39 protein-coding genes and 1 tRNA gene are annotated in these 48,477 nt (G+C 66.0%); 13 read left to right on the forward strand and 27 right to left on the reverse strand.

Annotated elements, in window-relative coordinates; translation table 11 throughout:
* The 14 genes from A9W99_RS18640 to A9W99_RS18705 all read right to left on the reverse strand — a co-directional run.
* Positions 1 to 900, reverse strand: a 900-nt coding sequence (locus A9W99_RS18640; protein WP_156623178.1) for a class I SAM-dependent methyltransferase, incomplete at its 3' end; no start/stop codon positions are given.
* A gap of 8 nt (positions 901 to 908) precedes the next feature.
* On the reverse strand, positions 909 to 1,991 hold the full coding sequence (locus tag A9W99_RS18645; RefSeq protein ID WP_067381375.1) for a class I SAM-dependent methyltransferase: 1,083 nt from the start codon (positions 1,989 to 1,991) through the stop codon (positions 909 to 911).
* A gap of 59 nt (positions 1,992 to 2,050) precedes the next feature.
* Positions 2,051 to 3,280, reverse strand: a complete 1,230-nt coding sequence (locus A9W99_RS18650) for a class I SAM-dependent methyltransferase (RefSeq protein ID WP_067381378.1) — start codon at positions 3,278 to 3,280, stop codon at positions 2,051 to 2,053.
* Positions 3,281 to 3,411: 131 nt separating this feature from the next.
* Positions 3,412 to 4,899, reverse strand: a complete 1,488-nt coding sequence (locus A9W99_RS18655) for a hypothetical protein (protein WP_067381381.1) — start codon at positions 4,897 to 4,899, stop codon at positions 3,412 to 3,414.
* A gap of 25 nt (positions 4,900 to 4,924) precedes the next feature.
* A complete protein-coding gene (locus tag A9W99_RS18660; RefSeq protein ID WP_067381384.1) occupies positions 4,925 to 6,952 on the reverse strand; it encodes a glycosyltransferase in 2,028 nt (675 codons plus the stop codon).
* Positions 6,949 to 8,451 carry a flippase gene (locus tag A9W99_RS18665; RefSeq protein WP_082930088.1) on the reverse strand — a complete coding sequence of 501 codons (1,503 nt, stop codon included), beginning with the start codon at positions 8,449 to 8,451 and terminating at the stop codon, positions 6,949 to 6,951. Before A9W99_RS18665 ends, A9W99_RS18660 begins: the two co-directional genes overlap by 4 nt.
* A gap of 12 nt (positions 8,452 to 8,463) precedes the next feature.
* Positions 8,464 to 9,969 carry a sugar transferase gene (locus A9W99_RS18670; RefSeq protein WP_082930089.1) on the reverse strand — a complete coding sequence of 502 codons (1,506 nt, stop codon included), beginning with the start codon at positions 9,967 to 9,969 and terminating at the stop codon, positions 8,464 to 8,466.
* Between the two features lie 11 nt (positions 9,970 to 9,980).
* A complete protein-coding gene (locus tag A9W99_RS18675) occupies positions 9,981 to 10,829 on the reverse strand; it encodes a WecB/TagA/CpsF family glycosyltransferase (protein WP_253870051.1) in 849 nt (282 codons plus the stop codon).
* Between the two features lie 49 nt (positions 10,830 to 10,878).
* The gene (rfbC, locus tag A9W99_RS18680) at positions 10,879 to 11,445 is read right to left on the reverse strand and encodes a dTDP-4-dehydrorhamnose 3,5-epimerase (RefSeq protein WP_067381386.1); all 567 of its coding nucleotides are present in this window, start codon (positions 11,443 to 11,445) and stop codon (positions 10,879 to 10,881) included.
* On the reverse strand, positions 11,442 to 12,488 hold the full coding sequence (locus A9W99_RS18685; protein ID WP_067381389.1) for an NAD(P)-dependent oxidoreductase: 1,047 nt from the start codon (positions 12,486 to 12,488) through the stop codon (positions 11,442 to 11,444). The genes rfbC and A9W99_RS18685 overlap by 4 nt, the downstream gene beginning before the upstream one ends.
* Positions 12,489 to 12,533: 45 nt before the next feature.
* Positions 12,534 to 13,196 carry a PIG-L deacetylase family protein gene (locus A9W99_RS18690; RefSeq protein WP_067381467.1) on the reverse strand — a complete coding sequence of 221 codons (663 nt, stop codon included), beginning with the start codon at positions 13,194 to 13,196 and terminating at the stop codon, positions 12,534 to 12,536.
* The gene (locus A9W99_RS18695) at positions 13,193 to 13,987 is read right to left on the reverse strand and encodes a glucose-1-phosphate cytidylyltransferase (RefSeq protein WP_067381470.1); all 795 of its coding nucleotides are present in this window, start codon (positions 13,985 to 13,987) and stop codon (positions 13,193 to 13,195) included. Before A9W99_RS18695 ends, A9W99_RS18690 begins: the two co-directional genes overlap by 4 nt.
* Positions 13,988 to 14,142: 155 nt before the next feature.
* Positions 14,143 to 15,339, reverse strand: coding sequence for a PPE family protein (locus A9W99_RS18700; RefSeq protein WP_067381392.1), 1,197 nt, complete (start codon positions 15,337 to 15,339; stop codon positions 14,143 to 14,145).
* Positions 15,340 to 15,360: 21 nt separating this feature from the next.
* Positions 15,361 to 15,660: a PE family protein gene (locus A9W99_RS18705; protein WP_067381395.1), complete on the reverse strand. Its 300-nt coding sequence runs from the start codon at positions 15,658 to 15,660 to the stop codon at positions 15,361 to 15,363.
* 358 nt (positions 15,661 to 16,018) lie between these two features.
* Here A9W99_RS18705 and A9W99_RS18710 point away from each other — a divergent pair, with 358 nt between their 5' ends.
* Both A9W99_RS18710 and A9W99_RS18715 read left to right on the forward strand, forming a co-directional pair.
* Complete coding sequence (locus tag A9W99_RS18710) at positions 16,019 to 16,696, forward strand: TetR/AcrR family transcriptional regulator (RefSeq protein WP_067381398.1); 678 nt, start codon at positions 16,019 to 16,021, stop codon at positions 16,694 to 16,696.
* Positions 16,697 to 16,823: 127 nt separating this feature from the next.
* On the forward strand, positions 16,824 to 17,483 hold the full coding sequence (locus A9W99_RS18715) for a TetR/AcrR family transcriptional regulator (RefSeq protein WP_067381401.1): 660 nt from the start codon (positions 16,824 to 16,826) through the stop codon (positions 17,481 to 17,483).
* A 20-nt stretch (positions 17,484 to 17,503) separates the two neighbouring features.
* Here the strand turns inward: A9W99_RS18715 and A9W99_RS18720 are convergent, their stop codons facing one another.
* Positions 17,504 to 17,866: a PAS domain S-box protein gene (locus A9W99_RS18720; RefSeq protein ID WP_082930092.1), complete on the reverse strand. Its 363-nt coding sequence runs from the start codon at positions 17,864 to 17,866 to the stop codon at positions 17,504 to 17,506.
* 530 nt (positions 17,867 to 18,396) lie between these two features.
* Between A9W99_RS18720 and A9W99_RS18725 the strand changes: the two genes are divergently transcribed.
* Genes A9W99_RS18725 through A9W99_RS18735 form a run of 3 tightly spaced genes read left to right on the forward strand, consistent with a single transcriptional unit; the run spans position 18,397 to position 20,828 of the window.
* Entirely contained in the window at positions 18,397 to 19,275 is an 879-nt protein-coding gene (locus A9W99_RS18725; protein ID WP_067381407.1) for a condensation domain-containing protein, read from the forward strand.
* Positions 19,247 to 20,185 (forward strand): thioesterase domain-containing protein, encoded by a 939-nt coding sequence (locus A9W99_RS18730; protein WP_172828908.1) that lies wholly within the window; start codon positions 19,247 to 19,249, stop codon positions 20,183 to 20,185. The genes A9W99_RS18725 and A9W99_RS18730 overlap by 29 nt, the downstream gene beginning before the upstream one ends.
* Positions 20,172 to 20,828, forward strand: a complete 657-nt coding sequence (locus A9W99_RS18735) for a DUF6875 domain-containing protein (protein ID WP_067381413.1) — start codon at positions 20,172 to 20,174, stop codon at positions 20,826 to 20,828. The genes A9W99_RS18730 and A9W99_RS18735 overlap by 14 nt, the downstream gene beginning before the upstream one ends.
* 67 nt (positions 20,829 to 20,895) lie before the next feature.
* Here the strand turns inward: A9W99_RS18735 and metG are convergent, their stop codons facing one another.
* Positions 20,896 to 22,452 carry a methionine--tRNA ligase gene (gene metG / locus A9W99_RS18740; protein ID WP_067381415.1) on the reverse strand — a complete coding sequence of 519 codons (1,557 nt, stop codon included), beginning with the start codon at positions 22,450 to 22,452 and terminating at the stop codon, positions 20,896 to 20,898.
* Between the two features lie 18 nt (positions 22,453 to 22,470).
* Between metG and A9W99_RS18745 the strand changes: the two genes are divergently transcribed.
* From A9W99_RS18745 to A9W99_RS18765, 5 genes are all read left to right on the forward strand, one after another.
* Entirely contained in the window at positions 22,471 to 23,331 is an 861-nt protein-coding gene (locus A9W99_RS18745; protein ID WP_067381418.1) for a TatD family hydrolase, read from the forward strand.
* Positions 23,332 to 23,511: 180 nt separating this feature from the next.
* Positions 23,512 to 24,630, forward strand: coding sequence for a resuscitation-promoting factor (locus A9W99_RS18750; protein ID WP_067381473.1), 1,119 nt, complete (start codon positions 23,512 to 23,514; stop codon positions 24,628 to 24,630).
* Positions 24,594 to 25,511 carry a 16S rRNA (adenine(1518)-N(6)/adenine(1519)-N(6))-dimethyltransferase RsmA gene (gene rsmA, locus A9W99_RS18755; protein WP_067381421.1) on the forward strand — a complete coding sequence of 306 codons (918 nt, stop codon included), beginning with the start codon at positions 24,594 to 24,596 and terminating at the stop codon, positions 25,509 to 25,511. Before A9W99_RS18750 ends, rsmA begins: the two co-directional genes overlap by 37 nt.
* A 61-nt stretch (positions 25,512 to 25,572) precedes the next feature.
* Positions 25,573 to 26,532 carry a 4-(cytidine 5'-diphospho)-2-C-methyl-D-erythritol kinase gene (locus A9W99_RS18760; RefSeq protein ID WP_067381424.1) on the forward strand — a complete coding sequence of 320 codons (960 nt, stop codon included), beginning with the start codon at positions 25,573 to 25,575 and terminating at the stop codon, positions 26,530 to 26,532.
* 259 nt (positions 26,533 to 26,791) lie between these two features.
* Positions 26,792 to 28,426, forward strand: a complete 1,635-nt coding sequence (locus A9W99_RS18765; RefSeq protein WP_067381427.1) for a fatty acyl-AMP ligase — start codon at positions 26,792 to 26,794, stop codon at positions 28,424 to 28,426.
* A 93-nt stretch (positions 28,427 to 28,519) separates the two neighbouring features.
* Here the strand turns inward: A9W99_RS18765 and pth are convergent, their stop codons facing one another.
* The 5 genes from pth to A9W99_RS18790 form a co-directional block, all read right to left on the reverse strand.
* Positions 28,520 to 29,095 carry an aminoacyl-tRNA hydrolase gene (gene pth / locus A9W99_RS18770; protein ID WP_067381431.1) on the reverse strand — a complete coding sequence of 192 codons (576 nt, stop codon included), beginning with the start codon at positions 29,093 to 29,095 and terminating at the stop codon, positions 28,520 to 28,522.
* A 17-nt stretch (positions 29,096 to 29,112) separates the two neighbouring features.
* Positions 29,113 to 29,781: a 50S ribosomal protein L25/general stress protein Ctc gene (locus A9W99_RS18775; protein WP_067381434.1), complete on the reverse strand. Its 669-nt coding sequence runs from the start codon at positions 29,779 to 29,781 to the stop codon at positions 29,113 to 29,115.
* A 264-nt stretch (positions 29,782 to 30,045) separates the two neighbouring features.
* Complete coding sequence (locus A9W99_RS18780) at positions 30,046 to 30,915, reverse strand: oxidoreductase (RefSeq protein WP_067381437.1); 870 nt, start codon at positions 30,913 to 30,915, stop codon at positions 30,046 to 30,048.
* A gap of 67 nt (positions 30,916 to 30,982) precedes the next feature.
* Positions 30,983 to 32,215 (reverse strand): cytochrome P450, encoded by a 1,233-nt coding sequence (locus A9W99_RS18785; protein ID WP_067381476.1) that lies wholly within the window; start codon positions 32,213 to 32,215, stop codon positions 30,983 to 30,985.
* A 230-nt stretch (positions 32,216 to 32,445) separates the two neighbouring features.
* Positions 32,446 to 35,595, reverse strand: a complete 3,150-nt coding sequence (locus A9W99_RS18790; RefSeq protein WP_253870057.1) for an adenylate/guanylate cyclase domain-containing protein — start codon at positions 35,593 to 35,595, stop codon at positions 32,446 to 32,448.
* A gap of 93 nt (positions 35,596 to 35,688) precedes the next feature.
* On the opposite strand from A9W99_RS18790, the gene A9W99_RS18795 reads away from it, so the two are divergent.
* Positions 35,689 to 38,982 (forward strand): LuxR family transcriptional regulator, encoded by a 3,294-nt coding sequence (locus A9W99_RS18795; protein WP_156623181.1) that lies wholly within the window; start codon positions 35,689 to 35,691, stop codon positions 38,980 to 38,982.
* 76 nt (positions 38,983 to 39,058) lie between these two features.
* Here A9W99_RS18795 and A9W99_RS18800 read toward each other — a convergent pair whose 3' ends face one another.
* The 5 genes from A9W99_RS18800 to A9W99_RS18820 form a co-directional block, all read right to left on the reverse strand.
* Positions 39,059 to 39,670 carry an LpqN/LpqT family lipoprotein gene (locus A9W99_RS18800; protein ID WP_067381482.1) on the reverse strand — a complete coding sequence of 204 codons (612 nt, stop codon included), beginning with the start codon at positions 39,668 to 39,670 and terminating at the stop codon, positions 39,059 to 39,061.
* 23 nt (positions 39,671 to 39,693) lie between these two features.
* Positions 39,694 to 40,050: an arsenate reductase (glutaredoxin) gene (arsC, locus tag A9W99_RS18805; protein ID WP_067381443.1), complete on the reverse strand. Its 357-nt coding sequence runs from the start codon at positions 40,048 to 40,050 to the stop codon at positions 39,694 to 39,696.
* The gene (locus tag A9W99_RS18810; protein WP_067381446.1) at positions 40,051 to 41,031 is read right to left on the reverse strand and encodes a ribose-phosphate diphosphokinase; all 981 of its coding nucleotides are present in this window, start codon (positions 41,029 to 41,031) and stop codon (positions 40,051 to 40,053) included.
* A gap of 102 nt (positions 41,032 to 41,133) precedes the next feature.
* Positions 41,134 to 42,597 carry a bifunctional UDP-N-acetylglucosamine diphosphorylase/glucosamine-1-phosphate N-acetyltransferase GlmU gene (gene glmU / locus A9W99_RS18815; RefSeq protein ID WP_067381485.1) on the reverse strand — a complete coding sequence of 488 codons (1,464 nt, stop codon included), beginning with the start codon at positions 42,595 to 42,597 and terminating at the stop codon, positions 41,134 to 41,136.
* A 90-nt stretch (positions 42,598 to 42,687) separates the two neighbouring features.
* Positions 42,688 to 42,759 (reverse strand) — tRNA-Gln (locus tag A9W99_RS18820).
* A gap of 188 nt (positions 42,760 to 42,947) precedes the next feature.
* Between A9W99_RS18820 and A9W99_RS18825 the strand changes: the two genes are divergently transcribed.
* Positions 42,948 to 43,541: a TetR/AcrR family transcriptional regulator gene (locus A9W99_RS18825; RefSeq protein ID WP_156623185.1), complete on the forward strand. Its 594-nt coding sequence runs from the start codon at positions 42,948 to 42,950 to the stop codon at positions 43,539 to 43,541.
* A gap of 286 nt (positions 43,542 to 43,827) precedes the next feature.
* Here A9W99_RS18825 and lysA read toward each other — a convergent pair whose 3' ends face one another.
* Positions 43,828 to 45,168 (reverse strand): diaminopimelate decarboxylase, encoded by a 1,341-nt coding sequence (gene lysA, locus A9W99_RS18830; protein WP_067381452.1) that lies wholly within the window; start codon positions 45,166 to 45,168, stop codon positions 43,828 to 43,830.
* A 107-nt stretch (positions 45,169 to 45,275) separates the two neighbouring features.
* On the opposite strand from lysA, the gene mfd reads away from it, so the two are divergent.
* The coding region (mfd, locus tag A9W99_RS18835; protein ID WP_067381456.1) for a transcription-repair coupling factor at positions 45,276 to 48,477 on the forward strand (3,202 nt) is incomplete at its 3' end.

A 48,477-nucleotide genomic window follows, 5' to 3' on the forward strand; every position in this document is an offset into this window, starting at 1 on the left:
GGGGCTCGCGGAGAGGGGACAGCCGTGAATCCGCTTAAGGCGCTGTGGCTTTCGCCGTGGATGCGTCCACTGGCGCGTCTCCACCACAGCACTGAACATGTGGCGATAGAGCCACCCCACCAGCGGCAGGGCCACCTTCGGCGCGGCCGGCAGACGAAGGCCGATCTTGTCCTGTGAGGTCATCCGCGCGTCGCACCGCAGACCGTGGCGCTGCAGGGTGGCGATGCTGCTCCGCAGTGAGCGGTAAAACGTCTCGTCCTGGCTGAACCGGTGGAAGATCTCAACCCGGTCCGGAAAGTCGAATTGCGTAAAGTACGGCGCTGCAAGGCCACATCGCAGCGCTGCCGCGACGGCGGCGCGGCGCAGCGGACCCTTGGGTAGCCAATGCACGAACGGAGACCTGAGGTGGCTTTCGACGGGACGCCATTTGGCATCCCAGATATGCAGCCCGCGCGCACCCGGCGCCGAAATACGCGCCACCTCCGCCGCGAACAGGTCAAGATCGGCGACGTGCTCGATGACCTGATCGGACAACACGACATCAAACATGTTGTCCGGGAACGGGTAACTCAAGTCGTCGTTCATCACCTGCAGACGCGCGGGATCGTCACCTCTTCCCGCCAGGTATCGGCGTCCCCGCTCTATGTACTCAGCCGAGATGTCGATTCCGTAGGCGTCCCAGCCCTGGGCGCGCAGCCATGCGACGGTGTCACCGCGTCCGCACCCGATGTCGATGATGCGCAGCGTATTCCGGCCGCTACACCGATCCGCTACCTGACGAGTCAAGTAGCGCTGCACGTATTCCTGTGGTGCCCTGGGTGATTCGATGGCGTGGTTCTTGGCGTCCTCAGCGTGCTCGGCGAAATTGGGCAGCGCCTGGTCGTGGCTCAGTACGGTCATTTGCGGTCTCAATCCAGTATGTCGACTGACCAGCGTCCGTCGAGTTGAGGAAACTTTTGCCGGACCTCGTCATAGAGGTCCGGCAGCGTCAACAGCACCCGATCTGGATCGGCCGCGATGAGTTGTTCGGGTGAGACGATCACCACGTCGGTGCCCGGTATCCGGCGCCCCTGCTTGGCCGGTGATGCGTCGGCGACGGCCCGCAACAGTCGGCGATCGACGCCGGCGATGCTGAACAGTGCCACGACGCGTGACCCGGCGCCGTATCCGTAGACCGTGCGCTGGCGGCTTGCCTGCTCCAGCAGCCAGTCGCGCAGCCGCGCGATGTGATCCTGGGCGGAGCGCTGCAGTCGTTGTACAACGGTCGTGTCCGTGACGCCGAAGGCGCGCTCACGCCGCAAGATGTCGTTGACGCTGTGGTCGGGTTCGGCCTTGCCATGCACCGCGGCCACCAGCACGGTTCCGCCGTAAAGCCCGAACTCCCACGCTGAGACGATGCTCATGCCGGTCGCAGCGAGCAACCTCGTTAACGCTGTCAGCGAGTAATAGGCAAAGTGGCCGTGGCGCAACGCGTTCCACTGACCCAGCCGCACGATCGTCAACAGCGAGTGGAATTGAAGTAGTAGCACCCCGCCGGGGGCGGTCGCCTCCGCTCGTAGCCGGAACGCCGATCGCTGATCCGGATCATGCATGATGCCAAAGGAATCGAGCACCACATCGGCCGGCCCGGACACGCACTCCGAGTAACCACGCTGGAGCAGCAGCGGTAGCCACGTCCCGCCGTGTGGGCTACCGAATTCGCGAACGGTGCTGCCGCGCAGCCAGCCCCCCGTCGACACTCGCTGTATCGCATCGACGGCCTGGTCACGCAAGGCCTGCGGCTCGACACCGCGCGGTTCGGCGGTCTCGGTGTCGTCATCGGCGAGTTGGGCCAGGCCGCAATGAACGCACAGATCCATCGCGAGCGGATATGACGCCTCCTCTGCGGTCACCGGTTCGCCGGCCGGAGGGAAATGGTCCGCCGCCGGCACCTTTCCCAGATCGAGCACCCGATCAAGGTCGGGGCGGCCACACCCTCGGCAGATGGTCATGGTGCCATCGCAATCCGCGCCTTGAGCGGCTCTCCGCTGTGCTGACAACGCATTCGGAGTCATGGTTGTCGCGCCGGGTGCAATGTCGGGAGCGGGAAAACCAGCTGGCCGCCCCACTGGGAGATGTAGTCGAGTTGCTGGGTCAGTTCGGTTTCGAGGTTCCATGGCAGCGCCACGACCACGTCCGGGCGGTCGCTGGCGATGCGCTCTGGTTCGTATATCGGGATGCGCGTGCCCGGTGTGAACCGACCATGCTTGTACGGATTGCGGTCGACGGTGTACTCCATCAGATCGCTGCGAATCCCGCAGTAGTTCAGCAATGTGTTGCCCTTGCCGGGCGCGCCGTACCCGACGACGCGCTTGCCTTCGGCGCGACACTGCAACAAGAACCGCAACAATGCGTGGCGGGTCGCCTCGGTCTGTGCACGCAGTTGCAGATAACCATCGACGCGATGCAGGCCGGCCGCATCCTCGGCGCGCAGCACCTTCTCCACCCGGTCGGTCGGTGGTCCGGCGAATTCGGCGGACCGGGCCCACACCCGGATGGATCCGCCGTGTGTCGGCAGGAGCTCGACATCCACGACGGCCAGTCCGGCCGTGGCGAGTGCGTTGATCGCCGAGAAGAGCGTGTAGTACTGAAAGTGTTCGTGATAGATCGTGTCGAACTGTGCGAATTTCACCAGATGCAGCGCGTGGTGGACCTCGATGCTCAGCCAGCCGTCGTCGGCGAGCAGGCGGCGCAGCGAACGCGTGAAGCCGCGCAGATCGGGGATGTGCGCGTAGACGTTGTTGGCGACGACCAAGTCTGCCGGGCCGTGTTCTTCGCGAATGGCCTGAGCGATCTGCTCATCCAGAAACGCTGACACGGTGGGCACACCGCGCTCCCGTGCGGCCCCCCCGACATTCAGCGACGGCTCGATGCCCAGGCACGGCACACCCGCTGCGACGACGTGTTGCAACAGGTAGCCGTCATTGCTGGCGACCTCCACCACGAACGACTCGGGACCCAGGTTCAGGCGTCGTACCGCGTCTCCCACGTAGCTCTTGGCATGCTGCACCCAGCTATCGGAAAACGAAGCGAAATAGGCATATTCGTTGAACGTGTCCTCCGGCGTGATGAGCGCCGGTATCTGCAACAGCAGACAGTCCTCGCACACCCGCAGGTGCAGCGGAAAAGTGGGTTCCGGTAGATCGAGCTCCTCGGCGGTGAGGAACTTCTCGCAGGGCGGAGTCGCGCCAAGGTCCAACACACTGAACAATCGATCGGAATCGCATAAGCGGCATATCATTCCACTCTCGATTCGTGGCGCGCGGCTGGACATTGCGTCCGGCACGGCACCGCCGACCGGCCTCGACGGCGAAGGACGAGGCCGACGGCCACGCCTGGTGCTCAACGGGTTAGACAGCTTGACAGGCAAAGTCACGCCTCCTTTGTTGCCGACGACGCCGACGATGTAGCTGCCAGTGCCGCGCCGGCGTCCCGGCTCGGATTCGCGTCGAAAGTGGTTGCCGGACTACGCATCTGCTGCTGCGCCAATCGCCGGGTGCTGTTGTAGATCAGCTCGCCGAGGCCGTTCTGGTACAGCCAGAGACTGTTCTGCTGGCCGGCGAAGGACGCTTCGCCGGCCATGGCGCCCCAGGGCACGAAACCGCTGCCCAACCCCACCCCGAACACGCCGGGGACGGGTGTGCCGTCGGCCGCGAGCAGCCGCGCGTCAGCCCTGACCGCGGGGCCGGTGCTCGCCAATCTCACCGGATGGCCGTCCGCGTCGTAGATCGGGATGGTCGCCAGGCGATATCCGAGGGCCGGAACGATCAGGTCTGCGTTATCGAGCAGTCCCTTCAGCTCGGCACGCGTCAGGCTGTTGATGGGCATGGTGACGGCGCGTTCGTCCCGCTCGGCCCCCGGTTTTCCGTGGATACGCCGCCATACTTCACGACCGTCGCCCTGCAACCCGCCGAGCCGGTGCACGCGACCGGTGACCTGGCAGACATCGCTTTCGGAGAACTCATAGCGATCGGCCCAGGCCGCGCCACGCGACACATACGTCGGGCGCGGTTCGCTGCGATGAAGAATGTGCACGCTGCGCGGGCCGAAACGCAGCCCCGGGACCTGTTCCAGCAGCATCCATGCCGATGAAAAGGCGCTGTGCGCCCCGCCCACAATGACCACGCGAGGCTCGCGGTTGATTCGGGCGAGCCGTCGCCCCACCTCCTGTGCGCCGCCGCGCGTCAGCAGCCGGTGGCTGGCCAAGATCTTGCTCCGCCAGTCCCCGAGACACAGGCCGGTGCCGAGTTCGACGCCGCTCCACGAGGTGATCGGACGCCCGCCCAGCGCGACGACGGCACTGGCGGCGCGGATGACGCTACGTCGCCCACCTTGGGTCGCGATCAGGATGGCAACCGGCCCGCCGCGTTCCTGCCGGATTGCCAGCGCGGTTGCACCGGTGAAGGCACGGCTGTTCGGATGCCGGGCGAACTCGGACAAGATGGCTGAACCCACGCACCGCTCGAAACGGTTGACCAGCCGAAGCGTTGGCCGGCCCTCGCGCCAGCGTTCCAATTCGGTCGTCACCGGATCTGCCCGTACCCCGGTCAGCGCGGCCTCGCAGTGCGGCCCGTCGAGGCATTCCAGGAACGATGTGCCCCGCGAGTCCGCGTTCAGTGGGTACTGGCCGAGTGCACCGCCCAGCTGGCCGGTTTGTTCGACCAGTGCGACTCCGCTGTCGAGCCATGTCCCCAGCCGGCCGTGCCGCGCCGCCCAGACGAGCGACCCGGTCCCGGCCGGCCCACCGCCCAGGATCACCGTTTCATACATCGGCGACTCGTCGGCGGCCGTCGGGTTGCGGCGCTCGTCGCGGCGGGCTCGTCCGGAAAGCGTTGTCTTCCAGCCCGATCCGATGTTCATGATGCACCTCTCGTCAGCGCGCCGGTCATAGCACCTCGTTGATCGCGTCGATGTAGGCCTCAGCCATCGCTTCCACGGTGTAGTGCTTGCTGATTCGCTCGAAGCCGCGCCGCCCGACCGACGGCAACGCATCGGGCTCGGCAAGGATTTCGGCCAGCCGCTCCCGCCATCCCGCCACCGAGATGTCCTCCACGAGGAACCCCGCCGCGCCGAAATCGAGCATTTCCGGCACCGCACACACCGCCGACGACACCACTGGTACGGCGCGGGCCATCGCTTCGAGGATCACCAGCGGGAAGGTCTCGCAACGGCTTGGCATGCAGAGCAGGTCGGCGTCGGCGAGCGCGGGTCCCGGGCCGTCCGACCATCCGCGCCAGTGCACCCTGTCGCGCAGCCCTTCGGGGGTGCGGGCCTCCAGCTTCTCGCGATCGGGTCCGTCACCGAATATGGAGAGCCGCCAGGGCAATTCGGCCAGCCCACCGAGGGCCTCTATCAGCAGATGTGGGTTCTTGAACTCCTCGATCCGGGACAGCATCACCAGGTGCAGCGCATCACCGGCCGTACGGGCCCTGGGCGCAGCGGGCGGCCCGGGTACCACCACGCCGTTGGGCGCCACGAAGTGGCGGCGCGTCAGCCGATGGTGTTCGGCCAGCATGTCCCAGTGTCGTTGCGCCAGCATGACGAAACCGTCGGCGCGGTTCATTGCGGCCACCAGTGCCCGCGAGTAGATCGGCATGTCCGGATGAGTGTGCGGGGCCACCAGCCAGCGCCGGTGGGCGCCCGACGCCCGCCACACCGTGGCAAATCCCGTCTCGGTGTTGGTGTCTCCGCTGATCACCACCGCCGGACCGGGGGGCAAGTCCACGTGCGGTGCCCACCACGGCTGGCGCACTACGCGCACATTGTGTGGGATCTCCTTGATCAGCGGACCGAAGCGCTGCACACAGGCGATGGTGACCGGGTAGCCACGGCGCGCCAATTCCGTTGCCAGCACCGACTTCTGCCGCTCGGCGCCGCCGTAGACCAGCCGGTTGGTGGTGATCACGATCGCCGGTAGGTCGGTGCGCTGTCTGGTGCGCGTCTCGGCGCGGGCGATGCGCTTCGACCGCTGGACACGGTCCAAAAGCGTTGTGCCGGCAAGGTAGATGTCTGCGTGGTGAACGGTGGCCTGGCGTTCGAGCATCAGCGCGGTGTTGGCACGCAGCAAGTCCCGGTTCCGTCGGCGCTCGTCGGCCGAAACCTTACCGCCGTGCACCGAATCGGGCCCCTTTAGGTCAGGAACGTCGTCTGCGGGCGACGCATTGCCGTGATCGACCGCAAGCTCGTCGGCCAGCACCACGCGCCAGCCCGCCGCGCGGGCGCGCGTCTGCCAGTCGACGTCTTCGCCGTAAAGGAAGAACTCCTCGTCGAAGACGCCCACGGAGTCCCAGGCCACACGGCTGATCGCCAAACAGGCGCCGGCGATGTATCCGTCGATCTCCTGCGATTCGGTGGGCTGTCGGGCATAGAGCTGCGAAACCGGTGTGCCGCGCAACCTGTCCGAATAGCCGCTGGCCGCCACCAGCGCACGGATCAGCTTGGTGCGTCGGCGCGCGACGTCCCACGTCACCCGGCGCGGGGCGGCCGCGTCACGCATCGTCGGCGATACGGCGGCCACTCCGGGTTGTTGCAGCAACTCCCTGGTGCGGGTCAGCGGACCGCGCAGTCGGCTGTCCGCATTCATCATCAGCAGATCGGTGTCCGGTGGTGTGTGCTCCACCAGCGCGTTGAAGGCCGCGGCGAAGCCAAGATTCACCGGCCCCAGCACCCAATGCACATGCGGGTGGCGGGCAGCCAGTTCCTGACGACCGGGGTAGCCGTCACCGCTGTTCTCGTAGACGTAGACCGGCAGGCCGGGTAGCTGCTCGGCGACACTGGCGAGGCATTGCTCCACCAGATCGTGGCTCTTGTACGTCACGATCAGCACGGCCAAGGGCCGCTGCGACATCGGGGTGCCCAGGGGTTCGGCGGGGCCGCCGTAGTCCGCGTGCGTCCGGCACATTTCCGTTGTCATGTCACCACCTGCTTCCGATAGAGCGAGCTCAGCGTCGACCAGTTCACGGGGCCGATCGCGAGGCTGACGATCAGATATGCGGCGGCGGCACCGGCCAGCGTCAGAACCACGTGCTGTCCCGAAAGCAGCAGTGCCGCAACGACACTGACCGACGTCGGGATCAGCGTCCGCAGTAGGAACAGGCCCGGGCCGCGGTAGTCGCACTCACGACGCAGCCGCCAGCCGGCCAGCACCAAACCGAACAACTCGGTGCACACCAACGCGATTCCGGCGCCGACAGCGCCGAATCGGCCGTCCAGAGCCAGGTTCAGCGCGATGTTGAGGGCCAATGCCACCAGGAACAGCCGGAAGAAGAAGCGCTGCTGATGGCTGGCGAACAGACCCTGACCCAGGGTGGCGGAGACGAATCGCAGTGCGACCGCGATGAACAGCAACCCCAGGGTAGGCGTTCCGCGACCGACGTATGCCGCGTCGCCGAATAGTCCGATGAGAGGTCCGGCCAGCAGCGCGCCGACGACCGCAACCGGGATGGCCACGAAATACATCAGTTCGACGCTGCGGCGCAGGAAGCGGGCGAAAGCCGCCACGTCGCGGGAGAACAGGGTGGTGGCCGTCGCCAAGGTGGACTTGAGGAAGAAGGTCGACAACGCCTCGGTGTTGAACGCGATCGTGTAGGCCAGCCCGTACACGCCGACCTCGGCGGGACTGCTCACCAGGGACAGGATCACGCCGTCGGTGCGCCAGTAGAGGATCCCTACCACCATCACACCCATCAGCGGGAGGCTCTCCCGCAGTAGGTCTTTCGCTTCCTGCGGGGCGAAGGCGGGGCGCAGCGAGATGTGCTGGGCCGCGGCCGTGCCCTGGATCAACAATTGCAGCAGGGGCGGGAGGAGCTGGGCGACCGCGAACCAGATGACATCTGCTCGCTGCGTCACCAGCCAGGTGACCACCGCCAGCGTGGCCAGCCGGCCCGCGATGTCGGAGAACGCCACCGCGGAGAACCGGACGGTGGACAAGAACACCGGCTCGAACCGCGTCTTCATGGTCAGCATCAACAGCTGTCCGGACAACACCACCAGCATGACCCGCACGTCGGCGTCCCGATAGATCAGCAACCCGCACAGCGCCGCAACGGTCGCCAGCGGCACGCAATAGACCAGCGACAGGCCGCTGTTGACCCGTACCAGCCGCTCGAGATCACCTCTGCCGGAGGTCACGCGGCGCACGATGACGGTGCCGATTCCCAGATCCGCCAGACTGGTCCACATGCCGATGAAGGCGACCGCGATGGTGAGCTGTCCGTAACGGCCGGGGCCCAGGTAGCGGGCGGTCATCGCCACCGAAATCACCGAGGCCAGCATTCCCAGTGCGCGGCAGATCATTTGGACTATGACTGCGTGCGCGATCCGTCCCGCCTGCACCTCGGCGGGTCCGGTCACAGCGGACGAATCGGACCCGACGGCCCTATCGGGTTGAGCCTCGGTTACCGGCTTACTCATGGCGGCCCACCATCAGTAAGCCCCGTCTCTGGCCAGGACGGCTTTGAGTGTGCGGGCGATGATCACGAGATCACCTGCCATCGACCAGTTGTCGACATAGGAAAGGTCCAGCCGCACCGAGTCTTCCCAGGAAAGATCAGAGCGCCCGCTCACTTGCCACAACCCCGTGACACCCGGCTTCACCAACAGTCGCCGCTTGACGTCCCCGGCGTAGTTCTCCACCTCGCGGCGCAGCGGTGGCCGCGGGCCGACCACGCTCATGTCCCGCTTGAGCACGTTGATGAACTGCGGCAACTCGTCGATGCTGAACCGGCGCAGCAATTTCCCGACGCGGGTCACGCGCGGGTCGTCGCGCATCTTGAAGAGCATGCCGCCGGCGCCTTCATTGAACGGCAGCAGGCGATCGAGCTGTTGGTCCGCCCCGTTGACCATGGTGCGCAACTTGAGCATGGTGAACGGCCTGCCGTCCAGGCCGATGCGTTCGGCGCGATAGTAGACCGGTCCTTTGCTGGTCAGCTTGATGCCGATGGCAGCGATGATCAGCAGCGGCGAAGTTCCGATGAGCGCCGCCAGCGCAAAGCAGAAGTCGAAGGCTCGCTTCTGGAAGCGCTGTGTGCCTTCATATTGCGGCTTGTCGACATGCAGTAAAGGAAATCCCGCGATCGGGCGCAATGTCAGTCGTGCCTCGGCGACGTCCACCACCCCGGGCGCCACCACCAGGTCGATGTCCATCGTCTCCAGCTGCCACATCAGCTCCCGGATTCCCCGCACACCGAAGTGTTCGGTGTGCGTTACAGCCACCGTGTCCGCGCAGCAGTACTGAATCGCGGAGAACACAACGGTTTCGTCGCCGAGGATCGGTATTTCGCGGCCCTGAACCATCAGCATGTCGCCGCGGGCCGGGCCGTACCCCGGGATGCAGACTCCGACGACCAGGTAGCCGTCCTTCGGATTGCGTAGCAACTCCTGTGCCAGGTGTGATACGCCCGCCCGGTCACCGATCGCCAAAACCATTGTCTGACAGCGGCCTTTGATCCGCTGTTGCCAGACATACTTGCGCCACAGATTGCGGCTCGCCACCAGTCCTAAGGTGCCGACGGGAAGTGCGACGGCCAGGTAGCCCCGAGCCAGGTCGATCTTGGCCAGCAGGGTGACCATCGCGATGATTCCGAACGTCCAGAACGACGCGCTGGCGATGCGCCGGTATTCGTCGATGCCCGACCCGATCACCCGCGTCGACCTGGTGTGGAACACCGCGATCGACGAAAGCCAAAGGGCCGCAAACAGGCACGAGAACAGGGTCATCACCGGACCCGGGTAGCCCGACGTATCCGGCTCGCGGCCGAACCGGACGTATTGAGCGAGTACTACTGCGCCGCATACGATTATCGAGTCGGTGATGTGCAGGCGACGTGCATACTGCTGCTGCCAGCGGGAAACCACTTTGACGCACGGTGGCGGGGCAGGGTTCGCATTGACCGGTGACCGGCCGTCCAGGGCTCGTAGCGTAGTGATCATGTGGGCGCCTTCTATGCCGATGCCGCTTCGGTTGCGGCGGTCGGCAACACGGCATGATCGTGGGCCGGGGGGCCGGCGTAGTAGACGCCGGGATAGCAGATGAGCTGGGCGCGGGTGGCGCGCAACAACGCGAACGGACCCTGCAGGAGATATCGGCGGGCCAGTCGTCGTGGTTCGTGACCGAGCCGGTAGACCCACTCCAACCCGAACCGCTGCATCCACTGCGGGGCACGGCGGGTCTTACCGGCCAGAAAGTCCACTGCGCCACCGCATGGCAAAAATATCCGTGCTCCCGTCGCATGCCCGTGCCGGTCGACCCACTGTTCCTGGCGGGGCTTGCCCAGGCTGACTACCAGGATGTCGGTCTCTGCGTCGCGGATGGCGGCTGCCAATGTCTCTGAATCCGATTCGATCTCGGCCTGATTCGGCGCCCACATCCCCGAAACCTTCAGCCCGGGATAGCGCGCGTACACATGCCGTGCCAGCAAGTGATGTGTTGCAGGGCTACCGCCGAAGAAGCCGACCCGCAGTCCGGAATCTTCGGCCAGCGCGAGCACGGCCGGTAACAAGTCGGCTCCGGTCACCCGCGGCCAGGGGCCGGCCGTGAGCAGCCGGCCCCGCCAGGCTATCGGCATGCCGTCAGCCAGCAACAGCCATTCCAGCCGGCCCGCGGGAGCGGCCCCGATATTGCGGAAATGGTGCAGGTGGTCCAGGTTCACCGATCCCACGGCCAAGCCGGGCCCGGAGGATCGCAGGCGTGCCGCAATGATCGACAGCACCTCGCCGGTGTCGCAGCGTTCGACGATGCTGCCGCTGACGACCATGCGCACCGGAACCCGTGCCAGCTTGTCGTGGCCCATTTCCCGGCCTATCCCCAGTGATCTGTGCGCACGGGACGCGCACAACTCGTCATGACGCCGCACTTTCGGCCGGCGTGATCTCTGGTGTCTCACCGGTCGCGGGCCAGCTGGCGTCCTTCTCGGACATCACCGTGACCGGAAGCGGCCATTTGATGCCGAAAGCCCGGTCGTCCCAACGAAATCCCTCTTCGGCGGCCGGCTCGTAGGGGCCGCTGACCTGGTACACGACTTCGGTGTCGTCGGTCAGAGTCTGGAACCCGTGGGCTACGTAGGGTGGCAAGAACAGCGCCCGGCGGTTGTCCGCGCTCAGTTCTACCATCACGTGTCTGCCGTAGGTCTGCGACTCTGGGCGAACGTCGAGGGCGACATCCATGATCGCGCCGCGGGTGCAGCGCACCAACTTGGCCTCGGCGTGTGGCGGCACCTGGCGGTGCAGGCCGCGTACCGTGCCGCGGGTGTTGTTGAAGCAGATGTTGGTCTGCGAGACATCGGAAATCAGCCCATAGTGCGCGAACTCGTCGGCGCAGAACGATCGTGAGAAGAAGCCGCGGTGGTCGCGGTGCGGCTCTATGTCGATGATCGTCACCCCCGCGACGCTCGTGGGCGTGTACTTCACGATGCCTCCTTCCAGAACAGTCGTTCGTCGACCTGGCCCGTCTTGAGCAGGTACTCGATTTGCTTGAGCCGGGTATGTCCGCGGCCGTGGAATGTCTCCGGTTCCATGGCGATGCTCTGGAACACCCGGTGTAGCTGGGCCGCGCCGGCGGCCACGTCCCAGGTGGCGTTGAAGTCGCTGAATACTTCGCGAATCTTGCCGAACGCGACTCGGTAACTGCGGTTATCGGCATTGGGCGGCCCGAAAGTCAGTTCGCAGCCCGGGAATTCGGCGCTTACCGCCTCGGCGATCTCGCGCACGGTGCGATTGTTTTCGTCGCTGCCGACGTTGACCACCAGCGCATGTACGCTCTGCCGGTCGGCGCGCAGCGCGCAGCGGATCGCCTGCGCGATGTCGAGGGCGTGCACCAGCGGCCGCCACGGCGTACCGTCACTGGTCATCGCGATGCGGTGTTCGGTCCACGCCAGGCCGGCCAGGTTGTTCAGCACGATGTCGAACCGCATTCGCGGTGAGGCGCCGAAAGCGGTTGCGTTGCGGAGGAAAGTCGGGGAGAAGTCGTCGTCCGCCAGCGCGGTGAGATCTCGCTCGACCAACGCCTTGCATTTCGCGTAGGGCGTGAGCGGATTGACCGGGCTGGACTCGTCGACCGTGCCGTCGGCGATGCCGTAGACGCTGCACGACGACATGTAGACGAACCTGGTGACGCCGGCTCGCTTGGCGCAGTCGGCCAAATGCACACTGCCGTGGTGGTTTACCTGGTAGGTGACGTCGCCGATGAGGTCGCCGATCGGGTCGTTGCTCAGCTCGGCCATATGCACGATCGCGTCAAACCCGCGCAGACCGTCGACGGTCACGTCGCGGATGTCTTTGACCAGGGTCGCCGGCTCGGCGCCGTGGGTGCTTCCGGCAAGTGCACCCGGGCATAGCCAACCGGCCTTGTAGTAGCCGGTGTCCAGGCCGACGACGTCGTGGCCGTCTTCGAGCAGAAGTGGTGCCAGCAGGCAGCCCAGATATCCCTCTGTGCCGGTGACCAGCACTCGCATGTGGTGTCCCTTCGATATAGTTTCGACTGGGTTTTCGGCGGCCGGCTAGTTCAGTGCCGTGGCGGCGCCCGGCGTCAGCACCGCCTTTTCGACGACGAATGCCTCGGCGTAGCGGGTATGGCATTGCACGCCGCGGACCCGCATCAGCGCCAGGAATGCCTCAGCCTCGAACCAATCGCGCGGCATCTGGGACGGATAGCTCTCCATGAGCAGCCGCGTCTTCTGGGCCGCCGCCTCGTCCGGAACCGGCACGTAGACAGCAGGATTCGGCAGATCAGACTCCCATTTCAGGATTTCGTAGCCCAGCACCAGATGCGAGCGGAACTCGGTCGGGATGAGCTCGCCGATCAAGCGGTGGTCCTGGTGGAAGTCGCGGCGCTGGGGACCCAACACCAGATCGGGCTCGCAGCCGCGGCGGAACTTGGCGAGGTGACGCTTGACGTGTCGCCAGTGTTCGGGCAGATGACCGTCCGGCAGGTCGAGCACGGTCAAATCCACGTTGGCGTACGGGGATAACGCCGCGAAGGCGTTTTTCTCCTCGATCTCGCGGTCGGTCCCGGCGCCGGTGAACACCAGCACATGCACGGTGACTCCGGGATTGTGACGTGCGATCTGGATCAGGGTGGCGCCGGCGCCGATCATGATGTCATCGCAGTGCGCGCCAATGGCGGCAACGGAATCGATGGCGCCGGTGGTAAGTGGAATCATGCCGAGCACCCCACCGGCGACCGCTCCCACACCATCCACGGCCGGACTCCCGCGTTGTAGTCGGCGTCCAGCTCCGCGCGCTCCTTGAACGTGTCGGCGGGCTTCCAGAAACCGTCGTGTTGGTAGCCCAACAATCCACCGGTCCCGGCCAGCGCCATGCACCCGTCGCCGACCAGGTCACCGTTCTCCGGGATCAGGTCGATGATTTTCTGCTTCAGCACGAAGTAGCCGCCGTTCACCCAGATCGGGAATTTGGTCACCGGCGCAATCTCTTTGATGTCGCCGTCGGCGCTGATATCGACGCAGTGAAAGGACGATTGCGGCGGCACCGTCAGCATGGAAGCCGTTGCGCCGCTTTCGATCAGCCGGTCGATCATGATGTCGAGCGGCGCGTCGGTCAGCACGTCGGCGTAGTTGGCCAGGAAGTACTCGTCGTTGCCCAGGTACTTGCGGACCCGTCGAAGCCGCTCTCCGATCGGCGATTCCAGACCGGTGTCGACGAAGGTGATGGTCCAGTCCGACATGTCGGAGTCGAGCAACTCGATTTTGCCTGCGCGCATGACGAAGTCGTTGGACTCCATCTCGCGGTAGTTGAGGAAGAAGTCCTTAATCATGGCTTGGCCGTAACCCAGGCACAGGATGAATTCCTTGTGCCCGTAGTGCGCGTAGTAGCGCATTACGTGCCACAACAGCGGCCGGGGACCGACCATTTGCAGCGGCTTGGGGACGAGGTCGCCGTCGGTGCTGCGCATGCGCATGCCGTAGCCGCCGCAAAAGAGCACGACTTTCATGACTGCCATCCCTTCGAACGGTCGCCGGGCGCTGTGCCCAGCGGCACACTGCGCATACCAGAAATATCTATAACCGCGCGTGTACATACTTTGGGTATGTAACGGGAAGTAGGGCTGTCCAGCGAGTATTCGGGGCGCATCGGAGGCCTTTCGGGTCAGACGGCCGAGCCGTAGCCGGCGTTCGGCGGTTGGGCCATCACGGTCGGTACCAGTCCATATCGCGGGGCGGCAGCCCGGCTCGCACCGTTGGGAGCGCCGAGCGGCATCCCGCCCAGCAGCGCTGGCATCTGCGACAGGGGGCCCATGCCGCCGTTCGGCAGAGCGGCGCCCACGCTGGCCAACGGAGCTGTCGGGATGACGCTGGTCCAGGCCGGCGGCACCGAGAGCGAGCCGAGGGCGGCGGCCTGACCCATGCTCGCGAGCGCGCTCCCACCAAGGGCGGCCTCGGCGGCCCCGGCCGCACCGGCGGCGTCGGCGGCACCGGCAGCTGCTGCCTCGGCGGCTCCGCCCACTTCCGTCGCTGCCGTGGCCGCCATGCTCTGCATGGTCTGGGCGATGCCCAGGACGCTGGACAGGCCGAACAGCGGAGTCAAGCCGATCATCGACAGGTTCGTCACCATGCCCACCATGGACGACGGATCGGACGTGCCGCTGGTAAGCCCGCTGAGCAGTCCCGAAGACCCGGTCGTGGCCGCCGCGGGGGTCGAGAGTCCTTGCAGCGCGTTGGGAACCGAGGTGACCACCTGCGCCAGCGTCGTCTGGGTCGCCCCCGATTCACCCGTGGCCGCGGCGACCGAGTTGCGCTGCGCAACCAGCCCGACGGGATTGTCGACCTGCGGCGGCGAGGCGAACGGGGTGACGTCCGACGCCTCAACCGAGTTCGCGGCATACTGATACATCGCCGCGGCGTCCAGGGCCCACATCTCGACATACTCGGCCTCGGTAGCCGCAATGGCCGCCGAATTCTGACCGAGCAGGTTTGTTGCGACCAGCGTCGCGAGTCGAACCCGGTTGGCGTAGACGGCCGACGGTGGAACCGTCATCGCGAAGGCCGCTTCATAGATCTCTATAGCCAGCCTGGCGTGGCTGGCCGCCTCGCCCGCACGCGCGGCAGTCCCACTGGTCCATGCCACATACGGCCCGACCGCGGAGGCCATGGACAGCGACGACGGGCCCAGCCATCGACCGCTGGTCAGTCCGGCGACCACGGAGCGGTACGCAGCCGCCGCGGCAGTCAGTTCGGCCGCCAGCTCGTCCCAGGTCACCGCCGCCGCCACGAGCGACCCGGGCCCCGGACCGGCATACATGAGCGTCGAGTTGACTTCCGGTGGCAGCGCGCCGAAATCCAGCACTGTGATGGCTTCCCTCGGGGGTCAGCGACCCGCGACCGCGTTGGCGGCCTCGGTGGCTGCATAGGAACCGGAGCTTGCGGCCAGGGCGTCGACGAACTGCTGGTGAACAGCTGCGGCCTGGGCGCTCACGGCTTGATACATCTGGGCGTGCGCGGCGAATTGCACTGCCAGCAGCGCAGACACGCGGTCGGCGGCCGGCGGGACGATTGCCGTTATGGGACCTGCCGCAGCCTCGTTTCCGGCGTTCACCGCCGCGCCGGCGCCCTGCAGCGCGCCGGCCGATGCCGCCATTGCTTCTGGCTGTGTGGTCAAGAACGACATGCGCTTCCCCTAACCCGGAGTGGGGCCGGCGGATGAACAAACTGCCAGCCATCTGATCGGAGACTATACATACCGAAAGCATGGTACGCATCCCACACACGTACTATTGGTATCCACGTTTGTAGCCGGGTTAACAGCGTCGGAACTCAGCAGGTCGGCGCGTTGCTGCTAACCTCGGAAACGCAACCCGGACACGTCGGACGTGCTCTTTCTTGACCGAGGTGTGCCCCTGTTTCGAGGAGGGCAACGTGAACGTGAAGGCGATCCAGCCGGCATGCCGGTCGGCTCGGACACTCGCGTTGACCACGTTCGCGGCGGGCAATGATTGGAATGACCGGCGGCTTGCTTCGCAATTGCGATGACGACGCACTCGACTGACGGACGCGCCGACACGACGCGGCGGCAGATTCTGCGGGCCGCCGCGCATCAGTTCGCTCGACGGGCTTACCACGACGTCGGCCTCGACGACATCCTCGCCGAAGCCGAACTGACCAAGGGCGCGATGTATTTCCATTTCCGGTCCAAGCATGCGCTGGCCGTCGCGATCATCGAGCGGCAAACGGCCGAAGCTACAACCACTCTGAAAGAGGTTTTCGCGCGCCGGCTTTCGGGCTTGGAAACCCTTATCGACGTGTCCTATCTGATAGCCGTTCACGACATCAAGACCTACGCGGTCAGGGCGGCGCTGAACCTGCTCGAGTCGGTAGGCCGGTCGGAAGGGTTGCAGCAGCGGCTATTCGACGATTGGGTCAACTCTATGGCTGCTGCCGCAGAACGTGCGGTCGCCGAGGGTGATGTCGATCCCCGTTGTGATCCAGCGGATTTGGGACGGCTCGTCGTGTCGCTGCACCTGGGATTGCGACAGACCACCAACCTGGACGAGCCGGAACGATTTCTGGGCGACCTCGAGAAGAGTTGGGCCATCGTGCTCAACGGCATCCTGCACCCGGACCGGATCGATTACTTCCGCCAATTCGTCAGGCGCCGCACAGCGCTGGCAATCAACACCAGCTCGACCGGCGCCGATTCCGATTGACCAGACCTTTAGTTCGGCTGGTCGCGAGCGTGTAACGTCTCTAGGCGTTAGGTCCCTGGCCGGGGAATATAGGCTCCGACATCCGGAATCTAAGCGATTCGACACCAACCTCCGGAGGTGCAGAGCGATGGCCCGCCAGGTTCGGTCCGAAGTCACCCGGCGACGGATTCTCGATGCCGCGATCGAGGTATTCGGCGAGGTCGGTTATGCGGCTGCGGCGTGGGGCACGATCATCGAGCGCACCGGGATGACCAAGGGGGCCTTGTATCACCACTTTGATTCCAAGGAGTCGCTGGCGTCGGCCATCATCGAAGAAGGCTCGAACACCTTGCTTGCCGCTTTCCGCAACGTGTGTGGGTCGTCGTCGCCGGCGCTGGAGAACATGATTCACGGCACGTTCACCATTGCCGAGGTGCTGAGCTCTGACAAAATGGCCCGCGCCGCCGAGCAATTGAGCGGTGCCTTGAGCGGATTCAACGACGCCGCTACGCGCTTCGGCACAGGGTTGGTCGATCTGATGACCGAAGAGGCCCGGCGCGCGGCCGCCGAAGCAGACCTCAGCCAGGACGTCGAGCCGACGGTGGTCAGCGAGTTGATCGTTGGCGCCGTGCTGGGAATGCGGTTGCTGAACAACACGGTTTCCGACGACGGCAGGGCAGGTGGCGACTTCGCCGAACGGGTTGGTCAAATATGGGCACTGCTGATCGCCGGCATAGTCGCCGAGGAATCCCTCCCCTATTTCCGCGAATTCCTTGCGCGCGAATCCCTTCGCGATGCCCGGGAGTAGCTCGGACCACTTCGACGATTTCAGTGCCCGTCTTCCCACAACTGCTCGGTCAAGTCCTGGAACGTCGCGAGGGCGAAATCGTCGTCCGCGCGCATGACCGCGGACCTGCTCATCAACGCGCGCACCACCGACCCATCCTTGTGCGCCAGTTCGACAACCATGTTCGCCAATGCATGGACGACCGAAAGCAGCGATTCCGAAACCGGTGCCTGATGGAAAATCTCGTGGAACCTTAGTGACAAGACCTCTTCCGATTCGCAGCCCACCATCTCCGCGAAGGCGGTGTTGGTGAACAAGATTTTGCCGTCGCCCCCAATGGCCAGCACTGGAACCGGAATCCGCTCGAGGATCACCAGAGCCGGCAATTGCGCCAGCGTGGCCATCGGCGATTCGGTTTGTTGCCAGGTGCGTCGTCGTTCCACGCGCCCAATTATTACCCACGGCAGCAGGTGCCACATGCGGTCTTTTTTGGAATCGGCAGTTATGGCTCCGCCGGTCCAGGGCCCGAGCCGATGGGTGACGGCGCCGGCACCCTGAAAATGCCCGCGGCCGTATTGGCCACAGCGACCTCAACTGTCACGTCCGTGCTTTTCTCTGCGCGACGTTGATATCCGGTGCTAGCGCATTCCGCAATCGGTTAGCGCCGTGCGTGGCGCTGCTGATGTGGCATGTGTGACCAATCGGACCACCGGCCCATCGGTCACTGTAGCCAAAACAAACTACTGACTTGACGCCAGCGTCGTTAACCGCGATAAGGTATGCGAAATAGCCGATTAGTAAACTATTGGTATGGTATGCATGCCGTCCCCGCGGCCAGGAGGACCGTGTGTCGTTCGTGACCACCGCGCCGCAGGCGGTGCCTGCATGAAAAGCGCCGGGTCGCGGCACGATGGCTCGACTCGGTGAGCACGCCGTGACCGAGACGCGTCGCGTCAGTCCGCGGTCCCGGTCGGCACCGCTGCCGCTGTCGGTTTCGCAGACTCGGCTCTGGAACCTCAGCCGGCTCGCACCGGACTCGCCCGCGTACAGCGAGCTGATCACGATTCGCAAGGCGGGTCCGCTCGACGTGGAAGCGCTGCGCCGCGCGCTCACCGAGGTGGTCGGGAGGCATGAGGTGTGGTGCACCACCTTCGACACGATTGACGGTGTGCCTCATCAAATCGTCCGGAAGCCAACGAAAGTTCATCTGCCCCTTGTTGATTTGACACACCTGAGTCTCGAAGACGCCGCACAGCGCGCTACCGAGATCGCCGCTGCCGACGCCTTGCATCCCTATGACCTGGCCGAGGGCCCGTTGATTCGCCCGCAGCTGATCCGCATCGCCGACGACGACCACCGGCTGCAGCTGGGCCTCCACCATCTGGTTTTCGACTGGACAACGCTGCAGCGCGTGGTGTTCGCAGAGCTGACAGCCCTGTACCGCAGCTACGCCACGGGCGTGCCTGCTGTGGTCGGCGAGTCACTGCCCGAGCCGCAAGCGCAGTACGCCGACTACACGAGGTGGGAGCGTGATTGGGTTCGCGGACGGGAGACAGCCGCCCGAATTGCCAAGTGGCGCTGCCGGCTTGCCGGCAGCACGCCGAGCAGTCTGCCGCTCGATCATCCGCGTCCGCCGAGTCAGACTTTTGTCGGCGGCACGATCCCGCTTGCGATCGACCACGCCACGGCCGAAGGGCTGCGCCGCGCTGCGGGGGCTGCGGGCGCCTCCCTTTTTCACGCGCTGGCTGCCGCATACGCGTGGTGGCTACATCTGTATGCCGCCCGTGACCGACATCGACTCAGACTTCTATGATTTGGGCGGTCACTCTCTCTTGGCAGCCCGCTTGGTCGCCAATATCGCGCTCGAATTTGGTGTCGAGCTGTCGGTAGCAGCGGTCGTCGATGAGGGAAGGACGGTTGCCGGACTCGCCAAGTTGATCGGCGCCGAAAGTTCCGGCGACACTGAGGAAGTCACATCGAGCCCACCGCTGCATTTCATCTTCTCCGACCTTGCGTCCGCGATGAGCGTCAGGCACTTTACCGCGCAGTGGGGTGCCGCGCAGCCGGTACACACGCTGATCCCCGAACAGCCAGGCGGGCAGTTCGACCGATTGGTCGCCATCGAAGACCATGCGAGACAAGCCCTTTCGATGATCCGCCACCGGCAGCCAGTGGGTCCGCTTGCGCTGGCCGGCTATTCGCTCGGCGGCCTGGTGGCCTACGAAGTTGCCCGTCAGGCTGTCCATGCCGGCCAGCAAATCGAGTGGTTGGGCATTCTCGACATCGAGGCACCATCGATGCTGCAGCTGCCGCCGCGCTGGCGGATTCACCGGCTACGCGAAAAGCTCGCGGACGAGCGGGCCAAGTACGCCGAAATCGCGCGGCGAGTGCTTGGGAGTGGTTCGCCGCGGACGCAGCGCGGCTTCGACTGCCGCGGCGCTGCCGAGATCGCAGCTCGCTATCGGCAGCCCGGACATCAGGTGCCGATGCACCTGTTCGTGAGCGAGGTCTCCGCAGCAGCCGCGGAGGAAGATCTGTTGGGCTGGGACGCATTTCACAAGGGACCGTTGGCCGCGGATCGTCTTGCCGGTGACCACGTCGGGCTGCTTCAGCCGCCCCAAGCGGAGCTGCTCGCGACGAGCATGCTCGAATCGCTCTGTAAGTCAAGGGAATCGGAATTTTCTTTTACGGTTGACGCCGCGAGCACCGATGAACCGGCATAGCGCAAAGCTTGCGGCCTTCCGCACCCCAGATCTCTCGGTGCCGCTGTCCACGCTCGCAGGTCCGACGCCTCCGGCAGTGTCGGAGTGGGAGTTTGGGACGGTCAAGCACTGGGCCACGAACTGGTTGAGCAAGGCTCATCCCGATCTCGGGCGTACGGGTGCCGTCTGCCCCTTCACGGGCACTTCGATCAAGAAGCATCTGTTCTGGGTGGCATTCGTGCGCGGGAACAACCTGGACCACGCCAGCATGGTCGGCTTGCTCGAGGAAATCGCAGCGGCGCTGCCGGTACTTCCTCCGGTCGATCGCCCGGAGTCGATCTACAAAGCCGTCGTCGTGGTCTTCCCTGAGGTCACCGAGTTCCGGCAGATCGATGCCGTCCAGGACGAATGCAAGAACGCATTCGTGAAGCGCGGGCTGATGGTCGGCCAGTTTTACCCCGGCCATCAGGAGGAGGGGCTTCGCAACCCGGACTTCAGACCGTTGGACGCGCCGTTCGCGATGCTCGCCGTGCGACACATGGTGGTCACCGACTACCCGTTCCTCCGCGGCAACGAGAACTGGATTGCCGCGCACGCCGCCCGATTTGCCCGGAGATTCCGTCGCACGCGCGCTCGGAGATTGCCAACAGATTTGGCGACCTGATCGGGCCCTGATTGGGCCCTGATTGGGAAAAAGACGCCGTTCGACAATTCGACCTTCGCCCGCTGCTCTACTCCGCTTCGGTTGTCGGCTCCTGGTAACGCGGAAATACACCCGTCGGCGGAGGCAGCGCGGTTCCGGGCGTCAGGCGCACTCCGATGTCGTCGAACGAACGCTGATCTTCGGGCTGGCCGAGCAGGTCCAACAGCTTGCCGGCAGATTGCGGCATGACCGGCTGCACCAGCAGCGCCGCGATGCGCACCACCTCGCAGGTGACGTAAAGCACCGTGCGGAACCTGTCCTGGTCTGCCTCGGCCTCACTTTTGCGCAGCACCCATGGCTGCTGCGCCGAAAAGTACTTGTTGGCGTCGCCGAGCATCAGCCAGATCGCCTCCAGCGCAAGGTGCATCGCTTGCGCGTCGAAATGCGCCCGTGCCCGCTCCAGCAAGCTGTCGGCGATCGCCAGCAGGCCGGCGTCGTCAGCGGTGAAGTCGCCGGGATCGGGCACCACCCCGCCCAGGTTCTTGGCCACCATCGACAGCGACCGTTGGGCCAGGTTGCCCAACTCGTTGGCCAGGTCGGTGTTGATCCGGGTAACGATGGCCTCGTCGCTGTAGCTGCCGTCCTGACCGAACGGCACCTCGCGCAACAGGAAGTAGCGGACCTGGTCGACCCCGAACCTGTCGACCAAGGCTTCCGGGGCGACGATATTGCCCACCGACTTGCTCATCTTCTCGCCGCGGTTGAGCAAGAACCCGTGCGCGAAAACCCTTCGCGGCAGCTCGATTCCAGCCGACATCAAAAACGCGGGCCAGTAGACGGTGTGAAACCTGATGATGTCCTTGCCGATCATGTGCAGATCGGCGGGCCAGTAGCGGCGGAACGACTCCGAGTCGGTATCGGGGAACCCGACTCCGGTCAGGTAGTTGGTCAGCGCGTCGATCCAGACGTACATGATGTGGTCGGGCTGCCCGGGCACCTGCACCCCCCAGTCGAACGAGGTGCGCGAGATGGACAGATCGTGCAATCCGCCGGAGACGAAGCTGACCACTTCGTTGCGCCGCACCTCGGGAGCGATGAAGTCCGGGTTCGCGTCGTAGTGGGCCAGCAGCTTGTCGGCATACGCCGACAGCCGGAAGAAGTAGGTCTGCTCCTCGGTCCAGGTCACCGGGGTGCCGGTTTCCACGGCGATCCGGGTTCCGTCCACCTCGGCGGTCTCCGATTCGACGAAGAACCGCTCGTCGCGCACCGAATACCAGCCCGCGTAGCTGTCCAGATAGAGGTCGCCGGCCGCTTCGATCCGGCGCCAGATCTCTTTGGACGCCTGATGATGGTCGGCGTCGGTGGTGCGGATGAACCGGTCGAACGAAATGTCCAGTCGTTCCTGCAGGCGCTGGAACTCGTCGGAGTTGCGGCGAGCCAGCTCCGCGGTGGGCAGCCCCGCGGCGGCGGCGGCCTGGACCATCTTGAGGCCGTGTTCGTCGGTGCCCGTTTGAAAACGCACGTCGAAGCCGTCGAGCCGCTTGAACCGCGCGATGGCGTCGGTGGCGATGTACTCGTAGGCGTGACCCAGGTGCGGCGCGGCGTTGGGGTACGTAATCGCGGTGGTGACGTAGTAGGGCCTCATTGCGAATCACCCTATTGTGTGCCCGTGAGCTCCAACCGGTCCGGTAACCGACAGACACCTCCCGCTCCCGAGCCGCTGGCGCCGCTGGTCGACGCCCACACTCACCTCGATGCCTGCGGCGCGCGCGACGCCGAAGACGTCAAAGCCATCATCGAGCGAGCCGCGGAGGTGGGTGTGGCGGCGGTGGTGACCATCGCCGACGACCTGGATTCCGCGCGCTGGGTGACGCGCGCGGCCGAGTGGGACCAGCGGGTGTACGCCGCGGTCGCGCTGCACCCGACGCGCGCGAAGGCGCTCACCGACGACGCCCGCGCCGAGATCGAGCGACTGGCGGCCCACCCGCGAGTGGTTGCCATCGGCGAGACCGGGTTGGACCTGTACTGGCCGGGCCGCCTCGAGGGCTGCGCCGAGCCGACGGTGCAGCGGGAGGCCTTCGCCTGGCATATCGACCTGGCCAAGCGGACGGGCAAACCACTGATGATTCACAACCGGGACGCCGACGCGGAGGTGCTCGATGTGCTGGCCGCGGAAGGCGCACCCGAGGCCGTGATCTTCCACTGCTTTTCGTCCGACAGCGCGATGGCCCGCCGCTGCGTCGACGCCGGATGGCTGCTCAGCCTGTCCGGGACGGCGAGCTTTCGCAACGCTCGCGCGCTGCGCGAAGCTGTGCCGCTGATTCCCGCCGAGCAGCTTCTGGTGGAAACCGACGCGCCATTCCTGACGCCGCATCCCTACCGTGGCTCAGCGAATGAACCGTACTGTCTTCCTTATACCGTGCGTGCCATTGCCGAGCTGGTGGACAGCCCTGACGTAGAGTTGGCGCGAATCACGACGAGCAATGCTGCTCGGGTCTATGGGCTGAAGCTACCGGCCGCGTAGTTGACCTGCGTTTACCTGAACTTTCGCAGACGGCCGACGTTGGAGTTGCCGAGCCGTGGCCGATTCGTTACCGTCTTGTGATCGTAAAGGTGGGCCGCCGGGCCCTTTTTTGGCGTGTAGAGCTTCGAAAAGGTCGATGAATTGGTTGCTGAAGTCGGGGATAAGCGATCGTTAGGCGTTCTGGAAAAACTGAATCAAACCCCGTCGCCGGCGCTGCGGGTTCTCGTCGGAGGGCTGCTGTTGACGCTCGCGTTCGCGGGTGGTTACGCCATCTCGACGGCCAAAGAGGTGACGTTGACGGTGGACGGGACCGTGCTGCGGGTGACGACCATGAAGTCGCGAGTCATCGACATCGTCAAGGAGAACGGCTTCGTCGTCGGCGAGCGTGACGACCTCTATCCCGCCGCCGATGTGCAAGTCCACAATGCCGACAACATCGTGCTGCGACGAAGCCGGCCGCTGCAGATCTCGCTGGACGGCCAGCAGACCCGGCAGGTTTGGACGACGGCATCCACCGTCGACGAGGCACTTGCCCAACTCGCGATGACCGACACTGCCCCGGCCGCAGCCTCTCGTGGCAGCCGGGTTCCGTTGAGCGGCATGGCCCTGCCGGTGGTCAGCGCAAAGACGGTGCAAATCAACGACGGGGGCGCGGTGCGCACCGTGCACCTGCCCGCACCAAATGTGGCCGGCCTGTTGAAAGCCGCCGGCGCCCCGCTGCTGGACAGCGACCAAGTGGTGCCCAACGCCACCTCGCCGATCGTCGACGGCATGGAAATCCAGGTCACCCGCCACCGCATTCAGCGGGTCACCGAGCGCGTCCCGCTGCCGCCGAGCTCCCGTCGCATCGAGGACCCGGAGCTGAACGCCAGCCGCCAGATCGTCGAAGATCCCGGCAGCCCCGGCGTGCAGGATGTGACGTTCGCCGTGGCCACCGTCAACGGTGTGGAGACCGGCCGGCTGCCCGTCGCCAACGTGGTGCTGACGCCCGCCCACGAAGCGGTGGTCCGGGTGGGGACCAAGCCCGGCACCGAGGTCCCCCCGGTGTCCGACGGCGCCATCTGGGATGCCATCGCCAGCTGCGAGGCGGGCGGAAACTGGGCGATCAACAGCGGCAACGGGTATTACGGTGGGGTGCAATTCGACCAAAGCACCTGGGAGCGCAACGGCGGGCTGCAATACGCCCCGCGCGCCGACCTGGCCACCCGTGAGGAGCAGATCGCCGTCGCTTCGGTGACCCAGCAGCGCCAGGGCTGGGGCGCCTGGCCGGTGTGCAGCGGAAGAGCGGGTGCACACTGACCATCCGGCTGCTCGGACGCACCGAGATCAGGCGGCTGGCCAAAGAACTCGAATTCCGGCCACGGAAATCGCTAGGACAGAACTTCGTCCATGACGCCAACACGGTGCGACGGGTGGTTTCGACCGCCGGGGTCGGCCGCTCCGACGTAGTCCTGGAAGTCGGGCCCGGGTTCGGGTCGCTCACGCTGGCGTTGCTCGACCGCGGCGCGACCATCACGGCCGTCGAGGTCGACCCGGTGCTGGCCGCACGGCTGCCGCAGACGGTCGCGGAGCACTCGCACAGCGAAATCCACCGGTTGACGGTGCTGAACCGGGATGTGTTGACGCTGCGCCGCGAAGATCTCCCCGAAGAGCCGGCAGCCCCAACCGCTGTGGTCGCCAATCTGCCGTACAACGTCGCCGTCCCGGCCTTATTGCATCTGCTCGCCGAGTTCCCATCCATCCGCACCGTGACGGTGATGGTGCAGGCGGAGGTCGCCGAGCGGCTCGCCGCGGAGCCGGGCGGTAAGGAATACGGGGTGCCGAGCGTCAAGGTGCGTTACTTCGGACGTGTGCGCCGCTGCGGGACGGTGTCACCCACGGTGTTCTGGCCGATCCCGCGGGTGTACTCCGGGCTGGTGCGCATCGACCGGTACACGTCGTCTCCCTGGCCCGCTGAAGAAGCCTTCCGCCGGCAGGTGTTCGAGCTGGTGGATATCGCGTTTGCGCAGCGGCGCAAGACATCTCGCAACGCCTTCGCGGAGTGGGCGGGTTCCGGCAACGAGTCGGCCACGCGATTGCTCGCCGCCAGTATCGACCCGGCCCGCCGCGGCGAGACGCTCTCCATCGACGACTTCGTGCGCCTGTTGCAACGGTCGGACAACACCGCGGCAGCCGGGTAGCCCGCGGCGGCCGTTCGGCCCGTCGCGTGAGGATTGTTGCCGGCAGCGATAGTCTGCTGCCGTGGCTGGGTCTGACGGCAACACCGCCGAGTTGTGGGTGCCGACCGGGTCGGCCACGGTCCGGGCGCCTGGCAAGGTGAACCTCTACCTGGCGGTGGGCGATCGCCGCGAGGATGGCTATCACGAGCTGACGACGGTGTTCCATGCCGTCTCGCTGGTGGACGAGGTGACCGTGCGCAACGCCGACGTGCTCTCGCTCGAGATCGTCGGCGAGGGCGCCGACAAGCTGCCCACCGACGAGCGCAACCTGGCCTGGAAGGCCGCCGAGCTGATGGCCGAACACGTGGGCCGGGCGCCCGATGTGTCGATCATGATCGACAAAGCGATCCCGGTCGCCGGCGGCATGGGCGGGGGCAGCGCGGACGCGGCTGCGGTGCTGGTCGCGATGAACTCGCTGTGGGAACTCGCGTTGCCCCGCCGCGACCTGCGCATGCTCGCCGCGCGGTTGGGCAGCGACGTGCCGTTCGCCCTGCACGGCGGCACCGCCCTGGGTACCGGCCGCGGCGAGGAGCTGGCCACCGTGCTGTCCCGCAACACGTTCCACTGGGTGCTGGCCTTCGCCGACAGCGGACTGCTCACGTCGGCGGTCTACGCCGAGCTCGACCGCCTGCGGGAAGCCGGTGACCCGCCGCGACTCGAGGAACCGGGGCCGGTGTTGGCCGCGTTGGCTGCGGGCGATCCAGAGCAGCTGGCACCGCTGTTGGGCAACGAGATGCAAGCGGCCGCGGTCAGCCTGGACCCGGCGCTGCGGCCAGCGCTACGTGCCGGCGTCGACGCGGGCGCGCTGGCCGGCATCGTTTCCGGCTCGGGGCCCACGTGTGCCTTCCTGTGCGCGTCGGAGGCGTCGGCGATCGACGTCGGCACCCAGCTGTCCGGCGCGGGGGTTTGCCGCAGTGTTCGAGTCGCCACCGGGCCGGTAGCCGGGGCCCGCCTGGTGCCGGCGCCGACAGATGCCTTGTGACTCCGATGTGAATTAGCACTCAACATCGTGTCAGAGTTTGGCAGTTCCTTAAGAGGAGCTTAAGATATCCCGCGGTGACGAACGACGGTAAGCACATGCGCTCCGCTGGGCGGCCTGCCTCTGCCGTCGTCGGCTTATCACTGTTTCGAGACATAACCGCGCCCTTAATGTGTGCGCGCGCCTGCCAGAATGTGGAGCTCGGCAGGCGGAGCATGAGGTCCCGAACCTTGGGAACTGTGCCGGAACCGAGGAGTTGGTTGTGAGCAGATTTACCGAGAAGATGTTCCGCAACGCCCGCGAGACCACCAAGGGCATGGTGACCGGCGAGCCGCACACTCCGGTCCGCCACACCTGGGGCGAGGTGCACGAGCGGGCGCGGAAGATCGCCGGTGGATTGGCGGCGGCCGGGATCGGCCAAGGCGACGGGGTCGGTGTGCTCGCGGGTGCTCCGGTCGAGATTGCTCCGACCGCCCAAGGGCTGTGGATGCGCGGCGCCAGCCTGACCATGCTGCACCAGCCCACCCCGCGCACCGACCTGGCCATCTGGGCCGAGGACACCACGACCGTCGTCGACATGATCGAGGCCAAGGCGGTTGTCATCTCCGAGCCGTTCATGGCCGCCGCGCCGGTGCTGCAGGAGCGCGGCATCAACGTGTTGACCGTCGAGCAGTTGCTGGCGTCCGACCCCGTCGACCCCATCGAGGCCGGCGAGGACGACTTGGCGCTGATGCAGCTGACGTCCGGATCTACCGGGTCGCCGAAAGCCGTCCAGATCACCCACCGCAACCTGTTCGCCAATCTCGAGGCGATGTTCATCAGCGCCGAGTACAACGCCGAGACCGATGTGATGGTCAGCTGGCTGCCGCTGTTCCACGACATGGGCATGATCGGCTTCCTGACCGTACCGATGTATTTCGGCGGCGAGCTGGTCAAGGTCACCCCGATGGACTTCATGCGGGACACGCTGCTGTGGGCCAAGCTCATCGACAAATACCAGGGCACGATGACGGCGGCCCCCAACTTCGCCTATTCGCTGTTCGCCAAGCGGCTGCGCAAGCAGGCCAAGCCCGGTCAGTTCGATCTGTCGACGCTGCGCTTCGCGCTGTCGGGAGCCGAGCCGGTGGAGCCCGCTGACGTAGAGGACCTGGTCGAGGCGGGTAGGCCGTTCGGGCTGAACCCCGGAGCGATCCTGCCGGCATACGGGATGGCCGAGATCACGCTCGCGGTGGCCTTCTCCGAATGCGGCGCCGGCCTGGTCGTCGACGAGGTGGATGCCGACCTGCTGGCCGCGCTGCGCCGTGCGGTGCCGGCCACCAAGGGCAACACCCGCCGGCTGGCCTCGCTCGGGCCGCTGCTGCACGGCATCGAGGCCCGCATCGTCGACGACGACGGCAACATCCTGCCGCACCGCGGTGTCGGGGTGATCGAGCTGCGCGGCGAGTCGGTGACCCCCGGCTACATCACGATGGGCGGATTCCTGCCGGCGCAAGACCAGCACGGCTGGTATGACACCGGTGACCTCGGCTATCAGATGGAGAACGGTCACGTGGTGGTGTGCGGCCGCGTCAAGGACGTCATCATCATGGCCGGCCGAAACATCTACCCGACCGACATCGAGCGTGCCGCCGGCCGGGTCGAAGGCGTCCGTCCGGGTTGCGCGGTGGCGGTACGGCTGGACGCCGGGCATTCCCGCGAGACGTTTGCCGTCGCAGTCGAGTCGAACGCTTTCGAAGATCCGGCCGAGGTGCGCCGCATCGAGCACCAGGTGGCGCACGAGGTGCTGGCCGAGGTCGACGTGCGGCCCCGCAACGTGGTTGTCCTTGGTCCGGGCACCATCCCGAAGACCCCGTCGGGCAAGCTGCGCCGCTCCAACTCCCTGATGCTGGTCACCTAAAGTAGGGCGAGCAGACGCAAAATCCCCCGATTTCGTGCCGAAACGGGGGATTTTGCGTCTGCTCGGCGCTGGTACCCCGGCTAGGCAGGTTGGTTACCACGCGTGGACGCGGTTTTGCGCGGGTTCCAGCCCAAGCTCGATGAGCAACTCGGTGGCGTCGGCGGCCTGCTCGCAGATGGTGGGGACGTCAGCGCGCTCAGCGGCGGTGAAGTTCTCCAGGACGAAGGCGGCCGGGTCTTTGCGGCCTGGGGGACGGCCGATCCCGATGCGCACCCGCTGAAAGTCCTTGGTACCCAGCGCAGACGCCACCGAGCGCACCCCGTTGTGCCCGCCTTCGCCGCCGCCGAACTTGAGCCGGATGGAACCGAACTCGAGGTCGAGCTCGTCGTGAACGACGATGATGTCGGCCGGCGGCACGGAGTAGAACTTCGCCAGCGGGCCGATTTGGCGGCCCGACTCGTTCATGTAGCAGCGGGGCTTGGCCAGCACCACCGAGCGCCCCGCCAGCCGGCCCGTCAGGACCTCGGCGCCGGAACGCTTGTGCGCCTTGAATTTTGCACCCAGGCGTGCTGCCAGCAGGTCGGCGACCATGAACCCCAGATTGTGCCGCGTTCGGGCGTAGTTCTCTCCTGGGTTCCCCAAGCCGACCACCAATTGGGGTTCGGCCACTTTTGTCTCCGTGGGGTCTACTCGGATTCGTCCGCAGAGGTTTCCGCGGCTTCGCCGGCCTCTTCTTCGGCGCCCTCGGCACCCTCAGCGGCCTCGGCTTCCTCGCCCGCACCCTCTTCCTCGAGGTCCTCGGCCGTCGGCGCGTTCACCACGTTGACAACCAGCGATTCGGGGTCGGAAATTAGGTTGACGCCCGCCGGCAGGGCGATCTGCCCGGCGGTGAACTGGGTGCCCGGCTCGGCGCCCTCGACGGACACGGTCAACTGCTCGGGAATCGACAGCGCCTCGGCCTCAATCTCGATGGCGCTGGTCTCCTGGGTGACCAGCGTGTCGGGTCCGGCCTCGCCCTCGATGACCACGTTGACCTCGACGGTCACTTTTTCGCCGCGACGCACGACCAACAGGTCGGCGTGCTGGATGGTGCGCCGGATCGGGTGGATGTCGAGCGCTTTGGTCAGCGCCAGCTGTTCTTTGCCTTCGATGTCGAGGGTCAGTACCGCGTTGGTACCGGAGTGCCGCAGCACGGCGGCAAAGTCATGACCAGGCAGTTCCAGGTGTTGTGGATCGGCGCCGTGACCGTACAGGACGGCGGGAATCTTGCCGTCGCGCCGGGCCCGGCGAGACGCGCCCTTGCCGGTCTCGCTACGTACCTTGACGGCGAGTTGGTTGACTGCTGACTTTGCCATCGTGTCGCTCCTGTGTGTCTGGTGACCACGGCCAGGATCGCGACAGTATGTCGGTCTCCGTCGATAACGGTGCTGGCTGCTTGGCCTGCCACCCTCGCCGTGACGCCCGGTCAGGTTAGCGCATGCGCGGGTCGGAGCGGAAATTGCGAGTTGCCCGTTGTCACTTCCGTCACGCGCCGAGCCTGCGCTGGTGGCGTCGAGCCTGCCGCCGATTTCGTCGCCCTGGCCGCAGGCTTGCGCAGCTCGCCAGACCTGGCGTGCGGCTCAGGACGGAAACTTGGTGCCCGTGAGCTGCTCGGACACCTGCCAGAGCGCGTGGGCCATAGCCAGGTCTCGAGCCGCCCGGCTGCGTCCGACCGCTTGTGTTGGCCCGACGTAGCCGAACCGGGGCCCGACGTACGTGTCTCCCGGCAGGTCTTGCGACGCCGCGTAAAGCGTTTGCCGAGCGCCGAAATCCGCGTCGGTGGCGACTATCCGAGTGGCCGCCGAGACGATCGTGTCGGATAACTTGCGGCCCGAGGCGCCCTGCAGGTTGGTGTGCGAGTAGCCGGGGTGGGCTGCCAGCGCGCGCAGCGGCGAATCGACGGCGTCGAGGCGGCGCTGCAGCTCGCTGGTGAACAGCAGGTTGGCGAGCTTCGATTGGCTGTAGGCCAGCCAGGCCGAATACCGGCGGCTTTTCCAGTGGAGGTCGTCGAGGCGGATGCGGCCCGGCCAGTGTGCCATCGACGAGATTGTCACCACCCGATCGGACAGCTTGGGCAGCAGCAGGTTGGTCAGCGCGAAATGACCGAGATGATTGGTGCCGATCTGGCTCTCGAAGCCGTCCGCGGTCATGGCGTACGGGGCGGCCATGATGCCGGCGTTGTTGATCAGGATGTCGGCGTTGTCCACTTCGTCGGCGAACTGCCGCACCGACGACAGATCCTGCAGGTCGAGTTGACGCACCTCGACTTGGCCGTGGATTTGCCGCGCGGCGGCATCGCCCTTTTCCGTGTTGCGGACGGCCATGACGATCTTGGCGCCCACGCGCGCCAGCTCTCGGGCCGTCACCGCCCCGAGCCCACTGTTGGCGCCGGTGATGATGACGGTGCGCCCGGCGAACGACGGCAAGTCGGCGGCGGTCCAGTCGGCCATGGCTGGGAAGCCTAGTGGTGATCGCAAGCGCGGCGGAGCCGGGCGCGGCGGGTCGCCACCATCAGGGCTAGTGCGTGTCGAACTCCAAGGGCACGGACAGGGGTCCGGTGATTCCGCTGATAGCTCTCCACGGGACCGGGCCGGCCAGGCGGGCATTCGGCATCCGCGCGGTGATGACCCGAAGAGCTTCGGTCAGTTCCAGCCGCGCGAGGTGAGCGCCGAGGCAGTAGTGCACGCCGCCGCCGAAGTTAAGGATGGCTGCTGGGTTTGCCCTGGTGATGTCAACACGTTCCGGGTCGTCGTAGGCCTTCGGGTCGCGGTTAGCCGAGGCGGTGTTGGCGAGTACCAGCGTGCCGGCGGGAATACGCACCCCGGCCAGCTCGACGTCCTCGGCGGCTTCCCTGATGGTGCCGAAAATGATTGGGCTGTAACGCATTAGCTCGTTGACAGCGTCCGGGGCCAACTCCGGATGGCGGGCAACCATCGCCCATTGGGTGGGGTGGGCGCACAGGGTTTGCACCGCGGCGGCGAGCTGGTGGCGAGTGGTATCGGTACCCGCGCCGAGCAGGGTGGCGCACAGCATGAGCATTTCGTCGTGGGTGAGTCGGTCACCGTCTTCTTCGGCGCGGATGAGATCGGAGATCAAATCGTCGGTCAGGCAAGCGCGCCGGCGGATGATCAACTCCTCGAGGTAGTCGTCCAGTTCGTTCCACGCCTTTTCGATCACCGGGGCGTCGTTGGCGACGCCGGCCTCGAGAAATTTCTTGATGTCGTCGGTCCAGTCCGAGAACAGCGGCCAATCCTCGCCGGGTGCGCCCAGCAGCGCACAGATGATTTGGGTGGGATAACTTTTTGCGATATCGGCGACGATGTCGCAATGCCCGACGCTGGTGAACGGTTCGACCAGCCCATTGATGACGTCGACGGTCAGGGTGCGCAGCCGTTCGGCGGCGCGCGGTGAGAAGGCCTTTGAGACGAGCCGGCGCAGTCGGTGATGCGCAACCCCGTCCATGCCCAGGATGTTGTTCACTGCCCGGTCCCACACCGGACCTGACGTGACGCCGCGCACCGCCAGCCCCATGGCGTGGGCGGTGACGAATCGGTTGTCGCGCAACATCGCGCGGACCAGCTCGTAGCTCAACAGCTCCGGGCCATAGGCGCCGATCGCGATCGGGGTTTGCGCGCGGGCGTCGGCGAGGACGCGGTGCGCTTCCTCAGGATCGGTGAGGTGATCGTAGGCAATGCGGGGCAGTCCGGCGTCAAAAACGCTTGGGCTTTCGAGTGCGGTTTGGATCGTCATGGCGTCGACTATCCGGCGGTTGACGGCCAAGACCATCGGCGTCAGCGCGTAGATCTGCGCGGTGTGGGGTCGTAATTTCGCGAGCCACGAGCGGCACGGCGCGCGCTCTACCAGCCCGTTCTGCAGAGGTTGCGGCAGCGACGCTGGCTACCGTGAGCCAACACGCGGAGATGCCGGCGCCGGCCCCGCTGAGGGTGCGCATACCGGTGAGACTTGGTTGCGCGCCCCGCTCAAACTACTGGCGCCCGAGCAAGTTCCGGCCACGAAAAGTCATGAGGTATGCGCGCCAAGGCGTTGGCGACGGCGGAAGTTGCCTCCTCACCGCGAAGCTCGTAATCATCCAGCGCGGACCGCAACTCGAACAATCGCGCGCCCTGGCGCCGGGCCAGTTCGAGCGCGGCGCCGATATCAGCGCGGCGGGCGGCCTCGTCGTCCCGGGTTTGCGCGCGTAGCCGCAGCAACTCGGCGTCATAGCAGCACATCCCGGTGCGCCGAGCCAACGACCGTCCCAACTCAAGGCGCTCGCGTGCCGCCGCGGGTTGGCCGGCGCCGATCAACAGCCGGCCCAGGATGACGTCGTATCCGGTGACGAACAAATGCGCCTCGAACGTTCGGAAGGAGTCGAGCAGTGACGTCAGGGTCGCGATGTGACTGTGCAGACCGGCCTGATCGCCGGCGTCGAGCGCCGCCAGGCCGAGGGCTGCGGTCTGGCAGGTGACACCCACCAGCTGCCATACCTCGAAGCCGTGCCGCTCACCGAGAGCAGTCAGCTCGGCAGCCATACTTGCGACAGTCTCGACCTGGCCGGCTTCGAATCGCATCGCGATCTCGATCAACTGCGCGTAGCAGACGGTGTATGGGCCAGACGGGAATCCGAGCTGCTTGCTTCGATACGCGGCCCGGGCCAGCTCGCTTTCGGCGCCGATCAAATCACCACCCATGAAGCGCGCAAACGCGAGATGGGTGTGGGCATACGTCAGCGGTTCGTTGGCCACATACCAGCCTGGCTCGTGCAGGTAGACGCTGTTCTGGTCCATGTCGGCCAAGCCGGCGATGGCCCCTTGGAGAAGGCTGGTAGCGGAGTCGTATTCGCCGCGCAGCAGCATCACCAGCCCGCGGTAGGCCTCGATAACCGGAGCGAACCAGTCGCGGCCGTGCTCGACGCCGGCGCGCAGCGACTCGAGCACCTGTTCCACGCGGTCGAGGTCGGCGCGCGTGACGTAGTAGCCAGCCAGCGCGGCCAATGTGGCGAAAAGATCCTCGTCGCGCAGGTCTGTGCCAGCCAGCTGTAGGCATCTCTCGTAATCCACTGCGGCAGAGCGACTTTGATAGCCTTCGGTAGCTCCGGCCAGGCGTCCGCTTTCCAGACGAAGTCCCATTTCGAGACTGTCGCGGTCGGTGCCCGGCGTGGCTCGGTCGAGCTGCTCGATGGCCCGGGTCAGGTAGGTACGGGCCTCCGCGAGCGCGCCGCGAAGCCGCGCATCCGCCGCTGCGTCCTGCAGGGCCGCGGCGGCCTCGAAGAACCGTTCGGCGTTCTCGTTGTGCCCGGCGATCAGCTGCCAATCCGGGTCCGTGCTTTCAGACAGCGCGTCGGCAACCCTGGCATGCAGCGATCGGCGCACACTGGGAGGCGCCAATTCGGCGGCGACCTCGCGCAGTAGTTCATGGCGGAACCGCCACGTATCGGCACCCCACCACTCGAGTACCGAAGCGTCTTCAAGCTCGCCGATGACGTCGTCAACCTCGTCGTCTGCGAGTTCGACCACCGAGCACAACAGACCCCGGTCGACGTGGCGGCCAATGACGGCCGCCGCCTCCAGCACGGGAACCACTCTGGGGCTGGCCCGAAGCCGGGCGAACAACGGCTCGTACAACGTTTCCGGCACCCCCGTTTGGCCAACGCCATTGACGACCTGCTCGATATAGAAGGGCACCCCGTCGCAGCGTTGGGCTACCGCCGTCCGTTCATCTGCGGTGAGGCTGGGGTCCAGCGCGGTGATCAACATGTCGGTCTGCTCGTCGGTCAATGGCGTCAGATCGAACAGCTGGTGCGGCCACCCGGCGGGCAGCCAATTCCCGGGGCGCCCGGTGATCACCACGAGCAGCCGACCCTGGGCCGAGCCGAGCAGCGCGCTCAGCACCTCGCGCGTCGACGGATCGAACCAGTGCACATCCTCAGCCGCTACCAGTCCGGGCCCGTGGCCGACACACGTCAGCAGATAAGTTTGCACCGCCTGCGCGATCGACTCATACAGTTTGCGGCCCTCCGCAGCCACCTGCTGGTAGCCGGTGTCGATGCCCAGCACCGGCGCCAACAGTGGCACTGTGCTCTGCGGATCCAGGCCGCGGGCACGAACTTCGTTGTCTAGCAACCGCAGTCGTTGAGTGTGGTCGGTATTGCGGGCGATGCCGCAGCGATACTCCAACAACGTGCGTACCGGGTACAGTCCAGCGTCGGTGTGAAACGGCGACCCGGCCAATTCCAGGACCACGGCCTCGTCGGCCAATTCGATGGCAGCCGCCACCAGCCGGGACTTCCCTATCCCAGGCTCGCCCCGGAACACCAACCCCGGAGTGCTCAATGTTCCGGCTTTCGCCTGCTCCCAAGACTGTTGCAGGCGCGTCAACTCGGCATCACGTCCGACCAGTGGGCCGTGACCCGGATTCTGCACCGGCACGCGCTCGGCCAACACGCGGAAGTGCGTGATGGGATCCTCGACGCCCTTGACCAGCGCTGCCGGCCGAGCCTCCAACTCGAAGTTGTTGCGTACCAACGTCTCGACGGCGTCAGAAACCACGACCGCGCCCGGTGGGGCCAGACCGCAGACGCGCGCCGCCAGGTTCGCGGCCAGCCCGTAAACGTCGTCCTGGACGGTATCCAGATACACCAGGCCGCGATGCACCCCGATCCTGACGTTGATTTCGATTCCGAAGCGGCGGCGGGCCTGTTCACTGAGTTTGGCTACTTCGCGGGTGATTTCGAGGCCCGCCTGTATCGCGCGGCGCACATCATCCTCGTGGGCGATCGGATGGCCGAACACCGCGAGCAATCCGTCGCCTTTGGTGGAGCCGACGTGACCCTCGTAGCGATTCACGGCACGCAGTACCTGCTCGCGATAGCGACCCACCAGCAGGCGATAGGTCTCGGGCTCGACGCGAGTCGACAACACCGTCGAATCCACCAGATCGGCAAAGAAGATAGTCAATCGGCGGATCTCACCGGGATTGCCTGGCACGGCCAATAGGTCTTCGGCCTCGGCGTTGGCGCTGTCAGCAGCCAGCACCTGAGCCGCCAGCGCGGTCGCGGCGGCGCGGTCACCGCGGTTAATCGCAGCGACCGCACTATCCAGCAGCTCTTCGATCGGTGGACCATCGGTCACCTGGATATCGTGGCACCCTACGCGGGCCGGCGGAGTGTATCTGCGCGCTCTGGCGGATGTTTTGCATAGGTTGCGGCGGCGATGCTGGCTACCATGAGCCAACACGCGGAGATGCCGGCGCTGACCTGGAGTGAGTTGGGTGTGAGCGAGTTGTTGCCGACCGGGACGGTGACGTTGCTGCTCGCCGATGTCGAGGGGTCGACGCGGTTGTGGGAGTCCCAGCCCGAGCAGATGACGGCCGCGCTGGCGGTGCTGAACCAGGCGGTGGACGAGACCGTTGCCGCCTATGGCGGAGTGCGTCCCGTTGAGCAGGGTGAGGGCGACAGTTTTGTGGCGGCGTTCGCCCGCGCCAGCGATGCGGTGGCCTGCGCGTTGGCGTTGCAGCGGGCGCCGCTGGCCCCGCTGAGGGTGCGCATTGGTGTGCATACCGGTGAGATTCAGTTGCGCGACGAGGGCAACTATGTGGGTCCGACGATTAATCGGGCCGCCCGGTTGCGCGATTTGGCGCATGGTGGTCAGACGGTGTTGTCGGGTGCGACCGAGCCGTTGGTGGTGGATCGGTTGCCCGAAGGTGTGTGGTTGACGGAGTTGGGCAGCTATCCGTTGCGGGGGGTGCCGCGCCCAGAGCGGGTGGTGCAGTTGTGTCATCCGGATTTGTGCAATGAGTTCCCACCGCTGCGGGTGCGTAGTGTTGTTGCCGCGCATAATCTTCCGGCTCGGCTGACGAGTTTCGTTGGGCGCCAAGGACAGATGGCGGAGTTGCGGGATCTGGTCACCTGCAATCGGCTGGTGACGCTGACCGGCGCCGGTGGTACTGGTAAGACCCGCCTTGCGGTGGAAGTGGCCGCCCGGTTGAACGACGAGTTCTCGGACGGCATTTGGTGCGTCGACCTGGCGCCCATCACCATTCCGGCGGTGGTTCCCGTCACGACCGCGCGCACGCTCGGTCTGCCGGATCAGCCGGGCCGCTCCACCATGGACACGCTGCTGCGTTTCTTCGGCGAGAAGACGATGTTGCTGCTGCTCGACAACTGCGAGCATCTACTTGATGCGTGCGGAACCATGATTGTTGAACTGCTCAATGCCTGCTCGCATTTGACGATTCTGGCCACTAGCCGTGAACCGCTCGGGATACCCGGTGAATTGGCGTGGCTCGTGCCGTCGTTGTCACTGGCCGATGAGGCCATCGAGTTGTTCACCGACCGTGCTCGACGTGCGCGACCCGAATTCGTTGTGAACGAAGCGACTACGAAGCTCATCAAAGAGATCTGCGAGCGCCTGGATGGGATGCCGTTGGCGATTGAGCTTGCCGCAGCACGGGTTCGGGCATTGTCGCTCAAGCAGATCCTGGACAGTCTGCATGACCGGTTCCGGTTATTGACAGGCGGTGCGCGCACCGCGGTGCGACGCCAGCAGACGTTGCGTGCGTCAGTCGATTGGTCGCATGCGCTGCTCACCGAGCCGGAGCGGGTCTTATTCCGGCGGCTTGCGGTATTCATGGGTGGGTTCGACCTCGATGCCGCCCAGGCCGTCGGTGCCACCAGCACAGTGGAGGCATACCAGCTTCTGGACCTACTGAGCCTGTTGGTCGACAAATCCCTCGTTGTTGCCGACGACTCCGGGGCCGGTATGCGTTACCGGTTGCTCGAGACGGTGCGCCAGTATGCGCAAGAAAAGCTGGGCGAGTCCGGTGAGGCCGTCGAGACACGAACCCGCCACCGTGACTACTATGCGGCGACGGCCGCTGAGTGGGAAGCGCTGGGGCACTCCAGCGACGAGCGGCTATTGCGCTGGGCGCAAACCGAAATCGACAATCTGCGAGCCGCGTTCGCGTGGAGCCGGGAGAACTCCGAGCCCGAGGCGGCGCTGCGCACCATCTTGTCGTTGCGGCCATTGTGGTTACGGGGTGGCCGTGCCCAGGAAGCATTGGCCGGGATAGACGCTATCTTGACTGACGAGGCGGATGCGGACATCGAACCGGCGGTGTGGGCGAGCGCCGCTGCACACGAAGCGATTATCGCTGCTCAGGTGGGCACATTAACGGATCCGGATCGAATGCAGAAGGCTCTTGCCGTCGCTCGCCAGCTCGATGACCCGGCGCTGATCGCGCGAGCCCTCATCGCGTGCGGCGTGCGCGCAGCCAGCACCGCCGGAGGGTCAGACGCATACTTCGACGAGGCGATGGACCTCGCGCGTGCAGCCGGTGATCAGTGGAGCCTCTGTCTGGTGTCCAGCTATCAGGCGACCGCTGGCGCCATAGCCGGTAACCCGGCCGCCGCACTCCCCGCCGCAGAACAGGGACGCGAACTCGCCGACGCGCTCGGCGACCGATACTTTTCCCGGAACAACCGGTTGTGGCTCGGCGTAGCGCTGATGCTGCAGGGAAACCTCACGCAGGCAACTGAAACCATCCGGGCCGTGGCCGACGACGCCGACATCGACGGAGACCTCACCACGGCCATCTTCGCTCGGATCTGTTATGCCTCAGCGCTCGCACAGCAGGGTGAGGTGTCAGTCGCGCGCACCGAAGCCCAGTCCGCCCTGACCGCTGCCGAGGCGATTGGTGGCGTCATGGAAGACGGGGTGTATGCGGTGTTCGCCGTGGCCGCTCTTGCCGACGGCGACGCAGCGGCGGCAATGCGGGCAGCCGAAACCGCTTGGCAGCACACCAATCCATTGCGCGAAAGATTCACCAGAACCCTCACCCCCACGGCCGAGGCCGCCTTGGCATGCGATGACCTGGTGACCGCCCGCCGTTGGGCGGATGAAACCATTGAAGCGCTACCCAATTGGCACCGAGCGTTCACGCTGACAGTGCGGGCATATGTTTCCATCGCACGGGGTGAGCCTGAACAAGCTGAGCGCGATGCGCACGAAGCGCTCACCATCGCCACGCAGACCGGCGCATACCTGCGGGTGGACGACGCTCTGGAATGTCTTGCACGCCTTGCGGTCGACGAGGGCAACTACCCCTACGCCGCGCGTCTGTTGGGAGCGACGGAGGCGATGCGGCAACGCATGAGGCACCCGCGCTACCCGATGTATCAAGCTGGGTACGAAGCCGCCCTGCAGGCCGTCCGGGAGGCATTGGGACAGCACGACTTCGACGTGGTCTGGGCCGAAGGTGCCGCGTTGTGCACTGAGGAGGCAATTGCTTATGCCCAACGGGGTCGTGGCGAACGCAAACGCCCGGCCAGCGGCTGGCGCTCACTGACGCCGATGGAGCGCGACGTCGTGCGTCTGGTCCGGGAAGGGCTGGGCAACAAGGAGATCGGCGCCCGGCTTTTTGTCTCCCCGCGCACCGTGCAGACTCATCTGACGCACGTCTACGCCAAGCTCGGGTTGACGTCCCGGGTGCAACTGGTCCAGGAAGCAGGCCGCCACTAATTAGCGCGGTCGAGAGTGCAACTACCGACGGCCTTACTCGAGAAACGTGTAGCTAGTTGCACTTTCGCGGTGGACGTTATTTCTTCGCGACGACGAATCCCCGGATGATCGCTTCGATGTCGTCACTCTGCTTGACCGCTTCGCCCGCCATGCTGGTGATGGTCAGCTGGACCATGTACCGCTGGTTGGTCGAACCCGTCGGCAAGACGATCCGGTTCCAGCTGTGCATGCGTCCGCTTCGGGCGTCGTAGCTGCCCTCTACCATGGACGACGGGAAGCCGTTGAACGGCGCCATCGAGGCATTCAGTTGGTGAAAGCCTTCGGGCATATCGGCATTGGCGTGTTTGATCGCTTCGGCGGGATCGAATGTCCCGCGCAGCTTGAACACGACCAACAGGGCCGCCGGGAAGTTGTCGCCCTTGGCGAGCATCACCGCGTTCGGGTGTGCCTTCGGATCACCGTGCGGCCCCCAGCCCGGCGGCGTGGGAATGGACACGGTGAGATCGGGAACATCACCCGGTGGCACCGGCTCGCCGTTGACGCCGATGCTCTCCAGATACTCCGAAAGGGGGGTCGGCTTGCCGGTGGTGGTGATGGCGGTGGTCGCGGCTGCGCTGCTTGTCGTAGACAAGACCGACTGGAAGTCGGGCGATTTCGGTCCGCAGGCGACCGCACCCAACGCGGCCATCGTGACCGCAGCCACAAAGCGCTTCACAGAATCTCGCGTACCGCGTCGATTGGCCGGGCCAGCCGGGTGCCTTTCGGCGTGACGACAAACGGTCGTTCGATCAAAATCGGATGCTCGGCCATGGCGTCAAGCAGTTCGTCGTCGCCGGCGTCGGCCAATCCGAGTTCGGCGTACAAGGGTTCACGCTTGCGCACCGCCGTGCGCACGTCGATCCCGGCGTCGCGGATCATGCGCACCAGCTCTGCCCGAGACGGCGGCGTCTTCAGATACTGGACGATCTGTGGTTCGATACCGTTGTCCCGCAACAAGTCCAGCGTCTTACGCGAGGTGCTGCACTTGGGGTTGTGGTAGATGACGGTATCGCCAGAACCCGAACCCATCTAGGCGTCTCCGTCGAAAAGCCCTGTGACTGAGCCATTTTCGAAAACAGCACGAATGGTGCTGGCCAGCAGCGGCGCGATGGACAACACCGTCAGCTGCGGGAAACGCTTCTCTTCGCCGATCGGCAACGTGTTCGTCACGATCACCTCGCGTGCTCCGCACCCGGCCAACCGCTCGGCAGCCGGGTCGGACAGCACACCGTGGGTGGCCGCGATGATCACGTCGCCGGCGCCGTCGTCATGCAGCAGCTTTACCGCGCCGGCGATGGTGCCGCCGGTGTCGATCATGTCGTCGATCAGCACACAGGTGCGGCCGGCGACCTCACCGACCACGCGGTTGGACACCACCTGGTTTGGCACCCGCGGGTCACGGGTCTTGTGAATGAAGGCCAGCGGAACGCCGCCCAACGAGTCGGCCCACTTCTCGGCGATGCGCACCCGGCCGGAATCGGGGGAGACCACGACCATGTTGCCGTCGGGATAGTTGTCCTTGATGTAGCCGGTCAGCAGGTTCTGCGCGCGCATGTGGTCGACGGGTCCGTCGAAGAAGCCCTGGATCTGATCGGTGTGCAGATCGACCGTCACGATCCGGTCGGCACCGGCGGTCTTGAGCAGGTCGGCGACCAGCCGCGCCGAGATGGGTTCGCGACCACGGTGCTTCTTGTCCTGGCGGGCGTACGGGTAAAACGGAAGGACCGCGGTGATCCGCTTTGCGCTGCCCCGCTTGAGCGCGTCGATCATGATCAGCTGTTCCATCAGCCACCTGTTGACCGGGGCCGGGTTGGACTGCAGCACGAAGGCGTCGCAGCCGCGCACCGACTCGTGGAAGCGCACGAAGATCTCGCCGTTGGCGAACTCGCGCGCCGTCTGCGCGGTGACGTGGACGTCGAGCTCTTTGGCGACCTGCTCGGCCAGCTCTGGATGGGCGCGGCCGCTGAAGAGCATCAAGTTTTTGCGATTATCGGTCCAGTCGTGGCTCAACGTGCTGCCCTCGCGCGTTCGGGATCGATCGAGATCAAAACGGACTACCCATCGTACGTAGCGAAGAGTACCGATAAATTGCCGGGTAGCCAGGAAACGAACTCAGGGTTTCTGTTCGGATTCTGACCGTTGAGCAGCACGATCAGCGGCTTCGGCCGCCGGAGTCCCCGGCCGTTTGCGTTGAACCCAGTTCTCGATGTTGCGCTGCGGGCCCGCTGACACCGCCAGAGCTCCCGGCGGGACGTCCTCGCGAACGACGGTGCCGGCCCCGGTGTAAGCGCCGTCGCCGACGGTCACCGGCGCCACGAACATGGTGTCCGAGCCGGTGCGCACGTGCGAGCCGATGGTGGTGCGCCGCTTGGTGGTGCCGTCGTAGTTGACGAATACGCTGGACGCGCCGATGTTGCTGTGCTCGCCGATGTCGGCGTCGCCGACGTAGGTCAGGTGCGGCACCTTGGTGCCGGCGCCGATGGTGGAGTTCTTGGCTTCGACGAACGCGCCCAGCTTCCCGTCGGCGCCCAATACAGTCCCGGGCCGCAGGTAGGTGAACGGCCCGACGGTCGCGCCGTCGCCGATCGACGATTCGCTTCCGTGGGTCCGGCATACCGATGCGCCGTCGCCGACGTTGACGTCGATCAGCGTGGTGTCCGGCCCGACGACGCAGCCACCACCGACCCGGGTGCGGCCAAGCAGCTGGGTTCCGGGCTGAATCGTGGTGTCGCGGCCGATCGTCACATCGACGTCGATCCAGGTGGTGGCGGGATCGACGACGGTGACCCCGGCCAGCTGGTGGGCGGCGACGATCCGGCGGTTGAGCTCGGCCCCCAGCTCCGCCAGCTGAACCCGGTTGTTGACGCCGGCCACCAGTGCGCTGTCGTCGATGTGGCGGGCGCTGACGGTCTGTCCGTCGCGGCGCAGGATTGCGATGACGTCCGTCAGGTAGAGCTCCTGCTGGGCGTTGTTGGAGCTCAGTCGGCTCAGCGCGGAGCGCAGCGCTCCGATGTCGAAGGCGTAGACACCGGTGTTCACCTCGCGGATGCCGCGCTGCGACGGCGTGGCGTCGGTTTGCTCGACGATCGCCATGACCTCGTCGTCCTGGGTGCGCAGGATGCGGCCGTAACCGTGCGGATCGTCCAGCGTCGTGGTCAGCACGGTGACGGCGGCGGACGTCGCACTGTGGGTGGTGATCAGATCGGCCAGCGTGTCGGCGTCCAGCAGCGGGGTGTCGCCCGCGGCGACGACGACAACGCCGGCGTAGTCCTCGGGTAGCGCCGACAGGCCGCACAGCACGGCGTGCCCGGTGCCTAGCGGCTGATCCTGCAGCGCGACCTCGATGCTGCGTCCGAGGGTGTCGGCCAGCTCGGCGACCAGAGGGGAAATCCGCTGGTGGTCATGGCCGAGCACCACCACCAGATGCTGGGGTGCCAGCTTCGTCATGGTGTGCAGCGAATGCGACAGCATGCTGCGTCCGCCCAGGGTGTGCAGCACCTTGGGAGTGTCCGATCGCATGCGGGTGCCGGGTCCGGCCGCCAGGACCATGACCGCGGTGTCACCACGAAAGGTCATCAAGTCTCCTTCGGTCGCGAGCGTGCGCATATGTACGCCGACACGCCGTCAAGCGTGGCATTTCATGCCCGCTCGCGGCAAAGAACGGAGCTCCGTCGCCAGGACTCGAACCTGAACTATCTGAACCAAAATCAGAGGTGCTGCCGATTACACCACGACGGATTGCCTATCCAGGGCGGTCGTCCCGCGCCCCCAAGACTTTAGTCGAGGGGGAAACGTTGAGGCTGCGGCCATGGCGAGGAATGTCCAGGCAGGCTCAACGCCGCCGGTGAACGGGCGAATGTGCCCAAACCGATACCCTTGTTGACGTGGCAGCACCGGGCAAGGAAGTGCGGGCCCCCCGCGCACGGATGACGGGCAACGAACGCCGGCTCCAGCTCATCGGCATCGCGCGCTCCTTGTTTGCCGAACGGGGCTACGACGGGACCTCGATCGAGGAGATCGCGCAGCGGGCCAATGTGTCCAAGCCAGTCGTCTACGAGCACTTCGGCGGCAAAGAGGGCCTGTATGCGGTGGTCGTCGACCGGGAGATGTCGGCGCTGCTGGACGGCATCACGTCGTCGCTGACCAACAATCGGTCGCGCGTGCGTGTCGAGCGGGTCGCGCTGGCATTGCTCACCTATGTCGAGGAGCGCACCGACGGCTTCCGCATCATGATCCGCGACTCGCCGGCCTCGATCAGCTCGGGTACGTATTCCAGCCTGCTCAACGATGCCGTCAGCCAGGTGAGCTCCATCCTGGCCGGCGACTTCGCCCGCCGCGGGCTCGACCCCGACTTGGCCCCGCTGTATGCGCAGGCGCTGGTGGGCTCGGTATCTATGACGGCGCAATGGTGGCTCGACACGCGAGAGCCCAAGAAAGAAGTCGTCGCCGCGCATCTGGTCAACCTGATGTGGAACGGGCTGACGCACCTCGAAGCCGATCCGCATCTGCAGGACGAGTAGCCGGGATACGCCCCTATGGCACGCCCGCAGAGCGCGATCGCCACTACCCGATGGTGGCGACCCACTGCGCCCAGCTTCGCGGGGGTACCCCCAGTGCCCGGCTTCGCCGCGCTTGCGATCGCCGCTACCCGATGGTGGCGACCCGCTGCGCCCGGCTTCGCCGCGCTTGCGATCGCCGCTACCCGATGGTGGCGACCCACTGCGCCCGGCTTCGCCGCGCTTGCGATCGCCACTACCCGATGGTGGCGACCCACTGCGCCCGGCTTCGCCGCGCTTGCGATCGCCACTACCCGCAGTCGCGTGACAACAGGTCAGCTGTCGTCTCCCGGCGCACCAGTTTGCGCACCCGGCTGTCCTTGACCGCCACCAGCGGCGGCCGGCCGACGAGGTTGTAGTTCGACGCCATGCTGTGGTGGTAGGAGCCGGTACCGGCGACGGCAAGCAGGTCACCGGGATGGATGTCGGTCGGCAGTTCGATATCGCGGGCGATCTCGTCGCCGGCTTCGCAGTGCCGGCCTACCACGGTGACAACCCGCTTTGTGCCGCATCCATGGCGGTTCGCCAGGGCGACTGTGTATTGCGCGCCATACAGGGCGACGCGCGGGTTGTCGCTCATCCCGCCGTCCACCGCGACGAAGGTGCGCCCGTTCGGCCGCGTCTTCACCGAGCGCACCCGGTAAAGGGTGACCCCCGCCCGGGCGCTGATGCCGCGACCGGGTTCTACAACCACGGCTGGACGGGGGAAATGCTCGGCACCGCAGGCCTCGTCGAGGGCGTCATCGATCACGGCGGCCAACTGGTCAAGGCTGAGCTCCGCGTCGCCGCGGACGTACGGCACCGCATGGCCGCCGCCGATGTTGAGCTCGGTCAGAATGACGCCGTGCCTGGCGCGGATGTCCGCCATGGCGGCGATCATCCGGTGAATCGCCTCGCCGTACCAGGTCGGATCGGTCACCTGCGAGCCGATGTGGCAATGCAGCCCGATCAAGTCGAGAGTCGGGTGCGCCAGTACATGTTCGACGGCATCGGCGGCCTGGCCGCCGTCGATCGTGAACCCGAACTTCTGGTCGCTGATCCCGGTGGTGAGGGCGCGGTGGCCGTGGATGTCCACATCTGGTGCCACCCGAACGAGCACCCGCTGACGCCGTTTCGCCAAACCCGCGAGGTAGGCGATCTCGATATCCGAGTCGACGACGATGCGCCCGACGCCGGCGGCCACCGCGTCGCGCAGCTCCTCCGGCGACTTCGCGTTGCCGTGCAGGATGACGCGGGCGGGATCCATGCCACCTGCCAGGCAAACAGCCAGCTCCCCAGGTGAGCAGACGTCGATACCAAGCCCCTCCTCACGTGCCCAGCGCGCCACCGCGGTCGTCAGCAGCGACTTGCCGGCGTACACCACCTCGACGTCCCGGAGGACTTTGCGATAGCGGCGGGCGCGGTTCCGGAAGTCGCGCTCGTCGATCACGTAGGCGGGGGTGCCGAACTCGTCGGCGATATCGGTGAGCGGCACGTCGCCGAGGCAGAGTCGGCCTTCCTCGTCAGTGCAAGTAGTCATCGGCCAGATCGCGGGATCGAACCGCCGCGGAGCGGCCTTGCCGATGGAAGGCAGCATGTCCAGCAATGTCATGCATTCAACGTGCTCCCGGGCAAGGCTGTACGCGGCTTTCCTTACGCTTCCTTGACGTCGCCCGGCCCAATATTGACGATCTTTGGCGCCCCTAGAATGGATGCATCATGACCGCACCGGGGCCTGCTAGCCCAGATACCCCGATCGCGGGGCTCGTCGAATTGGCGTTGACAGCGCCGACATTCCAGCAGCTGATCGCGCGCGCCTCCGATCGACCCGACGAACTGACGCTGGTCGGACCGGCAAGTGCGCGCCTTTTCGTGGCCTGTGCGCTGGCTCGGCAGGGCCCGCTGCTGATTGTGACCGCGACTGGGCGGGAAACCGAGGACCTACACGCCGAACTGTGCGGCGTGTTCGGTGATGCGGTGGCGGCGTTCCCGTCCTGGGAAACCTTGCCGCACGAACGGCTCTCGCCCGGCGTCGACACCGTCGGTACCCGGCTGATGGTGCTGCGGCGGCTGGCTCACCCCGATGACGCACGGCTGGGCCCGCCCCTGCGAGTGGTGGTCACACCGGTGCGCTCGCTGCTGCAGCCGATGACGCCGCAACTGGGCCTGGTGGAACCGGTCAGCTTGACCGTCGGCGAGGAGATCGAGTTTGACGACGTGATCGCCCGGCTGGTCGACCTGGCCTACACCCGGGTCGACATGGTCGGCCGGCGTGGCGAGTTCGCGGTCCGCGGCGGGATCCTCGACGTGTTCCCCCCGACCGCCGAACACCCAATCCGCGTCGAGTTCTGGGGCGACGAGGTCAGCGAAATGCGGATGTTCTCGGTCGCGGACCAGCGTTCGATCCCCGAGATCGCCGTCGAGACGCTGGTCGCGGTCGCCTGCCGGGAGCTGCTGCTGACCGAGGACGTCCGCGCCCGGGCCGCAGCGCTGGCCGAACGGCACCCGACCGACGAGGGTGCGATCACCGGCACGCTCACCGACATGCTGACCAAGCTGGCCGAGGGCATCCCGGTCGACGGCATGGAAGCGCTATTGCCGGTGCTCCGGCCTGACGATCACGCGCTGCTGACCGATCAGCTACCCGACGGCACACCGGTATTGGTGTGCGACCCGGAGAAGGTGCGCACCCGCGCCGCCGACCTGATCAAGACCGGCCGCGAATTCTTGGAGGCGTCGTGGTCGGTCGCGGCGATGGGTTCCCGAGACGACCAAGCGCCGCTGGACGTCGGACAGCTGGGCGGGTCGGGGTTCGTCGAGCTGGACGAGTTGAGCGCAGCCGCGGCCGGCTCGGGTCATCCGTGGTGGACGCTGAGCCAGCTATCCGCCGAGTCGGCGATGGAGCTGGACGTCCGTGCTGCGCCGTCCGCCCGCGGGCATCAGCACGACATTGACGCCATCTTCGCGATGCTGCGCGCGCATGTGTCGACCGGTGGCTATGCCGCAGTGGTCGCGCCCGGGACCGGGACGGCCCACCGGGTCGTGGAACGGCTGGCCGAATCCGACACCCCCGCCGCCATGTTGGACTCCGGCGCTTCGCCCAAACAAGGGATAGTCGGGGTGCTCAAGGGCCCGCTGCACGACGGCCTCATACTGCCGAGCGCCAACTTGGTGATCATCACCGAAACCGACCTGACCGGCAGCCGGGCCACGAATGTCGACGGCAAGCGACTGGCGGCCAAGCGTCGCAACACCGTCGATCCCTTGGCGCTCACGGCCGGCGACCTGGTGGTGCACGACCAACACGGCATCGGGCGTTTCGTGGAGATGGTCGAGCGCACCGTCAGCGGTGCGCGCCGGGAATATCTGGTGCTCGAGTACGCCTCCGGCAAGCGCGGCCACCAGGCCGACCGGCTTTATGTCCCAATGGATTCGCTGGATCAGCTGTCCCGCTATGTCGGCGGGCAGGCGCCGGCGCTGAGCCGGCTCGGTGGCAGCGACTGGGCCAACACCAAGACCAAGGCGCGTTCCGCGGTCCGCGAGATCGCCGGCGAGCTGGTCTCGTTGTACGCCAAACGCCAGGCCAGCCCCGGACACGCGTTCGGCGCCGACACGCCGTGGCAGGCCGAGATGGAGGACGCTTTCGGTTTCACCGAGACCGTCGACCAGCTCACCGCCATCACCGAGGTCAAGGCCGATATGGAGAAGCCGGTGCCGATGGACCGGGTGATCTGCGGCGACGTCGGCTACGGCAAGACCGAGATCGCGGTGCGAGCGGCGTTCAAAGCGGTCCAGGACGGCAAACAGGTCGCCGTGTTGGTACCTACCACGCTGTTGGCCGACCAGCACTTGGAGACGTTCCGCGAGCGGATGGCCGGCTTCCCTGTGATCGTCAAGGGGCTGTCCCGGTTCACCGATGCGACGGAGTCCCGTGCGGTACTCGACGGCATGGCCGACGGGTCGGTGGACATCGTGATCGGCACGCACCGGCTGCTGCAGACAGGCGTGCGCTGGAAGGATCTGGGCCTGGTCGTGGTGGACGAAGAGCAGCGCTTCGGCGTCGAGCACAAGGAGCACATCAAGTCGCTGCGCACCCATGTCGACGTGCTGACCATGAGCGCCACGCCGATCCCGCGCACCTTGGAGATGAGCCTGGCCGGGATCCGGGAGATGTCGACGATCCTGACCCCACCCGAGGACCGCTACCCGGTGCTGACGTATGTCGGTCCGCACGACGACAAGCAGGTCGCGGCCGCGCTGCGCCGCGAGCTGCTGCGGGACGGGCAGGCTTTCTACGTGCACAACCGGGTCAGCTCGATCGACCAGACCGCCGCCCGGGTGCGCGAACTGGTGCCTGAGGCACGGGTGGTCGTCGCGCACGGCCAAATGCCCGAGGAGCTGCTGGAACGCACCGTGCAGGGGTTCTGGAACCGCGAATACGACATTCTGGTGTGCACCACGATCGTGGAGACCGGCCTGGACATCTCCAACGCCAACACACTGATCGTCGAGCGGGCAGACACGTTCGGGCTGTCCCAACTGCATCAGCTGCGCGGCCGGGTCGGGCGCAGTCGCGAACGCGGGTACGCCTACTTCCTCTATCCCCCGCACGCCCCGCTGACCGAAACGGCCTACGACCGGCTGGCGACCATCGCGCAGAACAACGAGCTGGGCGCGGGCATGGCGGTCGCTTTGAAAGACCTCGAAATCCGCGGCGCGGGAAACGTGCTCGGCGTCGAGCAGTCCGGGCACGTGGCGGGCGTCGGATTCGACCTGTACGTGCGGCTGGTGGGCGAGGCCGTCGAGGCCTACCGCGCGGCCGCCGACGGCAAGACGGTGACGACGGCCGAGGAGCCCAAGGACGTGCGCATCCCCCCCCCGCCCCCGCGCCGCCCCCCCCCCCCGAAGCACCCCCCCCCGA

Origin of the sequence: Mycobacterium sp. 1164966.3 (assembly GCF_001665395.1) — a bacterium.
Taxonomy (GTDB): domain Bacteria; phylum Actinomycetota; class Actinomycetes; order Mycobacteriales; family Mycobacteriaceae; genus Mycobacterium.

What these genes read in the sequence shown, in the direction of transcription:
- A9W99_RS18720 (WP_082930092.1), bottom strand. Translation starts at nt 17,866, where the DNA reads ATGGCCACGCTGGCGCAATTGCCGGCTCTGGTGATCCTCGAGCGGATT.
- A9W99_RS18670 (WP_082930089.1), bottom strand. Translation starts at nt 9,969, where the DNA reads ATGATCACTACGCTACGAGCCCTGGACGGCCGGTCACCGGTCAATGCG.
- arsC (WP_067381443.1), bottom strand. Translation starts at nt 40,050, where the DNA reads ATGGGTTCGGGTTCTGGCGATACCGTCATCTACCACAACCCCAAGTGC.
- A9W99_RS18675 (WP_253870051.1), bottom strand. Translation starts at nt 10,829, where the DNA reads ATGGGCCACGACAAGCTGGCACGGGTTCCGGTGCGCATGGTCGTCAGC.
- A9W99_RS18710 (WP_067381398.1), top strand. Translation starts at nt 16,019, where the DNA reads ATGACGACGCACTCGACTGACGGACGCGCCGACACGACGCGGCGGCAG.
- lysA (WP_067381452.1), bottom strand. Translation starts at nt 45,168, where the DNA reads ATGACATTGCTGGACATGCTGCCTTCCATCGGCAAGGCCGCTCCGCGG.
- A9W99_RS18655 (WP_067381381.1), bottom strand. Translation starts at nt 4,899, where the DNA reads ATGAACATCGGATCGGGCTGGAAGACAACGCTTTCCGGACGAGCCCGC.
- A9W99_RS18795 (WP_156623181.1), top strand. Translation starts at nt 35,689, where the DNA reads ATGAGCCAACACGCGGAGATGCCGGCGCTGACCTGGAGTGAGTTGGGT.
- A9W99_RS18825 (WP_156623185.1), top strand. Translation starts at nt 42,948, where the DNA reads ATGACGGGCAACGAACGCCGGCTCCAGCTCATCGGCATCGCGCGCTCC.
- A9W99_RS18685 (WP_067381389.1), bottom strand. Translation starts at nt 12,488, where the DNA reads ATGCGAGTGCTGGTCACCGGCACAGAGGGATATCTGGGCTGCCTGCTG.
- metG (WP_067381415.1), bottom strand. Translation starts at nt 22,452, where the DNA reads ATGAGGCCCTACTACGTCACCACCGCGATTACGTACCCCAACGCCGCG.
- A9W99_RS18690 (WP_067381467.1), bottom strand. Translation starts at nt 13,196, where the DNA reads ATGATTCCACTTACCACCGGCGCCATCGATTCCGTTGCCGCCATTGGC.
- A9W99_RS18785 (WP_067381476.1), bottom strand. Translation starts at nt 32,215, where the DNA reads ATGACGATCCAAACCGCACTCGAAAGCCCAAGCGTTTTTGACGCCGGA.
- A9W99_RS18665 (WP_082930088.1), bottom strand. Translation starts at nt 8,451, where the DNA reads ATGAGTAAGCCGGTAACCGAGGCTCAACCCGATAGGGCCGTCGGGTCC.
- A9W99_RS18705 (WP_067381395.1), bottom strand. Translation starts at nt 15,660, where the DNA reads ATGTCGTTCTTGACCACACAGCCAGAAGCAATGGCGGCATCGGCCGGC.
- A9W99_RS18735 (WP_067381413.1), top strand. Translation starts at nt 20,172, where the DNA reads ATGAACCGGCATAGCGCAAAGCTTGCGGCCTTCCGCACCCCAGATCTC.
- A9W99_RS18780 (WP_067381437.1), bottom strand. Translation starts at nt 30,915, where the DNA reads ATGGCCGACTGGACCGCCGCCGACTTGCCGTCGTTCGCCGGGCGCACC.
- A9W99_RS18645 (WP_067381375.1), bottom strand. Translation starts at nt 1,991, where the DNA reads ATGACCATCTGCCGAGGGTGTGGCCGCCCCGACCTTGATCGGGTGCTC.
- A9W99_RS18650 (WP_067381378.1), bottom strand. Translation starts at nt 3,280, where the DNA reads ATGATATGCCGCTTATGCGATTCCGATCGATTGTTCAGTGTGTTGGAC.
- A9W99_RS18695 (WP_067381470.1), bottom strand. Translation starts at nt 13,987, where the DNA reads ATGAAAGTCGTGCTCTTTTGCGGCGGCTACGGCATGCGCATGCGCAGC.
- A9W99_RS18800 (WP_067381482.1), bottom strand. Translation starts at nt 39,670, where the DNA reads ATGGCCGCGTTGGGTGCGGTCGCCTGCGGACCGAAATCGCCCGACTTC.
- A9W99_RS18660 (WP_067381384.1), bottom strand. Translation starts at nt 6,952, where the DNA reads ATGACAACGGAAATGTGCCGGACGCACGCGGACTACGGCGGCCCCGCC.
- glmU (WP_067381485.1), bottom strand. Translation starts at nt 42,597, where the DNA reads ATGACCTTTCGTGGTGACACCGCGGTCATGGTCCTGGCGGCCGGACCC.
- A9W99_RS18775 (WP_067381434.1), bottom strand. Translation starts at nt 29,781, where the DNA reads ATGGCAAAGTCAGCAGTCAACCAACTCGCCGTCAAGGTACGTAGCGAG.
- A9W99_RS18715 (WP_067381401.1), top strand. Translation starts at nt 16,824, where the DNA reads ATGGCCCGCCAGGTTCGGTCCGAAGTCACCCGGCGACGGATTCTCGAT.